Genomic DNA, 56,045 nt, shown 5'->3' on the forward strand with positions numbered 1-56,045 from the left:
GTGTGGTCGTGGCGGCACAGGGGCCCGAGGTTGGTCGCGGCGGTGGTGCCGGGCGGGGGTGGTGGTTGCCCGGGTGGTGTGGGGGGTGGGCCGTTGAACTCGATGGTGTGGTCCAGGTCGCATCTGGTTGCGGGGACGTCGCATCCGGGTCGTGCGCAGCGCCGGTCGCGTGCTCGCACGTGGGCGGCCAGGGGGTCTGGTGGCCGGTAGCGGCGTCGTCCGACGTCCAGGACGGCCCCGGTCTGGGGGTCGGTGACCAGCCGCCGCCAGGTCGCCCCGGCAGCGAACGCGGCCTGGCGGGCTTGGTCGGCGTCGACCGGTCCGATGCCGTGCAGGTCGCCGGGGCGTTCGTCCAGGCCGAGCAGGGTGGTCAACGCGACGGTGACGTGCACGGTGGTCGCACCGTGCGGGCGGGTACAGGTGCCCGCGCTGGCCGGTCGATGGGTGGGCGCGCCCGCGTCCTGGGTGCCTGCATCGGAACCCGCGCCCTTGCCCGCCCCTGCACCCGTGTCCGGGTCGGTGCCCGGGGTCCGGCGCTCGACCGTGTCCGCGCTGTCGGGTCCGGCCAGTGTCGCCCGGCCGACCGGGCCGTCGAGGTCGGTGGTCCAGGGTGGTGGTCCGAGGACCAGGTCGCGTAGCCCGTCGGCGCGTAGTTGGTCCAGGGTGCGGGGGTCGCCGGCGGTGCGGGCGGTGCGGGCCGCGGTGTCCAGCAGCCCATCGATGCGGGCGGCGTCCACGGCGGGTAGCACCCACCACATCCCGGCCATCCCGTCGGCGAGCAGCATCGGGTGGGTGACGCGGCGGGTGCGGCGGGCGCGGCGGTGCTGATCGGCCGCGTAGGCCCCACCGACCTCGACCAACACCCGGTCCACGTCCCGGCGCAGCTGGGTCACCGTGCGCCGCCCGGCCTCGGGCAACACGCGTTCTTGGACTTCGATCATGACTTCGGCGTCCATGCCGTGGAGCCGGTCGACCAGGACCCGGGCGCGGCGGGCGTCGACCTGCCCGCCCGCCAACGCCTCACCAACCGGGTGCAGGATCCCTTCGAACGCCACACCTGAGTCCACGAGTCTCGCAGTGGCCTGCCTGGATTCGGCCAACCGCATCGCCAACTCATCAGCGGCCACGCACCCGTCCTGCATCCGGGTGCTCGGTGACCCGGTCGGGCGCATCGAGTCCCGGTGCGCCAGCGTCGCGGCCCACGCGGCGGCCTTCGCCTCGGCCCAGGCGGCCATCCGGCGGGCCGCGGCGACCATCTCGACCGCCTCATCGTCAGTCAACGAGTCCGCCGGGACCGTGTCGAGCAACGTCGCCAGCGACGGGCCGGGGGCCACGGTGGCGAGTTTGCGTGCCCACGCGGTCACACCATCGCCACGCTCCGGGGCGTCCTGGGGTGGGGTGGGTGGGGCGAGTAGCAGGTCCCACACGGCCTGATCGGGCTCGGCGGCCACCATCGCGGACCCGGGCAACCCGAGCACACCGGACGTGGTGTCCGGGTCGTGTTCGCGCAGGTCAAGTCCCATGTCACGACACTAGACCCCACCACTGACACTCCTCCGCGAACCCGCGCCCCCGCGAACCCGCGAACCCGCGAACCCGCGAACCCGCGAACCCGCGAACCCGCGAACCCGCGACCCGGTGACCCCGCGACCCCGTGAGCCGGTGACCCCGTGAGCCGGTGACCCCGCGACCCGGTGACCCCCGCGAGCCGGCGATCCCCTGACCCCGCGACCCCGCGAAGGCGCAGCGCCGCGCACTGCTGACCGGTGGGTCGGTTCGGCCGTCGGGTAGCGGCGCTGACGACCGGGTCGGCTCGGCCGTCGGGTCGCGCGGCGGGCTACCGGGCGGGCTCTGCCGTCGGGTCGCGCTGGTCGCGGCGTGGTCCGGTCTCGGCGCCGTCCCGTCGGTGGCGTGCCGCCGCCGCAGCCCCGCTGGACGGACGGTTGGTCCCGGCCGCGCTGGCGGGTCGAAGGCTCGCCGCAGCCGGAGCAGCGGCATCCAACTGAAGGTCGCCCCCGGTCTCCCGCTCCGGGCCCGCCGCCGTCCCCCCTCGCCCCCGGAGCCGCGCGGCCACCGCCGCACCTCCGCTGCGTACCCGCCCCACCGCAGCCCGGCCCTCGTCGCGCGTCCGCCCGGCGATCGCGCCGGCCCGCACCGCCCACGGCCAGCCGGCGACCACCAGCCTCGGCAGTGCGCCACCGGTGGCGACCAGCACGTCGACCTGTTCGCGACGGTCGGGGAACAGTCGCGCGCCGACGGCGTACCGGGCGTCGAAGCCGGGGTCGAACAGGGGCGCGTCGGTGCGGGTGAACACGTGGGTGAGCGCGGCCAGGCGACCGAGCGCGCCGGGGCTGAACCGGCCGTGCTCCTCGGCGAAGGCGTCCAGGAAGCCGAAGTAGGAGTCGCCGGAGCGCAGCAGGTAGCCGATCCAGAGCGTGCGGTCCCCGGCGCTCAACCGGAAGCCGAGCAGGTCGCCGTCCTTCCGGAAGTCGCCGGTGACGTCGCGGAACCAGCGTTCGCGGGCCGGGTGTTGTCGCAGGGACGCGCCGGCGGCGGTCTGGCCCTTCCAACCGGCGTGCTGGAAGGCGATGAACTCGTCGTCCAGGGCGGGGTCGTCGCACACGACCTGGACCGTGGCGGGGGCGCCGAGGTCCCGGGCGATGCCGCGCAGTCGGCGCCGGGCGTTCTTCGCGTCGTCGGGGGTGAGGTGCCCGAGCAGGAGGGGCAGCGGGCCGGGTTCGGGGCCGTCGGGGGAGGCGGCGAGGACGGTGTGGCGGCGCGCGATCGGGGCGAGGTCGCGGCGGCGTTCGGTCCGGGCGATCCGGGTGCGGGTGCAGGTGGCGGTCAGGGCGTCGGCGACCGGGCCGGTGGTGGGCAGGTGCTGGAGCTGGACCAGACCGGGCAGTCCACCGGCGCGCAGGCCGCCGAGCAGGGCGTGCAGAGCGGAGGCGGGGCGGTCCGGGTCGAGCAGCGGGTGGTGCCGGTCGGCGTGGGTGGTCATGAAGGCGCCGCCGGTGGTGGTGGTCCGCCAGGGCAGGTGTGGGTGCACGGGTTTGGTGGTGACGGCCAGGACGCCGTGCCATCGGTCGTCGTCCTGGGCGATCACCAGCCGGAGGTCGGCGGTCTCGGGGAAGGCACGGCGTGCGGTGCCGAGGAACCGGGGGTCGAGGTAGGCGTTCGGCTCGACGGCGCGATCGGCCAGGTGCTGCCATGCCGACAGGTCCGCCGGTGTGAGCCGGTCGAGGTCGAGGATCCGTGTGCGCACTGTCTGCCCCCTGGGTTGCCGCCGCGCGAATGGCTGGACCGTACGGGTGGATCATGACGGAGAACCAGGGCCGGACGGGGGTACAGATCGGGTGAAAACGGACGCCTGCGCAGATCGCCCGTCTCGCTAGACGAGCGCTCTCGGGCCGCCAGCATTGCTGTGACCTGCACAAACAGCCAGTTCACAGGATCCGCGGCCCGCGCCATGTCCACCATCCGGACGGATGTCTCAACTCGCCCGAACCGGTTGCTACCGTCCCCGCCATGAGCCGCAGCGGACGCCACCCCCAGCGTCGCTGCTGCATGCCCATGGGCCTGATGGTCCGTGGTCGCTGTTGTCGGTTCTGACCCGACCCTGAGGCCGTGACCCACGGCCCGGCACCCGTGTGTGCGTGCCCCGCGTCCTGGTTCGACGCCCCCGACCCTGCCTGAGAGGGCCCCATGTCAGCTCCGCGCATCCAGATCTCCGGCCTGCGCAAGGTCTACGGCTCCGGCGACCGTGCCGTCGTCGCGCTGGACGGTGTCGACCTCGCGGTGCGCCCGGGGGAGATCCACGGCGTGGTCGGCCGGTCCGGCGCGGGCAAGTCGACCCTGATCCGCTGCCTCACCCTGCTGGAGCGTCCCACCGCAGGCAGTGTGGTCGTCGACGGCGTCGATCTGTCCACGCTGTCCGAGCAGAAGCTGCGCACGGCGCGCCGGGCGATCGGCCTGGTGTTCCAGCACGTGAATCTGCTCGACTCGCGCACCATCGCCGCGAACGTCGCCTACCCGCTGGAGATCGCCGGGGTCGGGCGTGGGGAGCGCCGCCGCCGGGCGCAGGAGCTGCTGGAGCTGGTCGGCCTCGGCGACCGGGCGGACGCCTACCCGGCGCAGTTGTCCGGTGGGCAGCGGCAGCGGGTCGGCATCGCCCGGGCACTGGCCGCCGAGCCCGCGGTGCTGCTCTGCGACGAGCCGACCTCGGCGCTGGACGGGGAGACCACCCGGCAGATCCTGGCGCTGGTCCGCGAGCTACGAGACCGGCTGGGCATCTCGGTGATCGTGATCACGCACGAGATGGCGGTGGTCCGGCAGGTCTGCGACACCGTGACGCTGTTGGACGGCGGCCGGGTGGCGCAGCACGGGGCGGTGCGGGACGTGGTCGCCGATCACGGCAGCCGGCTGGCCCGGGAGCTGATCCCGGTGCCGGAGCTGCCGGTGGGGGCGGAGCGGTCGCTGCTGGAGGTGAGCTTCGACGACGGGCACACGCCGGTGCGCGAGGTGCTCGCGGTGGTCGCCGGACTGGGTGCCGGGGTGGAGGTCGCCGCCGGCGCGATCGAGCAGGTGGCCGGCCGCAGTGTCGGCCGGTTGCAGTTGGACGTGCCCGCCGCCGGCCGGGACCAGGTGCTCACCGCCCTGCACGCCGCCGGCCTGACGACCACGGAGGCGGCCCGATGAGCTGGTGGCAGGAGCTGATCGACAACCCGGTGATCCAGCAGAAGTTCCCCGAGGCGACGCTGGAGACCGTGTACATGGTCGGGCTGTCCGGCATCCTGACCGGCCTGCTCGGGATCCCGCTCGGACTGTTGCTGCACGCCAGCTCCAGCGGAGGGCTGACCCCGAACCGCCCGGTGAACGCGGTGGTCGGCTTCCTGGCGAACATCATCCGGTCGATGCCGTTCCTGATCCTGATGATCGCGCTGATCCCGTTCACCCGGTTCGTCGTGGGCACCACCCTGCAGTGGCAGGCGGCCGTGGTGCCGCTGACCATCGGCGCGGTGCCGTTCTACGCCCGGCTGGTCGAGACCGCGGTGCGGGACGTCAACCCGGGCAAGGTCGAGGCCGCCCGGGTGATGGGCGCGACCCGGCTCAACATCGTGCGGCATGTGCTGCTCCGGGAGGCGCTGCCCGCCCTGGTGTCCAGCTACACCGTCACTGTCATCGCCCTGCTCGGCTACTCGGCCATGGCGGGCGTGATCGGCGCGGGTGGCCTCGGCGCCCTCGCCATCTCCTACGGCTACCAGCGCTTCGACAACGGCGTGATGTTCGCCTGCGTCGCCGTGCTGGTGGTCATGGTCGTGGTCGTCCAAGCCGTGGGCGATCACCTGGCCCGGCGGCTCGACCACCGCTGAGGCTGCGCTGTCCGCACACCACCAACCGTCCGGGAGGACATGATGAGGAAGACCTGGGGAGCCATCGCTCTCGCTGCCGCCACCACGCTCGCCCTGACGGCCTGCTCCAGCGACTCGGGCACCGAGGACACCGAGACCGCCGGCTCCACCGAGGGCGGCGTCACCAGTCTCACGATCGGCGCCAGCCCGACCCCGCACGCGGAGATCCTGGAGTTCGTGCAGGACAACCTCGCCGCGGACGCCGGCCTGGACCTGACGATCGAGACCTACGACGACTACGTGCTGCCGAACACCGCGCTGTCCGAGGGTGACATCGACGCCAACTACTTCCAGCACCTGCCGTACTACACCGCGCAGGTCGAGGAGCAGGGCTACGACTTCGACCACTTCGAGGGCATCCACATCGAGCCGTACGCGGTGTACTCCAACACCTACGACGACATCGACGCGGTGCCGGACGGTGCGAAGTTCGGCATCACCAACGACCCGGGCAACCAGGCGCGTGCGCTGGACCTGCTGGCCAAGAACGACCTGATCACCCTGGCCGACACCGGTGACGCCGACCCGACCCTGCTGGACATCGAGGACAACCCGAAGAACTTCGAGTTCATCGAGACCGCCCCGGAGTCCCTGGTCCGCGCGCTGGACGACGTGGACCTGGCGATCATCAACGGCAACTACGCCCTGGAGGCCGGTCTGAACCCGGTCGAGGACTCGCTGCTGATCGAGTCCGGCGAGGACAACCCCTACGCCAACTTCCTGGCGGTCCGCGCCGAGGACAAGGACAACCCGGCGCTGGTGAAGCTGGACGAGCTGCTGCACTCCGACGAGGTCAAGGCCTTCATCGAGGAGCGGTGGCCGGACGGAGAGGTGCTGCCGGCGTTCTGATCCACGCCTGGACGCGCACATGCACTGCCCCGGCCGCGAGGGGGAAGCGGCCGGGGCAGTGTCATGTCTGGACCCGGGCGCCCGGAGATGCCACGGTTCCTGGGTGCGGGTGACGAAGGTCTTCAACAACAACGCGGTGCTCGGCCTGGACCCAGCGGGCGGTGAACGGGTGCTGCTGGGCACCGGGATCGGCTTCGGGGTGCGTCCCGGCGACCCGGTCGACCCGGCGCTGATCGGCAAGACCTTCGTGCCCAGCCACGCCACCCCGCCCGAGCGGCTGGTCCGGTTGCTCGCCGACATCCCCGCCGAGGACCTCGACCTCGCCGCCGCGGTGCTGGACGACGTGCAGGAAGTGCTCGGCCCGGATGCCGCCGCGCACGTCCTGCTGCCGCTGGCCGACCACCTGAGCTTCGCGCTGCGCCGGATGCGGGAGGGCGCCCCGGCGATCGAGTATCCGCTGCAGTGGGAGGTGCCCACGCTGTACCCGGCGGAGGTGGCGCTGGCGCGGCGGGCGCTGCGGGTGATCGAGCACGCCCGGGGCGTGCGGCTGCCGGAGGCCGAGGCGGTGCCGGTGGCGCTGCACTTCGTCAACGCCCAGCTCGGCACGACCGACATGGCGCAGACCGTCCAGCTCACCCGGCTGCTGACCGAGGTGCTGGAGCTGATCGGCGAGGACCTCGGCGCCCGGATCGACCCGGACTCGCCGGCGACCGCCCGGTTCATCACCCACCTGCGTTACCTGGTGGTCGACCTCCGTGCCGCCCGGTCGCCCCGGGTCGAGGCGGACGACCAGATGGGCGCGGCCCTCCGGGAGGCCCGGCCGCGGGAGTGGGCCTGCGCGGAGCGGGTCGCGGCGCTGGTGGGGCGGCGGGCCGGCCGGGAGGTCGACCCGGCGGAGGTGCCGCTGCTGGTGCTGCACGTGGACCGGCTGGCGGCGGAGGCGCGGTGAGCTGGTAGCGCTGATACGGGTGATGGCGTATCGTTGATACGTGCCCACCCGTACCGCTGTCCTCGACCACGCCGCCCGGCTGCTCGCCGCCTCACCGACCGGGGAGATCTCCACCCGCGCGGTGTGCGAGGCCGCCGGCATCACCCAGCCGGTGCTGTACCGCCAGTTCGGCGACAAGGACGGCCTGCTCGCCGCGGTCGTCGACCACGTGTGGGAGCAGTACCTGGCGACCAAGCGCGCGGCACCCCGTTCCGCGGACCCGGTCGACGATCTGCGCGCGGGCTGGGCGAACCACGTGGCCTTCGCCCGGGCCCATCCGCACGCCTACCGGCTGCTGTTCGGCACCTCCCTCGGCACCCGGCCGGGGGCGATGGCAGAGGCGATGGGACTGCTGCGCGGCATCCTGGACCGGATCGCCGCCGAGGGCCGGTTGCGCCTCGACCCGGACCGCGCCACCACCCTGGTGATGGCCGCCAACTCCGGTCTGTGCCTGGCGATGATCCTGCGCCCCGACGCCACGCCCCCCGGCTCCGACACCGCCCTGTGCGACCTGATCGTCGGCGGGCTGGTCGACGACGCCACCCCCGCGGATCCGGTCGCCACCGCCGCCACCACCCTGCGGGCCCACCTGCCCGCCGACCCCCGGTTCAGGGTCGCCGAGGCCGCGCTGCTCGACGACTGGCTGACCCGCTTCCAGACCATGCCCCAGGAGGAACGATGACCAGCACCCCCACCCGCACCGCCCTCGTCACCGGCGGATCCGGCGGCATCGGCCGGGCCGTGGTCCAGCGCCTGGCCGCGGACGGCTACGCCCTCGCCGTGCACTACGCCGGCAACCAGGCCGCCGCCGAGACCCTGGTCGCCGAGATCCGGGACGCCGGGGGCCGGGCCCTCGCCGTCGGCGGCGACGTGGCCGACGAGTCCGCGATGACCGCCGCCTTCGACGCCACCGAGCGGGAGTTGGGCGGGATCGACGTCGTCGTGCACACCGCCGGCATCATGCGCCTGGCCCCGATCGCCGAGCTCGACCTCGACCAGTTCGACCAGGTGATCCGGACCAACCTGCGCGGCACCGTCGTCGTCGCCCAGCAGGCAGCCCGCCGGGTGCGCGCCGGGGGAGCGATCGTGGCCTTCTCCACCAGCGTCACCCGCACCAGCTTCCCGGCCTACGGCGCCTACGTCGCCAGCAAGGCGGCCGTGGAGGCGCTGACCCTGGTGCTGGCCCGCGAGCTGCGCGGCCGGGACATCACGGTCAACACGGTCGCCCCCGGACCCACCGCCACCCCGCTGTTCCTGGACGGCAAGGACGACCAGGCCGTGCAGAACCTGGCGAACGCGGTGCCGCTGGAACGCCTCGGCCGCCCCGAGGACATCGCCGAGACCGTGGCGTTCCTGGCCGGGCCGGCGCGCTGGGTCAACGGGCAGACGGTGTTCACCAACGGCGGGCTGGCCTGAGGCGGGCGTCGGCGGAAGATAAGCCATAGGTCCCTGTGCATCTGCCGCATTCGACCTCCGGCAGGTCGGTGGAGCGGAATTCCCTGGGTGACTGACCCGATTTCCTCACCCCGTCGCGCCATCGCGGCGATACACCAGTCAGCGGCGCTCGGGGGAGTGCCGGACAAGGGGAATCATGATGGTGCAGAGATCAACGGCGAGCGTCCGCCGTGCCGTCGTCATCGTGGTCAGCGCCCTGCTGGTGCTGCTGGTGGGCGTGGTGGAGTCACCGCCCGGCCATGCCGCGGTCGGGACAAACCGGATCAATGTGGGCGAGAAGATCGCGGCGAACCAACAGATCATCTCCCCAAGCGGTCTGGTGCGACTCGCTGTCGGTTCCGACGGCAACATGGTGCTGTACGGCGGACCGAAGAACCAGGTCCTGTGGCAGACCGCGACCACGCAGAACCCCGGTGGCTCTGCGCTGCTCGGCACGGACGGCAACCTCGCGGTCTACAACGCCGCGGGTGCCCCGGTGTGGCAGGCCGGGATCGCGAACCGGGGCGTGTCGTTCCTGCAGGTCCAGGACGACGGCAACCTGGTCGCCTACACGGCCGCGGGTGCGTCGGTGTGGCAGACCGGCACCCGGTACTGGCCCTCGTCCCTCGCGCCGGGACAACGGCTGGAGAAGGGCCAGAAGCTGCGCTCTCCCGATGGGAGGACCGAGCTGCGGATGCAGGAGGACGGCAACCTCGCCCTCTATGCCGCGAACGGGGTCGCGCGATGGTCCACCGTGACGGCGGGGAGCGAGGGCTCCTACGCGACGTTCCAGACCGACGGCAACTTCGTGCTCTACTCCGCCGCTGGTCAGGCGCTCTGGAGTTCGCTGACCCAGAACCAGGGCGCTACCACGCTGTCCCTGCAGGACGACGGCAACCTGGTGATCTACACCGGAAGCTCCTCGCTGTGGCAGACCCAGACGATGTTCTTCCCCGACCGGGTCTCGGCGGGTGCCGGGCTGGCGGCGGGGGCGCGCATCCAGTCGCCCAACGGCAGCTTCGAAGCCCGCATGCAGTCGGACGGCAACTTCGTCCTGTACGGACCCACCGGCTCGATGTGGCAGTCCGGCACCCGGGGCTCCGGCAACCGCCTGTCCGTGCAGAGCGACGGCAACCTGGTGATGTACTCCAGCACCGGGGGTGTGGTCTGGCAGACGCAGACGAACGGGCGTGGCCCCGCCGAGTTGCGAGTGCAGGACGACGGCAACCTGGTGCTGTACCAGGTCGGCGGCAGCTGGACCTGGCAGACCTACACCTACCCCGGCTACCAGCCTCCGGCGCCGCAGGAACCGCAGCTCAGCAATGGTCAGAAGGCGGTGAACTGGGCGTTGCAGCAGTTGGGGAAGCCGTATCAGTGGGGCGGCACCGGACCGAACGCCTTCGACTGTTCCGGCCTGACCCAGCAGTCGTGGCAGAGCGTGGGGGTCCAGATCCCGCGGGTGTCGCGTGACCAGTACCGGTCACTGCCCAAGGTGTCGCTGTCGGCGCTGCAGCCGGGGGACATCCTGGCCTGGGGCGACAACCCGAACGATGCGGAATCGGTCTACCACGTGGCGCTGTACGTCGGTAACGGGCAGTTCGTGGAGGCCCCCGCGCCCGGCATGGTGGTCCGCACCCGCGCGCTGAGCAGCAAGATGTCGGACCTGATGCCCTATGCGGTGCGGCCCGGAGCCTGACGGCCGCACACGCCACGAGGGGCGCCTCCCATCGGGAGACGCCCCTCGTGGTCGCCGTGGGTCGGGCACGGTGCGAGCTGCCCAGCTTCGCCTGGGGACGTGCCGAGCGGTCGGTGACTGGGTGCGATTCTCCTGGTACGTGGCCTACCTTTGGCGGCGCCTGCCCTGTTCGAGCAGCTTGCGGTGCATGTCGTCGACGAGCCGCTGGTCTCGCTCGCTCAGGTACGGCGCGGTCGTCCAGGGCGGCTGTGTCGCGGCTGTCCACCCGCCGCGTAGCACGCGAGGCTGGTCGAGCGCGGATGGCCAGACCGTCAGGAGGTAGGCCTCGGCGATCTGCGACGTCGACGACCGCCCGCGCGCGTGAAGACGCAGGCGCTGTGACCCGGACCCGGTGGGAAGCAGGCGAACCCGGGGCCGAGAGCGATCGAAGGACTCGAGGATGACATCGTCCGGGCCTGCTGGGGTGATCGACGTATCGACCACGTCCTCCCAGTCCTGCGGCACGGATGCAGGCGGTTCATCCAGGACCTGCACCGCGAGCTGAACCGGGCCTCTGCCGGACGTCATGATGGCGACAGCTCGGAAGCTCACGACGTCGAGCAGGCCGCGGAACACCCCGGAGCACGTCAGTCCCGAGAGCGCAATGTGACCGTCGGGGACCTCCCAGTCAGACCAGTTCATCGGGGATGCCTCGCGGTGTGTGGCCAGACGTACGCAGCACGCCTCGCGCGCCGCCACTCCAGAGCGAACCCCCAGATCGCCAGGCCCGTGGCGAGGACGATCACGACCACCACCACCGAGACGGTGGTCAGCACCCAGTCCGCGGACACGAACACCACGACGAGGATCGTCGCTGCGACTGACAGCGCCACCGCGTAGAGCGCAGAGCACTGCAGAAGAGCGCGAGTCAGGGAGGTGCTCTTCCGGGCGAATGGCGCAATGGCCGCCGCCAAGGCGCCGCAGGCGGTGCCGGCCACGGCGCCGGACGCCATGGCCACAGGGAGAGAGAAGAGCAGATAGCCGGCGCTCTCCGGCGAGAAAAGGAGGCCGATCAGGGACACGGCCATGAACGGGACCGCAAACAGGCCAAGGCCAAAGAGGGCCCCCCAGCCGATGAGTCGCATAGTCGCCCTTCTAGGAGTTCTACCGGGGCCCGCCCCGGTAGCCGGAACGGATCGTCTCACTTCCGCACGACAGGCGCCGGTGGGCTGTTCGGGTGACCTGCGCGCTCATCGCCCGCGCGGCAGGGGTTCGCGCTGTCAGTGTTCGCCCACAGATCGAGCCGAGGGGGCATTGTGCTGCTACTGGGTCACGGACGGTTGAGGCACCTGACGAACCGGCGGCACGCCTTGTGGCGATCGGCGGCCGCCGCGGTGACTATCGGCTGCGTGGTTCTGGGAGTCCTCTCGGGAGCACCGGCGTCAGCGGCGGCGAGTACCCGGGACATCGGAGAGGTCACTTCGGTGGTGGAGGACGCCGACATCTGGGGTGACGACGGCCCCACGGGAGGTTTGTCCGTCACCGGGTGGGTGTCCGAGGACTATCTCGGCGACCATGTCGTGGAGATCCGGGCGGAGGCCGCTGACACGGTCGGGTCCGTCGCTGTGTGAAGGGCGATGCCACCATGAACCTCATGACTCGCGTGAGACCTGCGCTGTCCACTCGAGCTGTCGGAGGGGCTGCCATCGCGATGCTCGGGGCCCTCACCCTGACCGGCTGCTGGGTCGGCCACCCGGAGCAGGCGTCCATGGCGATCACCAACAACACCGACGAGCCCCTGGCGATCCGCGCCGACGACACCCCGCCGAGGTACACCATCAGGCCGGGGGAGTCGCTCGGTTTTGGGCTCCCCGGCGCACCGGGCGACTGCACGCAGTGGACACTGCACGCCACCACCGTCGACGGGGTGGAGGCATCGAGCTTCGGAGAGCCCCTGTGCGACGACGACCATTGGACCATCAGCCAGTCCGCGCTGGTTGGCGCCCGGAGCGCGGCGGGGATGCCGAGCCCGAGCCCGAGCCCGAGCGCGGACCTCTAGCGACCCTGACGGGCTGTCGGCAGGCGCCTGCGGGCGCTTCGGGGTCAGACGCCCGCGCGCCGCGTTGCGTCGGCCTCGCTCCGCCACGCCGGGACCGGCGAGCTCCAGCACGGTGACGCCGTCCGCTGCCGACCGGCGCGACCGGGCACGCCGGGGGCGCTGGCCCGGATGGCGGTGGGCCGTGGCCGGTCAGACCGGGTCGGGCAGCCCCAGCTGCGCCCGCCACCAGGGCGTCTCGACCGAGCCGCGCTTGAGGTAGACGAGTTCCATTGCGGCGTTCCAGCCCGCGACGCCCTCCAGGTGCGCGAGGGTGTGCTGGATGAACGCGTGCAGCTCGAGGGACGACGGCGTGATCACCTCGCAGAACAGCGAGCTGTCGTCGAGCAGGGACGCGAGGTACCGCACCGAGGGGTGCGCGGCGAGCTGCCGCGCGACGGCGTCCAGGTGCGCGGGGGCGACCCGGACGGTGACCAGCGTCTCGGCGTACATGCCGAGGGCCGCGGACGGCACAAGCGTGACGATCTCGACGCAGTGGTTCGCGCGCATCCGGTCGAACCGGCGCCGGACGCTGCTCTCGTTCATCCCCACGCGGTCCGCGACGGACTGGAAGGTGTCGCGCCCGTCCAGCCGGAGCCGGTCGAGGATCGCCCAGTCGGCGGCGTCCAGATGCGCCGGGTCGCACGGCTCGGGCTCGGCGGTCCGGGCCTCCACCGTGGGCGGGCCGGCCGCGGTCAGTCCGCCGGACAGCTGGCGGCCCCAGTCGTGGCTCATCTTGTACACGTGCAGGATGAGGTCGCTGCGCCAGCGCTCGACGCCCGGGACGGTCTGCAGGTCGGCCAGCAGCTGGGGGTACCGGGACGCGCCGCCGTGCACCACGAGCTCGGCCATGATGTCGAACTTGCCGGAGACGATCGTGCAGAACCGGACGTCCTCCCGGGCCGACAGCTGCGCGGCGACCTCGGCCTGCGTCCCGGGGCGGCAGGAGACGCGCACCAGGAAGTTGTCGTAGACCCCGCGGGCGCCGAGCGCGGGCACGGCGGTCACCTTGACGACCCCGTCCGCGAGCAGTTGCTGGCCCCGCCGCACGACGGTCGTGACGGGCGCGTCGACGGCGTCGGCGACCGTGCGCCAGCTCGCCCGGCCGTCCTGCTGCAGCGCGACGACGACCCGCCGGTCGAGGTCGTCGAGCGGGGCGAGCCGGGGGTTCACCACGCGCCCGCCGGGCGGGTCGGCGGGTACACCTCGTGCAGGAAGTCGCGCACGGTCCGGGTCCAAGCCTCGGCCTCCTCGATCTGCGGCGAGTGCCCGGAGTGCTCGAAGACCGCGAGGCGCGCCCCGGGCACCAGGGCGGCGATCGTCTCGGAGCACTGCACGGGCGTGATCCAGTCGGTGCGTCCCACGGTCACCAGGGTGGGGGCGGTGATCCCGGGGAGCAGCGGCTTCAGATCGTAGCCGGGCAGGTTCACCGAGAAGGCGTAGTTGTGGGCCTCGTACCGGTACGGCGTGGCCGCGACCTTCCGCTCGACCGCCTCCGGGTCGTACGTGAAGTCGTAGAGCGGCAGGATCTCGCGCCAGCAGTCGCGCAGGTCGTCGTCGTCGCGAACCCGGCCGGTGTCGATCCGGTCGAACTTCTCCATGTCGACCGCGACCCGGTCGGAGGCGAGCGCATTCTGCCGCGCGAGCGGGGCGTTGCCGTTGTCGGGCGAGGTGTCCCGGAGCACCAGGGCGGCCACCCGGTCGGGGTACCGGACGGCGTACTCCATGGCCAGGAACCCGCCGTAGGAGCCGCCGGCCATCGCGACCTTCTCGGCGCCCACCCACTCGCGCAGCCCGTCCAGGTCCGCCGCCCACTGCTCGTGGCTGAACGTGCCGGACCCCTCGGACTCCCCGGAGCCGCGCGCGTCGAACACGACGACCCGGTACTCGTCGGCGAGGCGCCCGAACGAGGCGCGCGGCTCGGCGCGCGAGCCCAGCCCGGGGGCGCCGTGGTGGGTGAGCACGACCGGGGCGCCCTCGGGTCCGAGGACCTCGACGGCGAGCGCGTTGCCGTTGACGACGACACGCTGCGCGCCGGTGGTGGCGCGGGCGAACTCGGGAGAGACGTCGGGCTGGTTCATGGTGGTGCCTCCGGGACAGGGAGAGGGCGGACGGCGGCGGGTCAGAGGAGGACGGTGCAGGAGTCGAGGTCGCGCGGGGAGGACGTGAGCGGCTCGGACCCGGTGGGTGTCACGAGCACCGAGTCGCTGATGCGGTAGCCCCCGTGGCCCGGCACGTACAGGCCGGGCTCGTTCGACACGACCATGCCGGGCGCCAGCGGGGTCGGGTCGCCGTCCTCGAGCCACGGCGGCTCGTGCATGCCGACCCCGATCCCGTGCCCCTGCCGGTGCCGCAGGTAGCCGCCGAGCCCCGCCTCACGGATCACCGCGAGGCAGCGCGCGTTGCTGTCCGCGCACCGCACGCCCGGTGCGATCGCACGTGCCCCCTCGGCCTGCGCCGCACGCACGGCGTCGTGGTAGCGGCGTTGCTCGGCGGTGGGCTCGCCGAGGACGAACGTGCGCTCGCCCTCGACGAACCGGCCGCCGACCGCGCAGCCGAGCGACAGCATGAAGGTGTCCCCGGGGCGCAGGCGGTACCCCGACGGCAGTCCGTGCGGGATGGCGGAGTTCGCGCCGGCGTAGACGAGGCCGCCGGCGAGCGGCTGCACGACCACCACGTCCGCGTGCTCCGCGTACATCGCCGCGGTGCCGGTGCGGGTCACGTGCGCGGCGAGTTCCTGCTCGCTGGGCAGCGCGCCGCCGTCGCGGACGGCGTCGGTGACGAGCGCGACGCCGGCCGCGAGCATGCGGTCGGTGATCCGGGCTGCCTCGCGGTGCAGCGCGATCTCCTCTGGTGCCTTCACGTGCCGGGCGCGGGTGACGATCTCCGTCGGTTCCCAGTCGACGTCGCCGAACGCGGCGCCCGCGAGCGCCAGCCGGTGCTGCGTGATCGCCGTGGCGACGCCGACGGTCCCGCGCCGCACCTCCGGGGCAGCGGCGTCCGCGAGCGCCGCGAACGGGCTCCGCAGCCCCGGGTACTCCGGGTAGGAGACGAGCTCGGCGTGCGCACGCTGCTCCTCCGCGTGCTGGCGCTCGAGCTCCGGGACCAGGAGCAGGGTGCGGCCGGAGGTCTCGACGAGCGCGGCGACCGGGCGCTCGCACGGGTGGTGGAAGAAGCCCGTGAGGTAGGCGACGTCGTCCGGGTCGTCGGTCAGCACTGCGGCGAGGCCCGCGGCGTCGGCCGCCGCGCGCACCCGGTCCTGGGCGGCGCCGAGCACGTGGGCGGGGAGCCGGGTGACCCGGCGGCCCGCGGCGTCGACCGGGAGCGGGGGAGCGAGGGTTTCAGCGGTCATGGTTCCTCGGGTTCCGGGCGTCGTTGTATGCGATGGACAGGAGCGTCGCCGAGAGCACGAGCGCCAGGATCGCCAGGGACGGGAACAGGGTGAGCCACCAGGCGCTCACCATCGCGCCCGACTGCTGCGCCTCGTAGAGGATCCGTCCCCAGGACCACGTGGTCGGGTCGCCGAGGCCGAGGAACGCGAGCCCCGCGGCGGACAGCACGGCCCGGGAGGCCGTCACCACGACCGACACCACGATCACCGGCGTCACGGCCGGGACCACGTGCCGGCCGAGGATCCAGGCGTGGCGCCGCGTCATCAGGCGGGCGGCGTCGACGTATGGCAGGTGGACGACCGCCAGCGCCTGCGACCGCACCAGCCGGGTGACCTCCGGCCAGGAGAACGCGGCGACCACGCCGATGATCGTCGTCGTGCTCGGCCCGACCAGGGCCGCGACGAGGATCATCAGCGGCAGCACGGGCAGCGACAGCGTGAGGTCGACGACCACGCCGACGACCGTGTCCACCGCCTTTACGTACGCACCGACCACCGCGACCAGGGTGCCGAACACGATGGCGATCACGGACGCGGCGACCGCGACCAGCAGCGACTGGCGCGCACCCCAGACGACCTCGGCGAGCACGTCGCGGCCGAGCGCGTCCGTGCCGAACGGGTACGTGCCGCCGGGCGGGCGGAGCACGTCGGTGCCGTACGACTCCGGCGGGTCCGTGATCAGCGGCGCGAGGATGCTGCCGCCGACGAGCAGCACGAGGATCGCCAGGGCGGCGACGCCCAGCGGCTGCCGGCGGAACGCCCGCCAGGTCGCGCGGCCGGCGCGGGTGCCGTCGGGCGCCGCCGCGGGCTCGGCAGGCAGGCCCCCGCCGTCGAGGTCGACCAGGGCGCTCTCGGGGATCGGGGTCGTCATGAGGCCTTCACTCTCGGGTCGAGGAACCCGTAGGCGATGTCGGTCAGGGTGTTGGCGGCCACGACCGTCACGGCGAGCAGCAGGAACGCGCCCTGCAGGACCGGGAAGTCGAGCTGGGTGACCGCCTCGTAGATGCCGCGGCCGACACCGGGGTAGGCGAACACCGTCTCGGTGAGCACCGCCCCGCCGACCAGGAACCCGAGCTGCAGGCCGATCAGCGTGGTGGCCGGCAGCAGGGCGTTGCGCAGCGCGTGCTTCCACAGGATCCGCCGGGGCGGGATGCCGTTGGCGTGCGCGAGGACCACGTAGTCGTCCCCGAGCGAGTCGACCAGGGTCGCCCGCACGGTCAGCACGTAGGAGCCGAGCTGGATCAGGGTGAGCGACAGCGCCGGCAGCACGAGGTGCGCGAGGACGGACCCGTACCAGGCGGCGCCGTAGACGCCGTCGGAGTAGGCCCCCCCGATCGGCAGCCAGCCGAGCCGCAGCCCGAACAGGTACAGCAGGAGGATGCCGACGCTGGGCACGAACAGCGACTGCCCCGTGACGCCGACGACCTGCACGACCTTGTCGACCAGGCCGCCGCGCCGAGCGGCCGCGGCCACGCCGAGCGGGATGCCGAGCACGACGGTCAGGACGAGCGCGCTGACGGTGAGCAACAGCGTCCACGGCAGCCGCTGCACCAGGACGTCGACGACGGGGACCGACTGGGTGAAGGAGGTGCCGAGGTTCCCCTGGAGCAGCTGCCCCAGGTAGAGCGCGTACTGCGTGGGCAGCGGCCGGTCGAGGCCGTACTGGGTGAGCAGGGCCGCCCGCGCCTCCTCGGTCATGTTCGGGCTGGCGACGGCGAGCGCCGGGTCGCCGGGCAGGAGCCGCAGCAGCAGGAACGTCACGGTGACGGCGAACCAGACCGTGAGCAGCCCCAGGCCGAGGCGGCGCAGGACGAACAGAGCGACGGACACGCGGGCGGCCCCCGTCAGCCGTCGGTGCGGTGGGCGGACGCCACCGACACCGGGTTGACGATGGACAGCAGCTCCGACGGCTTCGAGACGAACCCGTCCCACTCCGAGCTGGAGGCCATGTACAGGTTCTGGGTGTACATGACGTTGTCGTAGACCTGCTCGTGCACCAGCTCCGCGGCCTCGCGCATCAGGTCGACCTTCTCGTCCAGCTCGCTCGTCACACCGGCCTCGTCGATGAGCGCGTTGAGCTCGGGGTCGTCGACGTAGGTGTAGTTGATGGCGCCGCCGGGCAGGTACGACAGCCGGAAGTTCGTGACCGGGTCGTCCATGATCGCGAAGTTGCCGGCGTAGATGTCGTAGTCGCCCTCGTTCGTCATGGCGAGGTAGGTGTTGCGCTCGGTGCCCTGGAGCTCGATGCGCAGGCCGGCCTGCGCCGCGGAGTCCTGCACCATCTGGGCCCACTGGCTCGTGACCGAGTCCTGCAGCGAGTAGATGAGCCGGAACGTCACCGGGAACATGCCGTCGGACCCGGCCGTGTACCCCGCGTCCTCCATGAGCGACCGGGACAGCTCCGGGTCGAACGCGTACTCGGTGACGGACTCGTCGTAGTAGTCGGCGAGCACGGGCATGAGCGGGCTGGATCCCGTCGACACGGCCTGGCCCTGGAGCACCACGGTCCGGATCGCCTCGTAGTCCGCGGCGTGCGCCAGCGCCTGGCGCACCTCGGTCTTCGCGAGGTCCGGGTTCTGCATGTTGTAGACCATGTGCGCGTACCCGAGGCCGGTGACCTCCGTGACCTCGATGCCCTCGGTGCCGCGCAGCTGCTCGACCTGGGCCGGGGGAAGCGCGTTCGCGATGGCGTCGACCTCGCCCGACTGGAGGGCGAGGATCTCGGTGTTCACGTCGGGCAGCACCCGGTAGACAACCCGCGCCGGCAGCGCGACGCCGCCCTCGACCAGCGGGTACGAGTCGGTGCGCTCGAGCGTGTAGCTCTGCCCCACCTGGACGTCGGTCAGCAGGAACGGTCCGGCGCTGACCCAGCCGCCGTCCGCGCCGTCGTTCGCGAACTCGGCCACCGAGCCCGCGGGCTCGAAGACGTGCTGGGGCACGACGTTGCCCCAGAAGCCGATCTCCTCGATGAGCGAGGTGTCCGGCTCGGTCAGCGTCACCTCGACGCGCGTGTCGGAGACCGCCTCGGCCGACGCGAACGTGCCCATCTGCCCGTAGAACGTGCCGGACGGCGCGTCCCGCTTCACGGCGTTCATCGTGTAGGCGACGTCCGCGGCGGTCAGCGGCTCTCCGTCGCTCCAGGTGAAGTCGTCGCGGATCTCGTAGTAGCCGTGCGTCTCGTCGGTGTAGCCCCACTCCGTCGCCAGGTGCGGCTCCTTCGACCCGTCCTCGGCGATCGAGAGCAGGTGCGGGTACATGAGGTTGGTGATCCAGTAGTCGCTGCGGCTGTTGCCGATCAGCGGGTTGAAGTTCACGACGTCGGTCGTGGTGGCGATCGTGAGCGTGTCGGAGCCGGCGGTCGCGCCGGCGCCGGCGGAGGACGGGGCGTCCTCTTGCGGGGCCGACGGCGCGCAGGCCGCGAGCGCGAGCGCTCCGGCGAGCGCGAGCGCCGCGACGACGGGTGGACGGTGCCGGTGGTGACGCATCAGACCCAGACCTCCTCGAGAACGCGGACGATGTTGCCGCCGACGACGGCGCGGATCTCGTCGTCGGAGTACCCGTGCTGGACGAGCCAGCCGATGATGTTCCCGAAGGCCTCGGCCGGGTTCTCCAGGCCGTCGACGTACGGGACCTTCTCGTACTCGACGCCGGCGTGGGCCTGGCCGAGCGAGAGGTTCGAGGAGAACGCGTCGTGCAGGCCGACGTGGTCGCCGAACAGGGTGTCGGGACCGAACGCGACGTGCTCGAGGCCGACCAGCTCGACGCAGTACTCGAAGTGGTCCATCACCGACTCGAGGCTGTGCCGGGGGTGCTGCGGCGACAGCGTGGTGTGCGGGGCGGCCTCGAGGCCGATGACGCCGCCGCGGCGCGCGCACTCGACGATCGTCTCGTCCGTCTTCATCCGGTTGGTCGGCCAGACCGCGCGGGCGCCGGCGTGCGTGATGAACACGGGCTTCGTCGAGGCCCGGATGACGTCGAGGCAGGTGCGGTCGCCGGAGTGCGAGATGTCGATGGCGATGCCGAGCTGGTTCATGCGGCGCACGGCGCGCTCGCCGAAGAAGGTGAGGCCGCCGTCGCCGCGCTCCTTCAGGCCGCTGCCCAGGGTGTTGGCCTCCGAGTACGCGATGCCCATCTGCCGCACGCCGAACCCGTAGAGCACGTCCAGCCGGTCGACCTCGTTCTCGATCATGGTCGCGGCCTCGAGCGCGAACACGTGCGCGATCCGGCCGGTCTCCTGCGCGTGCCGGATGTCGGCGAGCGTCTCGCCCTTGATCACGAAGTCCTGGTGCGCCAGGTCGGCCATCCGCACGCCGAGGTCGAACAGCACGTCCTGGTACTTCCAGCCCGCGTCGGACGAGATGCAGCACGTGCCGTCCATGCCGTTGTCGAACACCGCCGTCAGGCCGGACCGGGCGAGCCCGGCGTAGGCCGTGGGCTCGCGACCCTGACGGATGTGGTCGCGCAGGTGGTCCATGTCCTCGGGGAAGACCTGCACGTGCTCGTGCAGGGAGATGACCGTCTCCTCACGGAGCAGCCGCTGGGCGCGCTCGGCCTGCTCGGTGCTGAGGTCGAGGCCGGCGTAGGCGGGCACGCGGCCGATCTGCTGGGCGTAGTGGAACTCCCGGTAGTCGACGCCGGGCTCCAGGTAGTCGTATGCGGTGTATCCGGTGTACCGCTCGGCGGGGTCGAGCACGGGCTTCCTCCTCGGTGGGGCGGACCGGAGGTGGCGGCGGCTCCTGGCGGCGGTGCCGCGCTCGGTCCGCCGGATCCGGCTTCACGACGCACACTCTTGGCGGATTCCGGCACTGCGGTCAACGGGGACGGCGCAGATCGGTGCAAAGTTTTCCTCGGTGAAACATTTCGGCGCGTCCGACCGGGCACGATGGTCCGCATGCCGACGACCACCACCTCCTCCGCCACCCTGGCCCGCCCGGTGCTGCGGGTCCGCGGGCTCGACATCGCGTTCGCGGCCGCCGGTCGCCCACCGGTCCCCGTCGCGACGGGCGTCGACCTCGACGTCCGGCCCGGGGAGCTCGTCGCCCTGCTCGGGGAGTCCGGGTCGGGGAAGACCGTCACGGCGCGGGCGATCATGGGCGTCCAGGACCCAGCGGCGTCCGTGACCGCGACGGAGCTGTCGCTCGGCGGCACCGACCTGCTGACCCTCACCCCCGAGGAGCGCCGGCGGCTGCGCGGCGAGCGGATGAGCATGGTGCTGCAGGATGCGCTCTCCTCGCTCAACCCCGTGCTCAGCGTCGGCGACCAGCTCGGCGAGATCCTCCGGGTGCACCGCGGGGCGAGCCGCCGCGCCGCCCGGGACCGTGCCGTCGAGCTGCTCGACCAGGTCGGCATCGTCGACCCCGCCGCCCGGGTGGACGATTACCCGCACCAGTTCTCCGGCGGCATGCGGCAGCGCATCCTCATCGCGATGGCGATCGCCCTCGAGCCCGAGCTGTTGATCGCCGACGAGCCGACCACCGCACTCGACGTGACCGTCCAGGCGCAGATCCTGCGGCTGCTGGACGACCTGCGCCGCCGGCTGGACATGGCGGTGCTGCTCATCACGCACGACATCGGCGTCGTCACGGAGGTCGCGGATCGGCTCGCCGTCATGCACCAGGGCCGGGTCGTCGAGCAGGGCGACGCGGACGCGGTGTTCGCGGCGCCCCGGGCCGACTACACCCGCACCCTGCTCGCCTCGGCGCCGCACCCGGCACCGCCGCGCCTGTGGACGCCGCCTGCGGCGGACGCGCCCGGGGCGACGGGCGCCCGGTCCGTCACGCTGCCGGTCGCCGGAACCCGCCCGGAGATCGTGCTCGAGGCGACCGACGTCGTGCGCGTGTTCCGCTCGGGGTCGGCGCTGGGGCGCCGCAGCGTGCGCGCGGTCGACGGCGTCGGCCTGCAGTTGCGCCGCGGGGAGACCCTCGCCGTGGTCGGGGAGTCCGGCAGCGGGAAGTCGACGCTCGCGCGGGTCCTCGTGGGGCTCGAGAGCGCCGACTCCGGCACGGTCGTCTTCCGGGGGCAGGACGTCACCCGGCGCACCGGATCGCGCCGGCGCCGGCCGCACTCCGGCATCCAGATGGTGTTCCAGGACCCGTACACCTCGCTCGACCCCCGCATGCGGGTCCGGGACGTCGTCGCCGAGCCGCTCACCGTCACCCGCACGGGGACCCGGGACGACCGGTACGCCCGCGCCGGCGACCTGCTCGAGCTCGTCGGGCTCGGCCGCGAGGCGCTCGACCGGTTCCCGCACCAGTTCTCCGGCGGGCAGCGGCAGCGCATCGGCATCGCCCGGGCGCTGATGCGCGACCCGGACGTGCTGGTCTGCGACGAGCCGGTCTCCGCGCTCGACGTGACCATCCAGGCGCAGGTGGTCGACCTGCTCGTCGACCTCCAGGACCGGCTCGGGGTGGCGATCGTGTTCATCTCGCACGACCTGTCGGTGGTGCAGAACCTCGCGCACCGCGTGCTGGTGATGCGCCGGGGCGAGGTCGTCGAGACCGGGGACGTCGGGCCGATCTTCTCGGCCCCGCAGCACCCCTACACCCGCGAGCTGCTCGCCTCCATCCCGCCGCTCACCCGGGCCGAGCGCGGGCGGATCACCGGGGTGCGGTCCGCCGTGGCGTGACGCGGAGCCGGTGCCGGGGCCTGGGACGCCACGAGGGGCGCCTCCCTGACGGGAGGCGCCCCTCGCCTGCGCACTGACCGGGAGCAGCCGATCAGACGTCGTAGTACAGCTCGAACTCGTGCGGGTGCGGGCGCAGCCGGATCGGGTCGATCTCGGCGGAGCGCTTGTAGTCGATCCAGGTGCGGATCAGGTCCGGGGTGAACACGTTGCCTGCGGTGAGGTAGTCGTGGTCCGCCTCCAGGGCGTCCAGCACCTCGGCCAGCGAGCCGGGCACCTGCTGGATCTGCGCGTGCTCCTCGGGGGGCAGCTCGTACAGGTCCTTGTCGACCGGCTCCGGCGGCTCGATCCGGTTCTGGATGCCGTCCAGGCCGGCCATCAGCATGGCGGCGAAGCCCAGGTACGGGTTGCCCGACGGGTCCGGCACGCGGAACTCGATCCGCTTGGCCTTCGGCGAGGAGCCGGTGACCGGGATGCGGATGCAGGCGGAGCGGTTGCGGGCCGAGTAGACCAGGTTGACCGGGGCCTCGAAGCCGGGGACCAGGCGGTGGTAGGAGTTCACCGTCGGGTTGGTGAAGGCCAGCAGCGACGGGGCGTGCTTGAGCAGGCCGCCGATGTACCAGCGGGCGATGTCGGACAGGCCGCCGTAGCCCTTCTCGTCGAAGAACAGCGGCTCGCCGTCCTTCCACAGCGACTGGTGCACGTGCATGCCGGAGCCGTTGTCACCGAAGATCGGCTTGGGCATGAAGGTGGCGGTGTGACCGGCCTCGTGGGCGACGTTCTTGACCACGTACTTGAACAGCTGCACCTTGTCGGCCGACTTGGCCAGGGTGTCGAAGCGGTAGTTGATCTCCGCCTGGCCCGCGGTGCCGACCTCGTGGTGGGCGCGCTCGACCTCGAAGCCGAGGGCGTCCAGCTGCAGGGAGATCTGGTCGCGCAGGTCGGCGAAGTGGTCCACCGGGGCGACCGGGAAGTACCCGCCCTTGTAGGGGGTCTTGTGCCCGAGGTTGCCGCCGGCCTCCTCGCGACCGGTGTTCCACGCGGCCTCGATCGAGTCGATGTAGTAGAACGACGCGTCCTGGCGGGTCTGGAACCGGATGTCGTCGAAGACGTAGAACTCCGCCTCGGGGGCGAAGAAGGCGGTGTCCGCGATGCCGGTGCTGCGCAGGTAGGCCTCGGCCTTGGCGGCGACCTGGCGGGGGTCACGGGAGTAGGGCTCGTCGGTGTAGGGGTCGACGACGTGGAAGTTCAGCGCGAGGGTCTTCTCGATCCGGAACGGGTCGATGAAGGCAGTGCTGACGTCCGGCACCAGCTTCATGTCGGACTCGTTGATCGCCTGGAAGCCGCGGATCGAGGACCCGTCGAACATCTGGCCGGTGGAGAAGAAGTCTGCGTCCACCGTGGCGGCCGGGATGTTGAAGTGCTGCATCACGCCGGGCAGGTCGCAGAACCTGATGTCGACGAACTTCACGTCCTCGGACTTGATAAAGGCCAGGAGTTCCTCTGGCTTGCTGAACATCCGCTGCTCCTCGGGTCGGGGTGCTCGCGTGGGCGGGCGATCTGAGGCTAGGGGGAGGCAGTTTCCCGGCGGTGTACCGATTGTTTCCGGCGTGTTACCGATCGGCGCCGGGTGTGTCGGGTCGGTGTCGGGGCCTGCGCGGGCACCGCTTACGCTGGTCGGCATGGTCGAACGCGAGGACGTCGGGTCGTGGCTGTCCGGACCGCCGGTGGGCGGCGGGACGGGCGCGCCGCGGGGCAGCCGGCTCGGTCTGCCGCCCCAGGGCCGGGGCTCGCTGGCCGGGATGGGCCGGCGGATCGGCGCGCTGATCGTGGACTGGTTGGCCTGCCAGGCGATCGCGTACGCGTTCTTCGACAACCACCCGCTGGTGCCGCTGGCGATCTTCGCGGTGGAGAACCTGCTGCTGGTCGGCACGATGGGCGCCACCGTGGGTCATGTGCTGTTCGGGATCCGGGTGCGCCGGCTGGTCGCGCCGCGGTCGCTGCTGGCCGGTGCCGAGGCCGCCCATGACCCGGGCCCGGATCTGCCGCCCGGTCCGCTGCGCGCGCTGATCCGCACCGTGCTGCTCTGCCTGGTGATCCCGGCGGTGGTGTGGGACGGGGACGGTCGCGGGTTGCACGACCGGCTGGCCGGGACGGCGATCGTCCGGCGCTGAGGCTCGGGCCCGGCGGCGTTCAGTCGGCGTCGCCGCGCCAGGCCTCGGCGCCCTCCTTCACCGCGAAGGCGGCGATCACCAGGGCGGCGACCGGGTCGGCCCACGACCAGCCGAGTGCGGAGTTCAGCACCAGCCCGGCGAGCAGGACCGCGGACAGCCAGGCACACAGCAGGGTCTGCCGGGAGTCGGCGACCGCGGAGGCCGAACCGAGTTCCCGTCCCGCCCGGCGTTCGGCCCAGGACAGTGCGGGCATCACCACCAGGCTGACCGCGGCCAGGACGATGCCGACGGTGGAGGGTTGCGCGACACCGTCGCCGAGCAGTGACCGCACCGCGTCCACGCCGACCACCACCGCCAGCCCGAAGAACGACACCGCGATCACCCGCAGTGCCACCCGCTCCCGGCGTTCGGGGTCGGGTGCGGCGAACTGCCAGGCCACGGCGGCGGCGGACAGCACCTCGACGGTCGAGTCGAGGCCGAAGCCGATCAGCGCGGAGGAGGAGGCGAGCTGTCCCGCGGTGAGGGCCACCACGGCCTCGACGACGTTGTAGCCGATGGTCGCGGCGACGATCCACCGGATGCGTCGTTCCAGCGTCGTCCGGCGGTCCATGGGCTCAGCGGCCGCGCATGCCCTTGCGGTCGGGCCGGGCGCGCATCGGGTCGACACCCTTGGGCACCGGCACCTTCATCGCACCGAGGGCGGTCAGGCGCTTGACCACCTCACCGGTCTCCATCTTGGTCAGCGCGGGCTTGAGCTTCTGCACCTTGCGGGCGAGCTGGGGGAGCGGCACCTGGCCCTCCTCGCGGCCGACCTCGATCAGGGTGATCGGGACGTTCGGCAGCACGCGGGCGGTGCGCTTGCGCTCGGACTCCAGCAGCTTGTCGATCCGGTGCGCCGGGCCCTCGCCGATCAGCACCACGCCGGGCCGGCCGACGCCACGGAACACCAGGTCCTGGGTGCGCGGGGACATCGCGACCGGCTCCTGGGTGAAGGTCCAGCCGCGGCGGATCGTGCCCAGGGCGGAGATCGCGGCGCCCGGCTGGCCCTCGATCCGGGCGTAGGCGGCGCGCTCGGCCCGCCGGGTGAGCGCGAACATCGCACCCAGCAGGGCGAAGGGCAGCGAGAGCAGCAGGACGTACAGCCAGTGCCCGATCAGCAGGCCGATCACCAGGCCGAGGGCGATCACGCCGAAGAAGATGCCCAGGATGATCCAGGTGACGGCCGGGTCCTGCTCCCGGGTCATCTGGTATGCCTGCCAGACCTGGTGGTACCACCGGGTCTTCTTCACCTTGGGGGCCTTCGGTTCGCGCGCCATGGCCCCGGAGTCTACCGACGATGCGGGGTGATTCCGCCCGGGTGGGTGCTGCTACGCCGAGGGCGGACGGGACCTGGGTCCCTGGTCGTCGCGCGCCACGCCGGGTGAGCCTGGGTGCGGGCTCGACGGGGGAGGTTGAGATGCGCATTCTGGTGACGACGGCGTCCCGGCACGGCAGCACCCAGGAGATCGGCGAGGCGGTGGCCGACGTGCTGGCCGCCGAGGGACACGAGGTGGACCGGACCGACCCGGAGGACGTGACGGCGGTCGACCACTACGACGCGGTGGTGCTCGGCTCGGCGGTGTACGCGGGCCGGCTGGCGATCACGCTGCGGGACCTGATCGAGCGGCAGGGCGGGCAGCTCGCCGCCCGGCCGGTCTGGCTGTTCTGGTCCGGGCCGGTGGGGCACCGCGGCCGGGTCACCGGTGAGGCGGCCGTCCCACCGGACGAGGTCGAGGTGGTGGCCCGGCGGATCGACGCCCGGGAGGTGGCGTGCTTCGGCGGGCAGTTGCGCCGGTCGGAGCTGGGGCTGGCCGAGCGGGCGCTGGTGGCGATGATCGATGCCGAGGACGGCGACCACCGGGACTTCGAGGCGGTGGCGGACTGGGCCCGGTCGATCGCGGTCAGTCTGCGGGGTGGGCGACCGCGGCCAGCAGTGCCCTGAGCGTGTCCACCTGCTCTGGGGTCAGGCCGCGGGCGGCGATCCGGTCGGCGGCCTGCTGATCGGCGGCGGTCAGGGCCGCCTGCCGTCCGGCGTCGGTGATCTCGACCTGGTGCTTGCGCCGGTCCAGCCGGTGCTGGCTGCGGCGGACGTGGCCGGTGCGCTCCAGCCGGGACAGGATCCGGCTCATGGTCTGCTCGGTCACCTCGCAGGCGGTGGCGAGTTCGGCCTGGGTGTGCGGTCCGCCGAGCAGCATGATCAGCACCGGGAAGCTGGCGTGGTTGAGGTCCCAGGCGCCCAGGTGACCGTTCCACTCCCGCTCCACCCGGCGGGCGGCGGCGGACAGCAGCCGGCCCAGCGGCCAGTCGGCGGGATCGTCGGAGGCCATCTCGGACCAGCTCCGCGGGGCCGGTGAGTGCTCCCCGCCGGTGTGCTGCGTCACGTCTGTTCCTCCTGTGCCGCGAGGTTGCGCGGCGGTGTGCGTCGGATGCTCTGCGTAGATGTTGCCGGATGGATCGTGCTCCCGCATAGTGCTCAGCATGCTGAGGAACGGTGTGCTGCGGGGTCTGGCGATCCTGGTGCTGGTGGCGGGGTGGCTCGCGGTGGGGGCCTTCGGTGGCATGTCCCAGGGACAGCTGTCCCAGGTGCAGACCAACGACTCGGCGGCGTTCCTGCCGTCGTCGGCCGAGTCGACCCGGGCGGCCCAGGAGGCGGAGGGCTTCACCGAGGGCGAGGCGCTGCCGGTGCTGGTGGTGGTGACCGCCGACGACGCGGACGCCGCGCTGCCCGCCGACGCGATCGGCACCGTGACCGCCGCGGCCGAGCAGTGGCCCGCGCTCGCGCTGCCCGGTGCCGACCCGGCCGAGGGTGATCCGGCCACCCTCGGCGACGTGCTGACCGCCGACCCGGTGGTGGTGCCCTCCGAGGACGGTGAGGCGCTGCTGATCCCGCTGTCCCTGGACGCGGAGCAGGCCGACCTGATCCTGGCGAATGACGAGGACGTGACCGGCACCGTGGTCGAGGTACTGCGCGACGCGCTGGCCGAGGACCTGGACGGCACCGGGCTGCAGTCCTGGGTGACCGGGCCGGGCGGGTACGTCGCGGACCTGGTCAACGCCTTCGGCGGGATCGACGGGGTGCTGCTGCTGGTGGCGCTCGGTGCGGTGCTGGTGATCCTGGTGCTGGTGTACCGCTCGCCGTTCCTGCCGTTCCTGGTGATCATCAACGCGGTCTTCGCGCTGTGTGCGGCGGCGCTGGTGGTGTACCACCTGGCCGATGCTGGGGTGCTGACCCTGAACGGCCAGGCACAGGGCATCCTGTCGATCCTGGTGGTGGGCGCGTCGGTGGACTACGCGCTGCTGATCGTGGCCCGGTACCGCGAGGAGCTGCGGCTGATCGAGTCGCCGGCCGCCGCGATGCGGACCGCGCTGCGGGCCTCGCTGGAGCCGATCAGCGCGTCGGCCGGCACCGTGATCGCCGGGCTGCTCTGCCTGCTGCTCAGCGACCTGGCCTCCAACCGCAGCCTGGGACCGGTCGGCGCGATCGGGATCGTCGCGGCCTACCTGGCGTCCTTCACCCTGCTGCCGCTGATGCTGCTCCTGCTCGGCAAGCGCTCGCGCGGTCTGTTCTGGCCGCGCCGCCCGGTGGTGGACAGCGACCCGGAGCACACCCGCGCCGGGGTGTGGCAGAAGCTGGCCGGCTGGGTCGGCCGCCGGGACCGCCGGGTGTGGATCGGCACCACGGTGGTGCTGCTGATCGCCGCGGCCTTCCTGCCGACCTTCCAGGCCCAGGGCACCAGCCAGGCCGACGTGTTCCGCACCCAGGTCGACTCGGTGGACGGCGAGCAGGTGCTGGCCGAGCACTTCCCGGCCGGTGTGGTGCAGCCGGCGACCGTGTTCGTCGACCAGGCGGATGCGCAGACCGCGATCGACACCGCCCAGGACGTCGACGGCGTGCTGTCGGCCACCGTCTACACCGGCGGATCGAGTGTCGGTGCGGCAACCGGTCAGGAGGCCCAGGAGCCGGTGGTGGTCGACGGCCGGGTCCGGATCGACGTCGTCACCGAGGCCGGGGCGGACACCACCGAGGGCGTGGACACCGTGCAGCGGGTCCGGACCGCGCTGCACGACGAGCTCCCGGACGTGCTGGTCGGCGGCGCGGCCGCCGAGACTCTGGACGCCCAGGACGCCGGTACCCGGGACCTGCAGGTGATCGTGCCGGTGGTGCTGGTGGTGATCCTGCTGATCCTGATGCTGCTGCTCCGGTCGGTGCTGGCCGCCGTGCTGCTGATGCTGGCGAACGTGCTGTCCTTCGGGGCGGCGCTGGGTGTGGCGGCGGTGGTGTTCAACCACGTGCTGGACTACCCGGGCGCCGACCCGGCGGTGCCGCTGTACGCCTTCGTGTTCCTGATCGCGCTGGGCGTCGACTACTCGATCTTCCTGATGACCCGGGTCCGGGAGGAGAGTCTGCGGGTCGGTACCCGGGAGGGGGTGCGGCGCGGGCTGGCGGTCACCGGTGGGGTGATCACCTCGGCCGGCGTGGTGCTGGCGGTGACCTTCGCGGCACTCGGGGTGATCCCGCTGCTGTTCCTGGCGCAGCTGGCGTTCATCGTGGCCTTCGGGGTGCTGGTCGACACGCTGGTGGTGCGCAGCCTGCTGGTCCCGGCCCTGGTGCACGACATCGGCGACCGGGTCTGGTGGCCGTCGAAGATCGGCCGCTGACCTCTACAGTGGCAGGCATGGCTGAACTGCGTGCGGGCATCATCGGGTACGGGTCGGCGGGACGGGGGATCCACGGCCGGCTGCTGCGGGAGATCGGCGCCCAGGTGGTCCGGGTGGTCACCCGCAACCCCGCCCGGGCGACCGCGGCGGAGAAGGACTGGCCCGGGGTCGCGGTGGACGCCACCGCCGAGGACCTGCTGCGGCACGCGGACGAGCTGGACGTGGTGGTGATCGCCAGCCCCACCGGTGACCACGTCGCCCACGTCACCGCCGCGCTGGCCGCCGGGGCGCACGTGGTGGTGGACAAGCCGCTGGCGACCACCGCCGCGGACGCCGCACAGCTCGCCGCGCTGGGCGACGGCCGGCTCACCGTGTTCCAGAACCGGCGCTGGGACCCCGAGCAGCTGACCCTGCTCGGGCTGCTGGCCGAGGACAAGCTCGGCGCCGTGCACCGGTTCGAGCGCCGCTGGGAGCGCTGGCGTCCGGTGCCGCAGGACCGGTGGAAGGAGAACGACCCGGAGGCGGGCGGCCTGCTGCTGGACCTGGGCGCGCACCTGGTCGACTCCGCGGTGCAGCTGTTCGGCCCGGTCGCCTCGGTGACCGCCGAACTGCGCAACCTCACCACCCCGGCGGTGGACGACGTCTTCTTGGCGCTGCGGCACACCGGTGGCACGATCAGCCACCTGCAGGCCGGGTCACTGGTCGGCGCCCCGGGCCCGCGCACCCGGGTGCTGGGCGCCAAGGGGGCCTACCTGGTGACCAGCTTCGAGGGGGAGGTGTCGCCGTTCAGCGTGCTGGACGAGGACGGGTCGCCGTACGAGGGCCGGCTGGTCCGCGGCGAGGAAGTCACCCGGGTGCGGCGGGCGCCCGGCGGGCACCCGGACTTCTACCGTGCGGTGACCGAGTGGGCGCTGCGCGGCGGGCCGGTGCCGGTGGACCCGGCGGATGCCGTGATGACCGCCCGGGTGCTGGATGCCGCGCGGGTGTCGGCCGCCGAGGAGCGCGCGGTCCGGCTGGACTGAGGGTTCCGGCCCCTCAGCCGAGGATGGCCCGGGCCGCCGAGCCCAGGTCCCGGTGCCGGTGCACGAAGCCGCACGAGTCCAGCACGGCGGGCACGATCCGCTGTGACGCCAGGATCTCGTCGGCGAACTCCCCGAGCACCAGGCGCAACGCGAAACCCGGCACCGGCAGCACCGCCGGGCGATGCAACTCGGCCGCCAGTGCCCGGATCACCTCGACGCTGCGCGCCGGGTCGGCGACCAGGTTGACCGGCCCGGCGACCGGGACGTCCATCAGGTGCCGGATCGCCCGGACCTCGTCGGTGAGCGTGATCCAGGCCCAGTAGTTGCGCCCGGAGCCCAGCGGTCCGCCCAGCCCCAACCGGAGCAGCGGCAGCAACGGCCCGAGCGCACCGCCACCCGGGGTCAGCACGATGCCGGTGCGCAGGAACGCCACCCGGATCCGCGGATCGGCCACCGCCGGGGACGCCGCGTCCTCCCAGGCCCGGACCACCCCGGCCAGGAAGGTGTCGCCGCGGGCACTGTCCTCGGTCAGCACCTCCTCGCCGCGGTCGCCGTAGGCGCCACTCGCCGACCCCTGGAGCAGCACCGGCGGCGGAGCGTCCATCCCGGCCATGGTCCGGGCCAGCAGGGCGGTGCCGGTGGTCCGGGAGGACAGCACCACCTGCTTGCGCGCGGTGGTCAGCCGCTTGTCGCCCACGCCGGCGCCGGCCACGTTGACCACCACATCCGCCCCGGCCAGTGCGCCGGGGTCCAGCTCGCCGCGGTCCGGGTCCCAGCGCCGCTCGTCCGGGGCGCCGGGGGAGCGGCGCACCAGGCGCACCACCTCGGCGCCCTCGGAGCGCAGCAGTTCGGTCAACGCCGACCCGATCAGTCCGCTCGATCCCGCGATCACGACCCGCATGCCTCCGACCCTAGGCGGCCGTGCCCGGTCCCGCCCGGGCCGGGCCATGGATGCACCGCGGCCCCCGGCAGCACGGGGGCTGCCGGGGGCCGCGGGTGGGCGTCAGACGCTGATCAGAGGCCGACCTCGGCCTCGAACGCGCCCTCCTCGATCCGCTGCTTCACGGTCATCAGGTACCGGGAGGCGTCCGCACCGTCCACCAGGCGGTGGTCGTAGGACAGGGCCAGGTAGCACATCGACCGGATGGCGATCACCTCGGCGCCGTCGGCGTCCTTGACCACGACCGGGCGCTTGACGATGGTGCCGGTGCCCAGGATGGCGGAGGTGCCACCCGGGACGATCGGGGTGTCGAAGAGCGCCCCGCCGGAGCCGGTGTTCGTCACGGTGAAGGTCGCGCCGGACAGCTCGTCCGGGGTGACCTTGTTGGCCCGGGTGCGACCGGCCAGGTCGTTGATCTTGCGGGCGATCCCGGCCAGGTTGAGGTCACCGGCGTCCCGGATCACCGGCACGACCAGGCCGCGCTCGGTGTCCACCGCGATGCCGACGTTCTCGGTCCCGTGGTAGGTGATCTCCTTGCCCTCCAGCACACCGTTGATCTTGGGGTGCACCTTGAGCGCCTCGATCGCCGCCTCGACGAAGAACGGCAGGAAGGTGAGGTTGACCCCCTCGCGGGCCTTGAACGACTCCTTGGCCGCCGCACGCAGCCGGGCGACCTTGGTGACGTCCACCTCCACCACGGTGGTGAGCTGCGCCTGCGAGTGCAGGGCGTCCACCATCCGCTCGGCGATCACCTGGCGCAGACGGCTGGCCTTCTCGGTGGTGCCGCGCAGCGGGGAGGGCTCGACCGACTTGGCCGGAGCCGCCGCCGCGGGTGCCGCCGGAGCAGCCGCCGGAGCCGGGGCCTGGGCCTGCTGGGCCTTCGCCGCCTCCGCCTTGGCGGCCGCCTCCAGGACGTCCTCCTTGCGGATCCGGCCGCCGACGCCGGTGCCGGTCAGGCTGGACACGTCCACGCCCTTCTCGGCGGCCAGCTTGCGGACCAGCGGGGTGAGGTAGGAGCCACCGGCCTGCGGCTTCGGGGCCTCGGCCTGCTGAGCCGGAGCCGGAGCCTGGGCCTGGGCCTGCGGAGCCGGCACCGGGGCCGGGGTGGGCTGGGACTGCGGAGCCTGCTCCGGGGCGGCGACCTGCGGGGCGGCCTCGGTGGCGGCGGGCTGGGCGTTGTCGTTCGACGCCGGGGCGGCCGAACCGGAACCGATCACGGCCAGCGGGGCGCCGACCTCGGCGGTCTCGTCCTCACCCACCAGGATCTGCAGCAGGGTGCCGGCGAACGGCGAGGGCACCTCGGTGTCCACCTTGTCGGTGGAGATCTCCAGCAGCGGCTCGTCGACCTCGACGCTGTCGCCGACGTTCTTCAGCCAGCGGGTGACGGTGCCCTCGGTGACGGACTCGCCGAGCGCGGGCAGGGTGACCTGCTCGCCCGCGGAGTCGCCGGCGGGGGCGGACTGCTGGGGCGCCTCGGCGGCGGGCTGCTCGGCGGGGGCCTCCTGCGCGGGAGCCTCCTGGGCCGGGGCCTCCTGCTGCGCGGGAGCCTCCTGGGCCGGGGCCTCGGAGGAACCGGCACCGCTGCCATCGCCGATCACGGCCAGGACGGCGCCGACCTCGACGGTCTCGTCCTCCTGCACCAGGATCTGCTCCAGCACGCCCGCGAAGGGCGAGGGGACCTCGGTGTCCACCTTGTCGGTGGAGATCTCCAGCAGCGGCTCGTCGACGGCGACGGTGTCACCGACGTTCTTCAGCCAGCGGGTGACGGTGCCCTCGGTGACGGACTCGCCGAGCGCGGGAAGCTGCACGTTGTCGGACATGACCTCGTGTCTCCTTCGTATCTGGTCAGTTGTGGGCGTGCAGCGGCTTGCCGGCCAGCGCCAGGTGCGCCTCGCCGAGAGCCTCGTTCTGCGTGGGGTGGGCGTGGATCAGGGCGGCGACGTCCTCGGGGTAGGCCTCCCAGTTCACGATCAGCTGGCCTTCGCCGATCAACTCGCCGACCCGGGCGCCGATCATGTGCACGCCGATCACCGGGCCGTCCTTCTCCCGCACCAGCTTGATGAAGCCGGTGGTGGCGAGGATCTGGCTCTTGCCGTTGCCGCCGAGGTTGTACTCGAGGGTCTCGACGTTCTCCGCGCCGTACTGCTCCTTGGCCTTGGCCTCGGTGAGGCCGACCGAGGCGACCTCGGGGTCGGAGTAGGTGACGCGCGGGATGCCGGACTCGACGATCGGGGCCGGGTTCAGGCCGGCGATCTCCTCGGCGACGAAGATGCCCTGGGCGAAGCCGCGGTGCGCGAGCTGCAGGCCGGGGACGATGTCGCCCACGGCGTAGATGTTGCCGACACCGGTGTGCAGCCGCTCGTCGGTGATGACGAAGCCGCGGTCCAGGGTCAGGCCCTGCTCCTCGTAACCCAGGCCGGAGGTCGACGGGCCACGGCCGACCGCCACCAGCAGCAGGTCGGCGTCGAAGGTCTTGCCGTCCTCCAGGGTGACGTGCACGCCGTCGTCGTTCTGGGTCACGCCGGAGAACCGGACGCCCAGGTTGAAGTTGATCCCGCGCTTGCGGAAGGCGCGCTCGAAGGCCTTGGACAGCGCCTCGTCCTCGTTCGGGACCAGGTGCGGCAGCGCCTCGATGATCGTGACGTCGGCGCCGAAGGACTTCCAGACCGAGGCGAACTCGGAGCCGATCACGCCGCCGCCGAGGATAATCGCCGACTTCGGCACCCAGTCCAGCGTCAGCGCCTGGTCGGAGGTGATCACCCGGCCGCCGATCTCCAGACCGGGCAGCGTGCGGGCGTAGGAGCCGGTGCCGAGCACGATGTGCTTGCCGGTGACGCGCTCGCCGTTCACCTCGACGGTGTCCGGGCCGACCAGCTTGCCGTAGCCCTCGATCACGGTGATCTTGCGGGACTTGATCAGCCCCTGCAGACCCTTGTAGAGGCGGCCGATCACCGAGTCCTTGTACTCGTTGACGCCGTTCATGTCGATGCCGGTGAGCTCGGTGTGCACGCCGAAGTGCGCACCCTCACGGGCGTTGTCGGCCAGCTCGGCCGCGTGCAGCAGGGCCTTGGTCGGGATGCAGCCCTTGTGGAGGCAGGTCCCGCCGACCTTGTCGGCCTCGATGAGGGCGACGCTCAGGCCGAGCTGGGCACCGCGGAGCGCGGCCGCGTAGCCGCCACTCCCTCCGCCCAGGACGACGATGTCGAAAGCGGACCCGGTCGTGTCGGACACGTGGTGGCTCCTTGAAGTGACGTCGGTGTGGTGAGTCGCCGCCCATCTTGGCATCTTCATCTAGGCCGGACGACCCAGATCACGGGATTGGTGGTGTGATTCTCGGTACAGACATCCCATGTTTTCGCCACTCGCGCACCAGGGTGACGTTCAGCCCACTCCCAGGTGAGCCCGGTTACCCTGACCGGCATGGGTCTGTTCTCCCGCCGTCGCGCCCGCCGTGACGACGCCACCGCCACCGGTGCCGCCGAGCCCACCGGCCGCGCCGCGCAGCAGGCGACCGTCGAGCACCTCGCCGAGTTCGTGCGCACCCGGGTGGGCGTCGAGGCGTACCTGGAACCGCAGACCAACGTCACCCAGACCACGCTGATGCTGATCGCCACCGACGGGGAGTGGACCCGGCGCCGGGTGCCGGACGCGAAGGCCGGCGCCGAGGTCGCCCGCAAGCTCGGCATCCCGCTGTACGACGTGCAGCGCACCGGCTACCCGCAGCGGATGCGGGACTGGAACACCCGGCAGCGGATCCAGCGCGAGCGTGCCGCCCGGGAACGCGCCGCGCGCCGCGACGGCTGAGCCCGGACACGACGAAGGCCACCGACCCGCGGGGTCGGTGGCCTTCGTCATCGGCTCACTTGCCGGCCGCGCGGCCCTCGATCAGGGTCAGCAGCGTCCGCACGCCCACGCCGGTGCCGCCGACCGGGGTGTACCCGAACGGCGCCTTCTCGTTGTAGGCCGGACCGGCGATGTCCAGGTGCGCCCACGGCGTCGACCCGACGAACTCCTGCAGGAAGATCCCCGCGGTCAGCATCCCGCCGAACCGGTCGGCGACATTCGCGAGGTCCGCGACCTTGGACTTCAGTCCCGCGCGCAGGTCCTGCGGCAGCGGCATCGGCCAGAACTGCTCGCCGGAGGCGCCGGCCGAGGCGACCACCTCCTCGCGCACCGGGTCGGTGCCCATCACCGCGGACACCCGCGGGCCGAGGGCGACCAGCTGCGCACCGGTCAGGGTGGCGATGTCCAGGACGACGTCCGGCTTCTCCTCCACCGCGGCGACCAGGCCGTCCGCCATCACCAGGCGGCCCTCGGCGTCGGTGTTCAGCACCTCGACGGTCTTGCCACCGCGGATGGTCAGCACGTCGGAGGGACGCTGGGCGCTGCCGGATGGCATGTTCTCGGCCAGGCAGAGCCAGCCGGTCACGGCGACCGGGAGCTCGAGCCGGGCGGCGGCCAGCACGGTGTGCAGCACGGCGGCGGCGCCGGCCATGTCGGACTTCATCGCCTCCATCCCGGCGGCCGGCTTGATCGAGATGCCGCCGGAGTCGAAGGTGATGCCCTTGCCCACCAGGGCGACCTTGGCCTTCGGGCGGGACGGGCTGTAGGCGACCTTGACCAGACGGGGCGGACGGACCGACCCCTGCCCGACGCCCACCAGGCCGCCGTAGCCGCCCGCCGCGAGCTGCTTCTCGTCCAGGACGGTGAGCTTCACGCCCTTGGCGCCGGAATCCTTCACCGCGGCCTTGGCGGCGTCGGCGAAGGCGGCCGGGAACAGGTCGTTCGGGGCGGCGTTCACCAGGTCGCGCACGCCGTGCACCGCGCCGGCCAGCACCTCGGCCCGGGCCAGGGCGGCGACGGCGGCCTTGTCCTTGGCCCGCGGGGTGACGATCTCGATCGACGACACCGGGGCGGTCGCCTCGCCGGTGCGGTACCGGGTGTAGTCGTACGCGCCGAACAGCGCACCCTCGGCGACCGCGGCGACCTGACCGGCGTCGGCGGCCGGCAGCACCACGGCCACCGACTGCACGCCGGACAGCTCGCGCAGGGCGGCACCGGCGGCGCGGCGGAGCGTCTCGGGCTCCGGGGTCGCACCGTCCTCCAGCCGGCCCACGCCGGTGAGCACGACCAGCTTGGCCTTCAGGCCGGTGGCCGGGACGCTGCGCACCTGGTCGGCCGCGCCGGTCACGCCCAGCGGGGTGGCCAGGTCGGTCAGGGCCGCGGCCAGGTCGGCGGGCAGCCAGTCGGCGGCCAGCAGCCGGGGTGGGCGGCCCTCGCCGGTCTGGGCGACCGCGACGACCAGGGCGTCGGCGGACAGGCGGGTGGGGTTCGCGGAGGTCAACGTCACTCGGGGCACGGGCCCAACCCTAGTCGCCATGCGGGTACCGTCGACCCCCGTGACGCCGCCACTCACCGTTCTGGTCGCCCTGGCCGCCGCCGCCCTCGGGCTCTGGGCCGCCTGGTTCGCCCTCCGGGACCGCGCCGTGATCCTGCGCCAGCTCTGGGGCGGGGCGGTGGTCGAGGGCCTGATGGTGATCCAGGCCGTGGTCGCCGGAGTGCAGCACGCCACCGGCACGGTGCCCGCCGAGCCGGCAGTGTTCTGGAGCTACGTCGTCACCCAGCTCGTCCTGCTGCCCGCCGCCGCGCTCTGGGCCTTCGCCGAGCGCAGCCGCTGGTCCTCGGTGGTGCTGCTGATCGCGGCGGCCGCAGTGGCCTTCCTGCAGCTCCGCCTCGCCCAGACCTGGGGGAACTGACCCATGAGCACACCGATCGCCACCGGCCCGGGCCGGGTGCTGGTCGCCGTCTACGGCCTGTTCGCGCTGGCCGCCACCGCCCGCGGGGTGAGCCAGTTGATCCGCGAGTTCGACGCCGCGCCGCTGGCCTACAGCCTGTCCGCCTTCGCCGGGGTGGTGTACATCGTGGCCACCCTCGCGCTGGCGAAGGACTGGCGGCCGGTGGCCTGGGCGGCGGTGGGCGTCGAGCTGGCCGGCGTCCTGACCGTCGGCCTGCTCACCGTGATCGATGCCGCCGACTTCCCGGACGCCACCGTGTGGTCGCTGTTCGGCCGGGACTACGGCTTCGTGCCGTTGATCCTGCCGTTCCTGGGCCTGGCCTGGCTGTGGCGCACCGGGCGGTCCCGCGAGCAGGTCCCGGCGACCGACTAGGTTGGGGGCCGTGTACGGCCTCCTGTTCCGCCTGGTCTTCGTCCGCCTCGATCCCGAACAGGCCCATCACCGGGCCTTCGCGCTGATCCGGCTCGCCGCCCGCATCCCGGTGCTCCGCGGCGTGATCCGGTCGGTGCTGTCGATCCCGGACTCCGGACGGGTGCGCGTGCTCGGCCGGACCTTCCCCTCCGCCTTCGGCGTCGCCGCGGGCTTCGACAAGGACGCGGTCGGGGTGCCCGGGCTGACCATGCTCGGCTTCGGCTTCGTCGAGATCGGCACCGTGACCGCCGAGCCGCAGCCCGGCAACGAGCCGCCCCGGCTGTGGCGGATGGTCGACCAGCAGGCGCTGCGCAACCGGATGGGCTTCAACAACCAGGGGTCGGTGGCGGTCGCCCGCACGCTGGCCAAGCTGCGCAGCACGCCGTCCGGACGGGCCGCGGTGGTCGGCGTCAACATCGGCAAGACCAAGGTCACCCCGGTCGAGGACGCCGCCGCCGACTACGCCACCTCCGCCGAGCGCCTGGCGCCCTACGCCGACTACCTGGTGGTCAACGTCTCCTCCCCGAACACCCCCGGCCTGCGTGACCTGCAGTCGGTGGCCTCGCTGCGCCCGGTGCTGGAGGCCACCCGCGCCGCCGCCGACCGGGCCACCGCCGCGGCCGGCCGTTCCCGGGTGCCGCTGCTGGTCAAGATCGCCCCGGACCTGGCCGACGAGGACGTCGACGCGGTCGCCGATCTGGCGCTGGAACTGGGCCTGGACGGCGTGGTGGCGGTGAACACCACCATCGCGCACGACCTCGGCCCGGGCGGGTTCTCCGGTCCGCCGCTGCTGGACCGCGGGCTGGCCGTGGTGCGGCGGCTGCGGGACCGGCTCGGCCCGGACCCGGTGATCATCGGGGTCGGCGGGATCAGCACCGGTGCCGACGCCCGGGCCTACCGGGAGGCCGGCGCCACCCTGGTGCAGGGCTACACCGGCTTCATCTACCGCGGTCCGTTCTGGGCCGCCCGGATCGCCCGGGAGCTGGCGGCATGACCGATCTGCGACCGTCCTGGACCTGGCAGTTCACCGACGCGGCCGGCCACGAGCTGGACCGGCCGGCCTCGCCGTCGTTCACCGAGCGCTTCGACGCCGAGGAGTGGCTGGGCGTGCACTGGCGGGCGCTGCGCGACCAGGGCGCCGGCCGCGCGGTGCTCCGGCACGCGGGATCGGCGGTGGCGCCGGTGCACGACCTGGGGGCAGTGCCGGAGCGGATGACCTTCCGGGCCGCGGACTGAACCTCCGGGCCGACGACTGACCTCCCGGGCCGACGACTGACTGCGAGGGCAGCCGTGCCGCCCGTCCCCGTCTCGCCGAGAGTGCACGAATGCACGCCTCCCGGCCCAGGAGGCGTGCATTCGTGCACTCTCGATGAGGAAGACGGGCCCCAGGGAGGGGCGTGGACGCGCGGAGCACGGAGCTGGGCGGACCGTGGGCGTGGAGCGCGGCCGAGGGCGCAGTTCACGGTGGTCGAACGAGCCGAGGGCCGACGCGAACTACGCCCTCGGCGGGCGCTGGGGCTCAGGTCGAGAGCAGGCAGCGGGGCTCGGCGGGTAAGCGTCGGTTCCGCCGGCTCGAACCCAGCGCACCCACCGCTAGACGAACCAGAGGGCGACCTTCCGGGCCGAGGACTGACCGGCCACCGCCTCAGACGGTGACCCCCCGGTCCGGCACCGCCGCGGGCACCACCCCGCCGGTCAGCGCCGACCAGGCCAGCGCCAGCCCGTCCACCGCGCGCTCCAGCACCTCCGGCGGGGCGGTGAACGGCAGCCGCAGCCGGTCCTCCAGCCCGCCGTCCACCCCGAACGCCGGGCCGGGCGCCACCCGCACCCCGTGCGCCAGCGCCAGGGCACTCAGCGCCGAGGACACCGGCGCGCCCAGGTCCACCCACAAGCACTGCCCGCCGCGGGGCACGGTGAACCGCCACTGCGGCAACCGTTCGCCGAGCAGCCGCACCAGCAGGTCCCGGCCGGCGCGGAGCTGATCCACCCGGCCCGGCACCGCACCCGGCCCGGCGGCCAGCAGCTCCGCGGCGATCAGCTGGTCCAGCACCGGCGTGCCCAGATCGGCGCTGCGCCGGGCCAGCGCCAGCCGGGTGGTCAACTCCGCCGGACCGCGCAGCCAGCCGACCCGCAGCCCACCCCAGTGCGACTTGGACATCGAACCGATCGCCAGCACCCGCGGGTTGCGCCCGTCGCCGGCCCAGGACTCCGGCGGCGGGCCGTCCAGGGTCAGATCGGTCAGCACCTCGTCCCCGGCGATCACCGTGCCGGTCCGCCGGGCCAGCTCCCGCACCGCGGCCCGCTCCGGCCCGGACAGGCAACCACCGGTGGGGTTCTGGTGGTCCGGGATCAGGTACACCAGCCGGGGCGCGACCTGCCGCAGGGTGGACTCCAGCAGATCCAGGTCGGTGCCCTCCGGTCCGGTCGGCACCGGCACCGCCCGGGCACCCGCCGCCCGCACCGCGTCCAGGGCGTGCACATAGGTCGGTTGCTCCACCACCACCCGGTCGCCCGGACCGGCCTGGGTGCGGGTGAGCAGGGCGATCGCGTGCTGGGCGCCGGTGGTGACCAGGATCTGCTCCGGCGTGGTGGGGGTGCCGCGGTCGGTGTAGCGGCGGGCGATCACCTCGCGCAGCTCCGGCAGACCGTGCGGGTGGTACCCGAGTCCGGCGTGGGCGGGCAACCGGTCCAGGGCGGCGAGGGCGGCGGCGTGCAGCTCGGGCGGGGCGGCGGAGGCGGCGATGGACAGATCCGCGATCCCCGCATCCCCGACGCCGTCCGGTACCGGGGCGGAGCGGGCGCGGCGCGGGAGGGCGGTCACCGTGCCGGCGCCCTGGCGGCTGAGCAGGAAGCCCTCCGCGCGCAGGGTGTCGTAGGCGGCGGTCACCGTGGTGCGGGAGACCGCGAGGGCGGTGGCCAGTTCGCGCTCCGCGGGCAGCCGGGTCGCCAGCGGCAGGGACCCGGCCAGCACCGCCCGGCGCAGGGCATCCGAGAGTGCGGCGTGCGCAGGTCCGGGCCGTCGCCAACTGCCGAGTACGGTGGCGGTCCGGGCGCCGGAGATCCTGCGGTCGGCGGTGAGTCGAGCCATGCAGGCCACTGTTGCGCAATTGGCTATCGAAGTGAAGGCCATTCGACCCGGAAGATCGCGTGCATGACTGAATCCCGGCGCCTCGGACGCCGACTCCCGCAGCTGTTCCTCGGGCTGGTGCTCTACGCGCTGTCCATCGCGATGGTGGTGCACCCGGCACTCGGCTCCATGCCCTGGGACGTGCTCAGCCAGGGGCTCGCCCGCCAGCTGCACTGGTCGCTGGGCACCGCGGTCCTGGTCAGCAGCGTCGTCGTGCTGCTGTGCTGGATCCCGCTACGGCAGCGCCCCGGGTTCGGCACGGTGGCCAACGTCCTGGTGATCGGACTGATGACCGACCCGTTCGTCGCGCTGCTCGACCGGCTGCCCACCGACCTACCCCTGGTGGCCCGGGCCGGGATCATGGTCGCCGGCATCGGCCTCAACGGACTCGCGGGTGCGCTGTACATCGGGTCCCGGTTGGGCCCGGGCCCCCGCGACGGCCTGATGACCGGGCTGGTGGCGCGCACCGGTGGCCGGGTGGCGCTGATCCGTGGCGGCATCGAGCTGACCGTGGTGCTGATCGGCTGGGCGCTCGGCGGCACGGTCGGCGTCGGCACCGTGCTGTACGCGGTCGCGATCGGGCCGATCCTGGGCTGGCTGATGCCGCGGTTCGCGGTGCCGCTGCCGGGGGATACCGAACCCGCCGGGCAGGAGGCCGCGCAGGGGCGCCAGGGCGAGGCACCGGCGGAGGTCGCACCGGCCTGACCCCAGGCATGACGGAGGCCCCGACCGCACGCGGCCGGGGCCTCCGGAGCACTCAGCGCGAGGCGGGCGAGCTCTTCGCCGTCTCGGCCGGGTCGGTGATCACCGCGTCGCCCAGGATGTCGTCGATCCGGGTCATCAGCTCGGCCGGGATCGTGACCCCGGCGGCCTTGACGTTCTCGGTGACCTGCTCCGGGCGGGAGGCGCCGATGATCGCCGCCGCCACGTTCCGGTTCTGCAGCACCCAGGCGACCGCCAGCTGCGCCAGCGACAGGTCGAGCTCCTGGGCCACCGGCTTGAGCTGCTGCACCCGCTCCAGCACGTTCGGCCGGTCCAGGAAGGTCTTGATCGTGCGCGCGCCGCCCTTCTCGTCCGTGGCGCGCGAGCCCTCGGGCAGCGGCTGGCCCGGCAGGTACTTGCCGGTCAGCACGCCCTGGGCGACCGGGGACCAGACGATCTGGGACAGGCCGAGCTCCTCGGAGGCCGGGACGACCTCGGCCTCGATCACCCGCCACAGCGCGGAGTACTGCGGCTGGTTGGACACCAACTGGAAGCCCAGCTCCTTGGCCAGCGCCGCGCCGGCCCGGATCTGGTCGGCGGTCCACTCGCTGACGCCGATGTACAGCGCCTTGCCCTGGCGGACCACGTCCGCGAAGGCCTGCATGGTCTCCTCCAGCGGCGTCGCGTGGTCGTAGCGGTGCGCCTGGTAGAGGTCGACGTAGTCGGTCTGCAGCCGGGTCAACGAGCCGTCGATCGACTCCATGATGTGCTTGCGGGACAGACCGGTGTCGTTCGGGCCCTTGGGGCCGGTCGGCCAGTAGACCTTGGTGAAGATCTCCAGGCTCTGGCGGCGCTCACCCTTGAGCGCCTCGCCCAGCACGGACTCCGCGACGGTGTTCGCGTAGACGTCCGCGGTGTCGAAGGAGGTGATGCCGGCGTCCAGGGCGGCGCGCACACACGCGGTGGCGGCGTCGTTCTCGACCTGGGAGCCGTGGGTCAGCCAGTTGCCGTAGGTGATCTCGGAGATCTTGAGGCCGGAGCGGCCGAGGTGACGGAATTCCATGCTGACCAGCCTAGGACCTCCCGCCGACACTCACACGAGGTCAGCTCGGCCACTCGCCGTGCTTGTTCTGCGGCTTGGGCAGCCGGGCACGCCGGATCTGGAACACCCGGGTGATCGCGTACATCATCGTGCCGCGCACGATCGCGTCCGGGCCGTACTTCTCGATCAGCTTCTTCTTCAGCCGGCGCCACATGATCACCGAGTCGGCCACCATCGCCAGGATGAAGACGTACAGCGCGATCAGCGCCAGGAACGCCGCCTGGGTGCTGATCGCGGACAGGCCGATGTTGGCCAGCAACACCACGATCGCGATCGGCAGGAACAGCTCGCCCAGGTTCCAGCGCGCGTCCACGTACAGCCGGACGTAACGCCGCACCGGGCCCTTGTCCTTGGCGGGCAGGTAGCGCTCGTCGCCGGACTGCATCGCCTGGTACTGCTTCTCCCGCTCGATCCGCTGGGCGGCGCGCGCGTCCTTGGCGGCGGCCTTGCGGTCGGCGGGCACCAGGGGACGACGATTGGCCGCCTCGGCCTGCTTGCGGGTCGGGGTCGGCCGGCCCTTGCCGGCCTGCGTCTCGATCACCGCCGGGGTCTCCTCGACCGCGGGCTGGCTGGCGTCGTTGTCCTTGCTGCGTCCGAACACCCCTCCAGGGTAGTCGAGTAGCGTGGCGACCCGTGACAGCCTCCGACCCCACTCATGTCCCCGATGTCGCCGCACTCCGGGAGCGCGTGCAGCAGATCTGGCCCGGCGTCCGCTCAGACCTGGAGGATCTGGTCCGGATCCCCAGCGTCTCGAACAGTGACTTCGACCAGGCGCACGTCGCCGCCAGCGCCCGGGCCGTCGCCGACCTGCTGACCGGCGCCGGGATGCCCGAGGTGCAGATCCTGTCGGTGGACCGCCCGGACGGGTCCCCCGGTGCCCCCGCGGTGGTGGCCCGCCGCCCCGCCCCGGCGGGTGCGCCGACGGTGCTGCTCTACGCCCACCACGACGTGCAGCCGCCCGGCGCCGACACGGACTGGGACACCCCGCCCTTCGAGCCCACCGAGTCCGGCGGTCGCCTGTTCGGCCGCGGCGCGGCGGACGACAAGGCCGGTGTGGTCGCCCACCTCGGTGCGCTCCGGACGCTGGCCGACGACCTGCGGGTGGGGGTGACCGTGTTCGTCGAGGGCGAGGAGGAGGTCGGTTCGCCGTCCTTCACCACCTTCCTGCACACCCACCGGGACCTGCTGGCCGCCGACGTGATCGTGGTCGCCGACTCCTCGAACTGGCGGGTGGGCGTGCCCGGCCTGACCACCTCGCTGCGCGGACTGGTCGACCTGGACGTCGAGGTCGCCGTGCTGGACCACGCCATCCACTCCGGCATGTTCGGCGGTCCGGTGATCGACGCGGTCACCCTGTTGTCCCGGCTGATCGCCACCCTGCACGACGACCGCGGTGACGTCGCCGTGGCCGGGCTGCACCACGCCGCCGACCCGGCCGTCGACTACGACGAGGACGCCTTCCGCGCGGACGCCGGGGTGCTCGACGGCGTGCAGCTGGCCGGCACCGGCCCGATCAGCTCCCGGCTGTGGACCAAGCCGACCATCGCCGTGATCGGCCTGGACGCCCCCCGGGTCGCCACCGCCTCCAACACGATCACCCCGAAGGCGACCGCGAAGCTGTCGATGCGCATCGCCCCCGGTCAGGACCCGCAGGCCGCACTGGAGGCACTGCGCAGCCACCTGATCGACCACGCCCCGTTCGGCGCCCGGGTCACCGTGCGCGACGGCGAACTCGGCAAGGCGTTCCAGGCCCCCGCCGACTCCGAGGCGATGCGCGCCGCCCGCCAGGCGTTCTCGGACGCCTGGGGCACCGACCCGGTCGACATCGGCATCGGCGGGTCGATCCCGTTCATCGCCGACCTGCTGGAGGTCTTCCCGGACGCCGCGATCCTGGTCACCGGCGTCGAGGACCCCGACTCCCGGGCCCACGGGGCGAACGAGTCGGTGCACCTGGGCGAGCTGCAGAAGGTCGTGCTGGCGGAGGCGCTGCTGCTGGCCCGGCTCGCGCACTGACACCACGCTGCTGCGAACGGCCCGCCCCGACTGCCGGGGCGGGCCGTTCGGGTGCTCGGGCGCTGTCGCAATAGGGCGATATCGGCGACAGATTCCGGTTGCTCACGAAATGGTGAATGGTCGGAATGTCCCTATGAATGTGGCGCGCAGCCCCGGAAGCCCTCGCATCCGCGCTCCCCACCGTGGCACGATCTGGGACGTAGCCAGACCGTAGAAAGGACCGGGCATGGAGCTCGCGGAGCGACTGGCGTCCCTCGCCAGCAAGGTGGAACAGCAGAAGTCGTCGATCGGCACGGAGGAGGCGACCAAGAACGCCTTCGTCATGCCGTTCATCTCGCTGGTGCTGGGATACGACGTGTTCAATCCGCAGGAGGTCGTGCCGGAGTTCACCGCCGATGTCGGCGTGAAGAAGGGCGAGAAGATCGACTACGCCATCGTCAAGGATGGCGAGGTGCAGATTCTGGTGGAGTGCAAGACGGTCGGTTCCCCGCTCAGTCTCGAGCACGCCTCACAGCTGTTCCGCTACTTCGCCACCACCAACGCCCGGATCGCGATCCTGACCAACGGCGAGCGTTACCACTTCTTCACTGATCTGGATCGCCCGAACCGGATGGATGACAAGCCGTTCCTCCAGCTCGATCTCACCGATCTCGACCCGTCGGTGATCCCCGAGGTCGAGAAGATGGGCAAGGAGCTGTTCGATCTCGACTCGATCCTCAACGCCGCCGAGGAACTGAAGTACGTCGGCGCCATCAAGCGGGTGCTCGCGACCCAGTTCCGTGAACCGGACGACGACTGGGTGCGGGTGCTCATCTCCCGGGTCTACGAGGGGCCGATCACGCAGCGGGTGCGTGAGCAGTTCGGGCCGCTCGCGCGCAAGGCGGCCAAGCAGTTCCTCTCGGATCAGGTCAATGAGCGGCTGAAGACCGCGCTGGGCTCGCAGAACGGCTTCGATGCGTCGGCCGACGCGATGACCGGCGAGGCGGCCGCGGAGGAGAGCCTGGCGGAGGCGGAGGAGAGCGCCCACGACAAGGGTGTCGTGACGACGCTCGAGGAGATCGAGGCGTTCCAGATCATCCGAGCGATCGCCTGCAGTGAGGTCGCACCCGGGCGGATCGTGGCCCGCGACACCAAGTCGTACTGCGGGGTGCTGGTGGACGACAACAACCGCAAGCCGGTGGCGCGGCTGCATTTCAACAGCTCGCAGAGGTACCTCGGGCTCCTGGACGCCGACAAGAACGAGACCAGGCACGCGATCGGTTCGCTCGAGGAGATCTACCAGTACGCCGATCAGATCCGTGAGGCCGTCAACCGCTACGCCTAGCCCGCAGGACCCGGCCTCGGCTACACCGGCGGGGCCGGGTCGTACTGGATCGCGCGGCGGACGTCGCGGGCGGCGGCGGGGGACTCCAGGCGGGCGACCAGGTGCAGGGCCATGTCGATCCCGGCCGAGACGCCGGCGGAGGTGACCACGTCGCCGTCGTCGACGAACCGGGCCTCGGTGTCGATCAGCACGCTGGCGTCCAGGGCGGCGAGTTCGTCGAAGGCGCGCCAGTGGGTGGTCGCGGGGCGGCCGGCCAGCAGCCCGGCGGCGGCGAACGGGAGCGCGCCGGTGCAGACCGAGGCCATCAGCGGGGTGGTCGGGCGCAGTCCGCGCAGCCAGGCCAGGTGGGTGGGGTCCTCGGCCAGTCGCCGGGTGCCCTGGCCGCCGGGATGGATCAGCACGTGCAGGTCGCCGGCCTCGTCGGCCGAGGTGTCCGGGAGCAGTCGCAGGCCCTTGGCCGCGCGGACACCGGCGCCGTCGGGGGAGAAGATCAGCACCTCGGGCCGCAGCGGTGACATCGCGGCCCAGGCGGCGAGCACCTCGTAGGGGCCGACCAGGTCGAGCTCCTCCACGTCGTCGAAGGCGAACAGGCCGATCCGCAGCGGGTGTCCGGTGCCCATGTGTGCTCCCAGCTGGTCAGAGTCCCGGCAGTGCCAGCATCTGGTCCAGGGCGACCCGGGCCCAGTGCGCGTCGTCGGCGTCCACCACGATCCGGTTGACCATCCGGCCCTCGGCCAGCGACTCCATCGCCCAGACCAGGTGTGGCAGGTCGATCCGGTTCATGGTGGAGCAGAAGCAGACGGTGTCGTCCAGGTAGCTGATCCGCTTGTCCGGGTGGGCAGCGGCCAGCCGGCGGACCAGGTTGAGCTCGGTGCCGATCGCCCAGGCGGAGCCCGGCTCGGCGGCGTCCAGCGCCTTGATGATGTACTCGGTCGAGCCGACCAGATCGGCGCCGGTGACCACCTCGTGCTTGCACTCGGGGTGCACGAGCACGGTGACGTCCGGCACGGCGGCGCGTACGTCGACCAGGTTCTGCGCGGAGAACCGGCCGTGTACCGAGCAGTGCCCGCGCCAGAGGATCATCCGGGCGTCGCGCAGTTGCTGGGTGGTCAGGCCACCGTTCGGCTTGCGCGGGTCGAAGACGACGCACGCCTCCAGCGGGATGCCGAGCTGCAGCACCGCGGTGTTCCGGCCCAGGTGCTGGTCCGGCATGAACAGGACCTTGCCGGTGCCGTCGACGCCACCGACCCGGTCGAACGCCCAGCGCAGGGCGACCTGGGCGTTGGAGGAGGTGCAGACGGTGCCGCCGTGCCGGCCGGTGAACGCCTTGATCGCGGCGGTGGAGTTCATGTAGGTCACCGGGACGGTGTCCTCGGCGATGCCGGCCTCGACCAGCACGTCCCAGGCGTCCTCGACCTGGTCGATCGCGGCCATGTCGGCCATCGAGCAGCCCGCCGCCAGGTCCGGCAGCACGACCTGCTGGGCGTCGGAGGTCAGGATGTCGGCCGACTCGGCCATGAAGTGCACGCCGCAGAACAGGATGAACTCGGCCTCGGGCCGGGCAGCCGCCTCGCGGGCGAGTTTGAACGAGTCGCCGGTGACGTCGGCGAAGTCGATCACCTCGTCGCGCTGGTAGTGGTGCCCGAGCACGAAGGCCCGGTCGCCGAGGGCGGCACGGGCGGCGCGGGCGCGATCGACCAGGTCCGGGTCGCTGGCGGCGGGCAGAGCGCCGGAGCATTCGACGCCCCGCTCGGAGGCGAGGTCGGTTCCCTGGCCGAGCAGGAGCAGCGCCGAGGAACGCGGCTCGGCGAACGTCGCGGGCTGAGTGAGCAGGGTCACCGGCCGATCATCCCATAGCGCCCGGCTCGGGTGGCACGTGCCACGATCAGCGGGTGCATGTCCTGGTGAGCCCCGGTCGCTTCGACCGCCCGACGACCTCCGCCCCCGGTGCGCCCGGCCCGGCCGGCTGGCCCGCGATGAGTGCGCCGGAGGTGGCCCGGGCGATCGCGGACGGCTGGCACGACACCCGGCCGGACGACCGGGTGGACCTGCTGCCGTTGGGGGATGGCGGGCCCGGCCTGATCGATGTGCTCCGGCCGGTGCGCGGCGGGGAGCTGGTCGCGGCGACCGTGCCGGATGCCGGGGGCGTGCCGGTGCCGGGGGCGGTGCTGGTGCTGACCGAGGACTCCGGTGCCCGGACGGCGTGGGTCGACGGGTCGCTGGCGCTGGCCGGGTCGGCGCCGGTGGCCGGGTCGTCGACCGCGGGGCTGGGCGAACTGGTGCGCGCGGCGCTGGCGACCGAGGCGGAGCGGATCGTGGTCGGCACCGGCCCTCGCCGGGTGACCGCGCACGACGGCGGCTGGGGGCTGCTGCGGGCACTGCTGGGCGGCGACGGGCTGCCGGAGTCCCCGCCCGTGCAGGCCCCGCCGGGATTCGCCGAGCGGCTGGCCGGGCTGATCGCGGAGCTGCGCGGCCGGGACCTGGTGCTGCTCGGCCACCACGACCTGCCGCTGCTCGGGCTGAACGGGGCGAGCGCGGCGCTGGTGGACGCCGGGCGGGCCGGGGCGGAGGAGTCCCAGGCCGTCGAGCGCCGGATGGCCGACCTGGTGGCGATGCTGACCGCCGCCGCGGGGCCCGGCCGCCGGGACTTGCTCGCCACCGGGCACGGCCATGACCACGGGATCCTCCCGGCGGCGACCGCGACCCGGCCGGGCGTGACCCCCGGTTCCGGTGCCGGCGGCGGGGCGGCCTTCGCCCTCGGGCTGCTCGGCGCCCGGCGGGTGGACGGTGCGGCGTGGGTGGCGGACGCCGTGCGGCTGGCCGACCGGGTGGCCGAGGTGGACCTGGTGGTGACCGGCGCCGGGGTGCTGGACGCCACCGCGCTGGAGGAGGGCGTGCTCCCCGCGGTCAGCGCCGCCGCCCTGCCGCTGGGCATTCCGTTGATCGCCCTGGCCGCCGAGTTGCGCACCGGCCGGCGGGACTGGGGGGCGGCCGGGGTGGCCGGCGCCTTCGGGGTGATCGAGTCGCCGGAGCAGCTGGCCGGCTGGCAGGCGGGCCCGGCGACGGCGCTGCGGGCCCGGATCCCCCGAGTGGCGCGCACCTGGTCCCGCTGACGCGCGGAGCCGGGTCGTAGAGTGGGAACACATCACGCGGGCCCGCTGTTGACCCGGTGTGACCGTGACGGTCCAGGGCCGAGCCGCGCCCCGGGACCGCCGACCGGACCAGACACGGGAGAGACGATGAGCGAGACCACCGAGACCGCGACGCACGGTGTCGTACTGACCGACGTCGCCGCCGGGAAGGTGCGCAGCCTGCTGGAGCAGGAGGGCCGTGACGACCTGCGGCTGCGCATCGCCGTGCAGCCGGGTGGCTGTTCCGGCCTGATCTACCAGCTGTACTTCGACGAGCGGGTGCTCGACGGTGACGCGCTGCGCGACTTCGACGGGGTCGAGGTGGTCGTGGACCGGATGAGCGTGCCGTACCTGGAGGGCGCGACGATCGACTTCGCGGACACGATCGAGAAGCAGGGCTTCACGATCGACAACCCGAACGCCGGTTCGTCCTGCGCCTGCGGCGGCTCGTTCAGCTGATCCCGGCCAGAAGCCCCGGACCGTCCCCTGTGCGGCCCGGGGCTTCGTCGTGTCCGGCGGTCAGATCCCGGCGTCCTGCCGGATCCGGGCGATCGCCCCGGGCAGGACGTCGCAGAACCGTTCGATGTCGTCCGGGGCGGTGTCCGGCGGCAGGGTGAGCCGGACGTTCCCCTGGGTCAGCGCCCCCATCGCGGCCAGCACGTGACTGGGCTGGCCGGTGGCCGAGGTGCAGGCCGACCCGGAGGCCACCGCGAAGCCCTCCCGGTCCAGGGCGGTCACCACGGCCTCGCCGTCCACGTACAGGCAGGAGAAGGTCAGCACGTGCGGCAACCGGTCCGCGGGCTCGGCCGGGCCGGCGACCATCGTCATCGGCACCTCGGCGGCCACCCGCTGGCGGACGGTGGACACCAGAGATGGGTCGGGTGTGCGGCGGGCGGCCAGTTGCAGCGCCACCGCGGCGGCCAGGGCGGTCGGCACCGACACCCCGCCCGGGAACCAGCGCTCGCCGTCCTCCACCGGTCCGACCGGCGAGCGGCGCACCGCGGTGCGGGTGACCAGCACCGCCACGCCGGGCAGCGCGCCGACGTCCGCCGGGTCCAGGGTGAGCAGGTCCCAGTCCGGCCCGATCGGTGCATGGCCGAAGGAACTGCCCGCGTCCACCAGTAGCGGCACCCCGGCCTCCCGGGCGGCGGCGTGGGCCTCGGCCACCGGCTGGAGGGTTCCGACCTCGCCGTTGGCGTGCTGGACGGCGGCCAGGGCGACGCCGGGCGCGGCCACCGCGGCGCGGAAAGCCTCGACGTCGAGCCGACCGTCCCGGTCCACGGGAACCGTGTGCCGTTCCCCGGCGAAGTCGGCCGCATCCAGCAGGGCCATCCGCTCCACCGCGGAGGTCACGATCCCGGCCCCGACCCGGCGCCGGCCCTGGGCCACGGTCCGGACCGCCGAGTGCAGTGCGGCGGTGTGCGAGGGGGCCAGGGCGACCTCCTCGGTGCGGGCGCCGACCAGTCCGGCGATGGCCTCCCGGGCGCCGTCCAGCAGGGCCCGGGCGCGGCGGCCCTCGGTGTGCAGCCGGCGCGGGTCCGCCCACCCCTCGTCCAAGGCCGCCAGGAACGCGCTGCGGACCTCGGGCGGCACCGGAGCATGCCCGGCGGAGTCGAGCATCACGCGGGGCGGGATGGTGGGAACGGCCGGCGGGGTGGTGGGAACGGCCGGCGGGGTGGTGGGCACAGGCGGAACGGTAGTCCGCGCGGCGCGCCGAGTGATTCAGATGACACTTCGTCATCTCGTTGCGTCGAAACGGCCGGATCGGGTCACGACGAGCCGTTTCGCGCGCTACGCTGCACAGGATCGAGAGGACAAAGGTCCTAGGAAGATCTCCGACGGTGCCGGCGCGGCGATGCGCCCGCCTGGCGGGGATCCGAGAGTGGAAGGCCCCCGGTGCGCTCGCAGACCCCCCGCAGCACCTCGTCTCGCAGGTGGACCCGACTGGCCGTCGCGGGAGTCGCGTCAGCCGTCATGCTCGCCCTCGCCGGTTGCTCGCCGGAGGTGAGCCGCGGCTGGCTCCCCGGCGACTCCGAGAACGAGATCACGAACCAGACCGGCCGGATCACCAACCTCTGGGTCGGCTCCTGGGTCGCCGCGCTGATCGTCGGCGTCATCGTCTGGGGCCTGATCATCTGGTGCGTCGCGGTCTACCGGAAGCGCAAGGACGACGACCAGCTCCCGGTGCAGCTCCGGTACCACGTGCCGCTGGAGATCATGTACGTGATCCTGCCGATCATCATGGTCGGGGTGCTGTTCTACTACACGGCCCGCGACATGACCGAGATCCAGGACACCACCGCCGAGCCCGACCTCACCGTGCAGGTGATCGGCAAGCAGTGGAGCTGGGACTTCAACTACGTGGACGAGGACGTCTACGACACCGGCGAGCACGCCCAGGACGTGGGGGAGACCGGCACGCTGGCCGAGCAGCCCACGCTGTACCTGCCGGTGGGCCAGCGGGTCGAGTTCGTCCTGGACTCCCGTGACGTCATCCACTCGTTCTGGGTGCCCGCATTCCTGTACAAGCAGGACATGATCCCGGGCCGCACCAACACCTTCCAGGTGGTGCCCCAGGTCGAGGGCGAGTACGTGGGCAAGTGCGCCGAGCTGTGCGGCGAGGAGCACTCGTCCATGCTGTTCAACGTGAAGGTCGTCTCCGTCGAGGAGTACGAGCAGCACATCGAGGACCTGCGCGACGCCGGTCAGGACGGGCAGATCGGGCTGGAGTACAACCGGCTCCAGGACGCCCGCGTCACCGGCGAGGGAGAGAACTGATGGCGACCGCCGAGCACGTCGAGATCGTTCCCGGTCTCGAACCCCGCAAGCAGCACTGGGGCCGGACCGTGGTCAAGTGGATCACCTCCACCGACCACAAGACGATCGGGTACATGTACCTGATCACGGCGTTCATCTGGTTCTGCCTGGGCGGGATCATGGCGCTGCTGATCCGGGCCGAGCTGTTCGAGCCCGGCATCCAGATCGTGCAGAGCAAGGAGCAGTACAACCAGCTCTTCACGATGCACGGCACGATCATGCTGCTGCTGTTCGCGACCCCGCTGTTCGCGGCCTTCGCGAACATCATCATGCCGCTGCAGATCGGCGCCCCGGATGTCGCCTTCCCGCGGCTGAACGCCTTTTCCTACTGGCTGTACCTGTTCGGCGGCCTGATCGCCGCGGCCGGGTTCCTCACCCCGCAGGGTGCGGCGTCCTTCGGCTGGTTCGCCTACGCGCCGCTGTCGAACTCGGTGTACTCCCCGGGCGCCGGCGGTGACCTGTGGGTGTTCGGCCTCGCGCTGACCGGTTTCGGCACCATCCTCGGTGCGGTCAACTTCATCACCACGATCGTCACCATGCGCGCGCCGGGCATGACCATGTTCCGGATGCCGATCTTCACCTGGAACACCCTGATCACCAGCCTGCTGGTGCTGATGGCCTTCCCGCCGCTGGCCGCGGCGCTGTTCGCGCTCGGCGCCGACCGGCGACTGGGCGCGCAGGTGTTCAACCCGGAGAACGGCGGCGCCATCCTCTGGCAGCACCTGTTCTGGTTCTTCGGCCACCCCGAGGTGTACATCATCGCGCTGCCGTTCTTCGGCATCGCGACCGAGATCCTGCCGGTGTTCAGCCGTAAGCCGGTGTTCGGCTACAAGGGCCTGGTGTACGCGACCATCGCGATCGCCGCGCTGTCCGTGACGGTGTGGGCGCACCACATGTACGTCACCGGTGCCGTGCTGCTGCCGTTCTTCGCGCTGATGACCATGCTGATCGCGGTGCCGACCGGGGTGAAGTTCTTCAACTGGATCGGCACGATGTGGCGAGGGAAACTCACCTTCGAGACACCGATGCTGTGGACGATCGGCTTCCTGACCACCTTCCTGTTCGGCGGCCTGACCGGTGTGATCCTGTCCAGCCCGGCACTGGACTTCCAGGTCTCGGACACGTACTTCGTGGTGGCGCACTTCCACTACGTGGTGTTCGGCACCGTGGTGTTCATGATGTTCGGTGGCCTGTACTTCTGGTGGCCGAAGTTCACCGGCAAGATGCTGGACGAGCGCCTGGGCAAGCTGCACTTCTGGCTGCTGTTCATCGGCTTCCACATGACGTTCCTGATCCAGCACTGGCTGGGTGTGATCGGCATGCCCCGCCGGTACGCGGACTATTCGCCGGAGGACGGCTTCACCTGGATGAACCAGGTCTCCACCGTCGGCTCGATGATCCTGGCCGTCTCCACGCTGCCGTTCTTCTGGAACGTGTACAAGACCTGGCGCAGTGCCCCGAAGGTCACCGTCGACGACCCGTGGGGTTACGGCGCCTCGCTGGAGTGGGCGACCTCCTGCCCGCCGCCGCGGCACAACTTCACCACGCTGCCGCGGATCCGGTCCGAGCGCCCGGCCTTCGACCTGCACCACCCCGAGGTCGCCGCGATGGACCATGTCGAGCCCGAGCCCGGGTTCTTCGACTGGGAGTCCGAGCGGACCGGGGAGCAGGGCGTGGCCCGCGAGCGGGTCGAGCACGGTGGCGGTGAGCCGGAGCAGTCCAGCGCCACGATCGTCGACGACCGTCCCCGTACCGACGACGACGAGGAGCCGACGCGATGAGCACGTTCCGCGAGCCCGGTGGCCGTCCGTCCGAGCAGGGCGCGTCCACCCGCAAGCCGAATGCGATGAAGGTGGAGCCCTGGCTTTTCCTGGGCGGGATCCTGTTCTTCATCCCGATCGGGCTGGTCTACGCCTGGTGGTCCGGCGGCGAGCCGGTCGGCACCGTGGGCATCCCGCTGGTCGGCGGCCTGGTCGGCATGATCGGCGGCTACCTGTTCCTGGTGGCCCGCCGGATCGACCCGCGCCCGGAGGACGACCCGGAGGCGCTGATCGCCGAGGGCGCCGGCGACCAGGGTGTGTACAGCCCGTGGTCCTGGTGGCCGATCACCATCGCCGCCGCCGGCGCGCTGGTGTTCACCGGTGCGGCGATCGGGTGGTGGATCGCGTACATCGGGGTCGCACTCGGCGTCATCGGCCTGGTCGGCTGGGTGTTCGAGTTCTCCCGCGGGCAGCACGCGCACTGATCTCACTCGACTCGGGGGCGGTTCCACTCAGGTGGGGCCGCCCCTGAGTCGTGCCGCGCTACGGTCGCGGCCATGCGTGGACGTCGGTGGGGATGGATCGCCGGGCTGCTGGTGGCGGTCGTGGCGCTGGTCGCGGTGGGTATCCTGGTCGGCACCCGCGAGGAGGAGCCCACGGCGCTGAAGCCGGTGGTGTACCTCTACCCGGAGCGGACGACGACGGTGACCGTGGGCCTGACCGCGCACGGGGGAGTGTCCTTCGCGTACCCGGCGCTGCGGGACGGCCGGTGGCAGGTCGACGCGGAGCCGGATGGCACCCTGACCGACGCGCGCGGACGGCAGTACCCGTCCCTGTTCTGGGAGGGCCCCTCCGCGCTGGTGCCGGACATGTCGACCGGCTCGGTTGTGCGGGCGGAGGCGGTGGTGCCCTTCCTGGAGCGGACCCTGGCCGAGCTCGGGCTCACCGACCGCGAGGCGGCGGAGTTCATCACGTTCTGGGCGCCCCGACTGAGCGCGGAGCCGGTCGTGCTGATCCACTTCGACACCGAGGCCGCGGTGGAGGCGCTGGCGGAGCTGGACGTGGATCCGGTTCCGGACAGCGTGATCCGGGTGTTCATGAGCTATCGGCCCGTCGAGGACCCCGACGCCGTGCAGGTGCGGCCGCAGACGTTCACCACTCCCGACCGTCACGGCTTCGTCCTCGTCGAGTGGGGCGGCCAGCAGCTCCCCTGACGGTCCGCCGAGATGACCGATGTCGGCGCTCGGCGGCCCGGGGAGCGTCGATGTCGGTCAGCTCGACGCGGGCCGAGCAGGGGCCTGGTCGGCTGGGTGTTGGAGTTCTCCCGCGGGCAGCACGCGCACTGGCCCGCCCACACGGCAGAGGCCGGGTACCCCAGGTGGATGCCCGGCCTTTTCCGTGCGCGGCACGACTGCGGTGGGTGTACCGTCGTGCCGCCGTACCGACCGGAGGAGGTGAGCCCGTTGTCCGCACGATCCGTCACGGGTGCCACCCGCCGGGGGCTGCGACCGCGCCACTGAGCCGGTCCGGCACGCCGGGAGCGCCCGCCCTCGAGAGGCGACTTCCATGCGCATCATTTCTCCTACCCGTGCCCTGATCCTGGGCGGCGGTGGTTCCACCGGTCAGGCCTGGTTGGCCGGGATCCTCGGCGGGCTGGCCGAGGCCGGTCTCGACGTCACGCACGCTGACCTGACCGTGGGCACCTCGGCCGGGTCCACCGCCGCGGCCCAGCTCACCGCGGTGGGCCCGGCGGAGCTGCTGGCCGGGGCGCTGACGCCGGTGCCGGACCGGCCCCGGGGGCGACCGCGACCCGGCACCGCGGAGCATCTGGACCGGACCCGCCGGATCATCGAGGACTCGGCCGACGCGGCGGACATGCGGCGGCGACTGGGGGCGGCTGCGCTGGCCCTGGCGGGCGTGGCGCCGCTGGCGGCCCTGGCCGGGGGCACGCCGTCGTCGGGCGCTGACCGGTGGCGCGCCACGGTGGCGGCCCGGCTGCCCGGTGCTGCCTGGCCGGAGGATCGGCGGTTGCTGATCACCGCCGTGGACGCGGGTACCGGTGAGCCGGTGGTGCTGGACCGGGGCAGCGGGGTCGACCTGGTGGACGCGGTGGCGGCCAGTTGCTCCAGCGGTGCGGCCTATCCGGTGGGGGACCGGTGGTGCATCGACGGGGGCTATCGCCGGAACGAGAATGCCGACCTGGCCGCGGGGTACGGGCGGGTGCTGGTGCTGTCGCCGTTCGGCGGCCGGTCCCGGACACCGGCGGCGTGGGGGTTGCAGCTCGCCGCGCAGGTGGAGGGGCTGCGGGCCGGGGGTAGCCGGGTCGAGGTGGTCGGGCCCACCGAGCAGGACACGCACCTGTTCGGGGTCCGGTCGATGGACCTGTCGCTGCGGCCGGCGGCGGCTCGGGCGGGGGCGGCGCAGGGGCGGGCGCTGGCGGACCGGGTGGGGGAGTTTTGGGCCTGAGAGCCGGTTCAGGAGGCGAGCAGGGGGAACCAGTGCTGGTCCCGCAGCGGTGAGTCGACGGCCAGCGGCAGCCACTCGCCGGGAACTGCCGGACCGCC

At 72.5% G+C, this 56,045-nt stretch carries 55 protein-coding genes (1 of these 55 running past the window's edge); 29 read left to right on the top strand and 26 right to left on the bottom strand.

Annotated elements, in window-relative coordinates:
• On the bottom strand, positions 1-1,523 hold a 1,523-nt coding region (locus HGA03_RS11125; protein WP_168630351.1), incomplete at its 3' end, for an HNH endonuclease signature motif containing protein.
• Between the two features lie 314 nt (positions 1,524-1,837).
• On the bottom strand, positions 1,838-3,265 hold the full coding sequence (locus HGA03_RS11130; RefSeq protein WP_168630352.1) for a GNAT family N-acetyltransferase: 1,428 nt from the start codon (positions 3,263-3,265) through the stop codon (positions 1,838-1,840).
• A gap of 440 nt (positions 3,266-3,705) precedes the next feature.
• Between HGA03_RS11130 and HGA03_RS11135 the strand changes: the two genes are divergently transcribed.
• The 7 genes from HGA03_RS11135 to HGA03_RS11165 all read left to right on the top strand — a co-directional run bounded on the left by HGA03_RS11135 (position 3,706) and on the right by HGA03_RS11165 (position 10,378).
• On the top strand, positions 3,706-4,698 hold the full coding sequence (locus HGA03_RS11135; RefSeq protein ID WP_168630353.1) for a methionine ABC transporter ATP-binding protein: 993 nt from the start codon (positions 3,706-3,708) through the stop codon (positions 4,696-4,698).
• The gene (locus HGA03_RS11140) at positions 4,695-5,372 is read left to right on the top strand and encodes a methionine ABC transporter permease (RefSeq protein WP_168630354.1); all 678 of its coding nucleotides are present in this window, start codon (positions 4,695-4,697) and stop codon (positions 5,370-5,372) included. The genes HGA03_RS11135 and HGA03_RS11140 overlap by 4 nt, the downstream gene beginning before the upstream one ends.
• Before the next feature lie 42 nt (positions 5,373-5,414).
• Complete coding sequence (locus tag HGA03_RS11145; protein WP_168630355.1) at positions 5,415-6,260, top strand: MetQ/NlpA family ABC transporter substrate-binding protein; 846 nt, start codon at positions 5,415-5,417, stop codon at positions 6,258-6,260.
• A 103-nt stretch (positions 6,261-6,363) separates the two neighbouring features.
• Entirely contained in the window at positions 6,364-7,209 is an 846-nt protein-coding gene (locus HGA03_RS11150) for a PRD domain-containing protein (protein ID WP_168630356.1), read from the top strand.
• A 40-nt stretch (positions 7,210-7,249) separates the two neighbouring features.
• On the top strand, positions 7,250-7,930 hold the full coding sequence (locus HGA03_RS11155) for a TetR/AcrR family transcriptional regulator (RefSeq protein WP_168630357.1): 681 nt from the start codon (positions 7,250-7,252) through the stop codon (positions 7,928-7,930).
• Positions 7,927-8,664 carry an SDR family oxidoreductase gene (locus HGA03_RS11160; RefSeq protein ID WP_168630358.1) on the top strand — a complete coding sequence of 246 codons (738 nt, stop codon included), beginning with the start codon at positions 7,927-7,929 and terminating at the stop codon, positions 8,662-8,664. The genes HGA03_RS11155 and HGA03_RS11160 overlap by 4 nt, the downstream gene beginning before the upstream one ends.
• A 178-nt stretch (positions 8,665-8,842) precedes the next feature.
• Positions 8,843-10,378: an NlpC/P60 family protein gene (locus tag HGA03_RS11165; protein WP_168630359.1), complete on the top strand. Its 1,536-nt coding sequence runs from the start codon at positions 8,843-8,845 to the stop codon at positions 10,376-10,378.
• 144 nt (positions 10,379-10,522) lie between these two features.
• Here HGA03_RS11165 and HGA03_RS11170 read toward each other — a convergent pair whose 3' ends face one another.
• Both HGA03_RS11170 and HGA03_RS11175 read right to left on the bottom strand, forming a co-directional pair.
• The gene (locus tag HGA03_RS11170; protein WP_168630360.1) at positions 10,523-11,059 is read right to left on the bottom strand and encodes a hypothetical protein; all 537 of its coding nucleotides are present in this window, start codon (positions 11,057-11,059) and stop codon (positions 10,523-10,525) included.
• Positions 11,056-11,445 (bottom strand): hypothetical protein, encoded by a 390-nt coding sequence (locus tag HGA03_RS11175; RefSeq protein ID WP_168630361.1) that lies wholly within the window; start codon positions 11,443-11,445, stop codon positions 11,056-11,058. Before HGA03_RS11175 ends, HGA03_RS11170 begins: the two co-directional genes overlap by 4 nt.
• A gap of 321 nt (positions 11,446-11,766) precedes the next feature.
• Here HGA03_RS11175 and HGA03_RS11180 point away from each other — a divergent pair, with 321 nt between their 5' ends.
• Positions 11,767-11,988, top strand: coding sequence for a hypothetical protein (locus tag HGA03_RS11180; RefSeq protein WP_168630362.1), 222 nt, complete (start codon positions 11,767-11,769; stop codon positions 11,986-11,988).
• 137 nt (positions 11,989-12,125) lie between these two features.
• The gene (locus HGA03_RS11185; protein ID WP_168630363.1) at positions 12,126-12,416 is read left to right on the top strand and encodes a hypothetical protein; all 291 of its coding nucleotides are present in this window, start codon (positions 12,126-12,128) and stop codon (positions 12,414-12,416) included.
• A gap of 189 nt (positions 12,417-12,605) precedes the next feature.
• On the opposite strand, the gene HGA03_RS11190 is transcribed toward HGA03_RS11185, so the two are convergent.
• Genes HGA03_RS11190 through HGA03_RS11220 form a run of 7 tightly spaced genes read right to left on the bottom strand, consistent with a single transcriptional unit; the run spans position 12,606 to position 20,536 of the window.
• Positions 12,606-13,625 carry an Lrp/AsnC family transcriptional regulator gene (locus tag HGA03_RS11190; protein ID WP_168630364.1) on the bottom strand — a complete coding sequence of 340 codons (1,020 nt, stop codon included), beginning with the start codon at positions 13,623-13,625 and terminating at the stop codon, positions 12,606-12,608.
• Entirely contained in the window at positions 13,622-14,533 is a 912-nt protein-coding gene (locus HGA03_RS11195) for an alpha/beta fold hydrolase (RefSeq protein WP_168630365.1), read from the bottom strand. The genes HGA03_RS11190 and HGA03_RS11195 overlap by 4 nt, the downstream gene beginning before the upstream one ends.
• 41 nt (positions 14,534-14,574) lie before the next feature.
• Positions 14,575-15,804 (bottom strand): M24 family metallopeptidase, encoded by a 1,230-nt coding sequence (locus HGA03_RS11200; RefSeq protein WP_168630366.1) that lies wholly within the window; start codon positions 15,802-15,804, stop codon positions 14,575-14,577.
• Positions 15,794-16,714 carry an ABC transporter permease gene (locus HGA03_RS11205; RefSeq protein WP_168630367.1) on the bottom strand — a complete coding sequence of 307 codons (921 nt, stop codon included), beginning with the start codon at positions 16,712-16,714 and terminating at the stop codon, positions 15,794-15,796. Before HGA03_RS11205 ends, HGA03_RS11200 begins: the two co-directional genes overlap by 11 nt.
• Positions 16,711-17,673 (bottom strand): ABC transporter permease, encoded by a 963-nt coding sequence (locus tag HGA03_RS11210; RefSeq protein ID WP_168630368.1) that lies wholly within the window; start codon positions 17,671-17,673, stop codon positions 16,711-16,713. The genes HGA03_RS11205 and HGA03_RS11210 overlap by 4 nt, the downstream gene beginning before the upstream one ends.
• Before the next feature lie 14 nt (positions 17,674-17,687).
• Positions 17,688-19,328, bottom strand: coding sequence for an ABC transporter substrate-binding protein (locus HGA03_RS11215; RefSeq protein ID WP_168630369.1), 1,641 nt, complete (start codon positions 19,326-19,328; stop codon positions 17,688-17,690).
• Positions 19,328-20,536 (bottom strand): dipeptidase, encoded by a 1,209-nt coding sequence (locus tag HGA03_RS11220; protein ID WP_168630370.1) that lies wholly within the window; start codon positions 20,534-20,536, stop codon positions 19,328-19,330. Before HGA03_RS11220 ends, HGA03_RS11215 begins: the two co-directional genes overlap by 1 nt.
• Before the next feature lie 198 nt (positions 20,537-20,734).
• On the opposite strand from HGA03_RS11220, the gene HGA03_RS11225 reads away from it, so the two are divergent.
• Positions 20,735-22,468: a dipeptide ABC transporter ATP-binding protein gene (locus HGA03_RS11225; RefSeq protein ID WP_168630371.1), complete on the top strand. Its 1,734-nt coding sequence runs from the start codon at positions 20,735-20,737 to the stop codon at positions 22,466-22,468.
• 91 nt (positions 22,469-22,559) lie between these two features.
• Here the strand turns inward: HGA03_RS11225 and glnA are convergent, their stop codons facing one another.
• Positions 22,560-23,984: a type I glutamate--ammonia ligase gene (gene glnA / locus HGA03_RS11230; RefSeq protein WP_168630372.1), complete on the bottom strand. Its 1,425-nt coding sequence runs from the start codon at positions 23,982-23,984 to the stop codon at positions 22,560-22,562.
• A 163-nt stretch (positions 23,985-24,147) separates the two neighbouring features.
• Here glnA and HGA03_RS11235 point away from each other — a divergent pair, with 163 nt between their 5' ends.
• Positions 24,148-24,639, top strand: a complete 492-nt coding sequence (locus tag HGA03_RS11235; protein WP_168630373.1) for an RDD family protein — start codon at positions 24,148-24,150, stop codon at positions 24,637-24,639.
• A 19-nt stretch (positions 24,640-24,658) separates the two neighbouring features.
• On the opposite strand, the gene HGA03_RS11240 is transcribed toward HGA03_RS11235, so the two are convergent.
• A complete protein-coding gene (locus tag HGA03_RS11240) occupies positions 24,659-25,249 on the bottom strand; it encodes a cation diffusion facilitator family transporter (protein ID WP_168630374.1) in 591 nt (196 codons plus the stop codon).
• Between the two features lie 4 nt (positions 25,250-25,253).
• Positions 25,254-25,955, bottom strand: coding sequence for a DUF4191 domain-containing protein (locus tag HGA03_RS11245; protein ID WP_168630375.1), 702 nt, complete (start codon positions 25,953-25,955; stop codon positions 25,254-25,256).
• 140 nt (positions 25,956-26,095) lie between these two features.
• Here HGA03_RS11245 and HGA03_RS11250 point away from each other — a divergent pair, with 140 nt between their 5' ends.
• Positions 26,096-26,620, top strand: coding sequence for a flavodoxin domain-containing protein (locus tag HGA03_RS11250; RefSeq protein WP_168630376.1), 525 nt, complete (start codon positions 26,096-26,098; stop codon positions 26,618-26,620).
• On the opposite strand, the gene HGA03_RS11255 is transcribed toward HGA03_RS11250, so the two are convergent.
• Entirely contained in the window at positions 26,580-27,059 is a 480-nt protein-coding gene (locus HGA03_RS11255; RefSeq protein ID WP_239073667.1) for a MarR family winged helix-turn-helix transcriptional regulator, read from the bottom strand. The two genes, HGA03_RS11250 and HGA03_RS11255, sit on opposite strands and share 41 nt — an antisense overlap.
• Before the next feature lie 97 nt (positions 27,060-27,156).
• Here HGA03_RS11255 and HGA03_RS11260 point away from each other — a divergent pair, with 97 nt between their 5' ends.
• Positions 27,157-29,337 (top strand): MMPL family transporter, encoded by a 2,181-nt coding sequence (locus HGA03_RS11260; protein WP_203767574.1) that lies wholly within the window; start codon positions 27,157-27,159, stop codon positions 29,335-29,337.
• 17 nt (positions 29,338-29,354) lie between these two features.
• Positions 29,355-30,359: a Gfo/Idh/MocA family oxidoreductase gene (locus tag HGA03_RS11265; protein WP_168630378.1), complete on the top strand. Its 1,005-nt coding sequence runs from the start codon at positions 29,355-29,357 to the stop codon at positions 30,357-30,359.
• 13 nt (positions 30,360-30,372) lie between these two features.
• Here the strand turns inward: HGA03_RS11265 and HGA03_RS11270 are convergent, their stop codons facing one another.
• From HGA03_RS11270 to lpdA, 3 genes are all read right to left on the bottom strand, one after another.
• Positions 30,373-31,260, bottom strand: coding sequence for a TIGR01777 family oxidoreductase (locus HGA03_RS11270; RefSeq protein ID WP_168630379.1), 888 nt, complete (start codon positions 31,258-31,260; stop codon positions 30,373-30,375).
• Between the two features lie 113 nt (positions 31,261-31,373).
• Entirely contained in the window at positions 31,374-33,119 is a 1,746-nt protein-coding gene (gene sucB, locus HGA03_RS11275; RefSeq protein WP_168630380.1) for a 2-oxoglutarate dehydrogenase, E2 component, dihydrolipoamide succinyltransferase, read from the bottom strand.
• Positions 33,120-33,144: 25 nt separating this feature from the next.
• Positions 33,145-34,530 carry a dihydrolipoyl dehydrogenase gene (gene lpdA, locus HGA03_RS11280; protein WP_239073668.1) on the bottom strand — a complete coding sequence of 462 codons (1,386 nt, stop codon included), beginning with the start codon at positions 34,528-34,530 and terminating at the stop codon, positions 33,145-33,147.
• A gap of 189 nt (positions 34,531-34,719) precedes the next feature.
• Here lpdA and HGA03_RS11285 point away from each other — a divergent pair, with 189 nt between their 5' ends.
• Complete coding sequence (locus HGA03_RS11285; RefSeq protein ID WP_168630381.1) at positions 34,720-35,103, top strand: oxidoreductase; 384 nt, start codon at positions 34,720-34,722, stop codon at positions 35,101-35,103.
• 55 nt (positions 35,104-35,158) lie between these two features.
• Here HGA03_RS11285 and HGA03_RS11290 read toward each other — a convergent pair whose 3' ends face one another.
• The gene (locus tag HGA03_RS11290; RefSeq protein ID WP_373307707.1) at positions 35,159-36,658 is read right to left on the bottom strand and encodes a leucyl aminopeptidase; all 1,500 of its coding nucleotides are present in this window, start codon (positions 36,656-36,658) and stop codon (positions 35,159-35,161) included.
• A 40-nt stretch (positions 36,659-36,698) separates the two neighbouring features.
• On the opposite strand from HGA03_RS11290, the gene HGA03_RS11295 reads away from it, so the two are divergent.
• From HGA03_RS11295 to HGA03_RS11310, 4 genes are read left to right on the top strand one after another with little or no spacing between them, the layout of a single operon-like run.
• Positions 36,699-37,055 carry a hypothetical protein gene (locus HGA03_RS11295; protein ID WP_168630383.1) on the top strand — a complete coding sequence of 119 codons (357 nt, stop codon included), beginning with the start codon at positions 36,699-36,701 and terminating at the stop codon, positions 37,053-37,055.
• Positions 37,056-37,058: 3 nt separating this feature from the next.
• Complete coding sequence (locus HGA03_RS11300; protein ID WP_168630384.1) at positions 37,059-37,466, top strand: hypothetical protein; 408 nt, start codon at positions 37,059-37,061, stop codon at positions 37,464-37,466.
• Positions 37,467-37,476: 10 nt separating this feature from the next.
• Complete coding sequence (locus tag HGA03_RS11305; RefSeq protein ID WP_168630385.1) at positions 37,477-38,499, top strand: quinone-dependent dihydroorotate dehydrogenase; 1,023 nt, start codon at positions 37,477-37,479, stop codon at positions 38,497-38,499.
• Positions 38,496-38,741, top strand: a complete 246-nt coding sequence (locus HGA03_RS11310; RefSeq protein ID WP_168630386.1) for a hypothetical protein — start codon at positions 38,496-38,498, stop codon at positions 38,739-38,741. The genes HGA03_RS11305 and HGA03_RS11310 overlap by 4 nt, the downstream gene beginning before the upstream one ends.
• 409 nt (positions 38,742-39,150) lie before the next feature.
• Here HGA03_RS11310 and yczR read toward each other — a convergent pair whose 3' ends face one another.
• On the bottom strand, positions 39,151-40,593 hold the full coding sequence (gene yczR, locus HGA03_RS11315; protein ID WP_168630387.1) for a MocR-like transcription factor YczR: 1,443 nt from the start codon (positions 40,591-40,593) through the stop codon (positions 39,151-39,153).
• A gap of 63 nt (positions 40,594-40,656) precedes the next feature.
• Here yczR and yczE point away from each other — a divergent pair, with 63 nt between their 5' ends.
• Positions 40,657-41,337 (top strand): membrane protein YczE, encoded by a 681-nt coding sequence (yczE, locus tag HGA03_RS11320; protein ID WP_168630388.1) that lies wholly within the window; start codon positions 40,657-40,659, stop codon positions 41,335-41,337.
• A 52-nt stretch (positions 41,338-41,389) separates the two neighbouring features.
• Here the strand turns inward: yczE and HGA03_RS11325 are convergent, their stop codons facing one another.
• Both HGA03_RS11325 and HGA03_RS11330 read right to left on the bottom strand, forming a co-directional pair.
• Positions 41,390-42,397, bottom strand: a complete 1,008-nt coding sequence (locus HGA03_RS11325; protein ID WP_168630389.1) for an aldo/keto reductase family protein — start codon at positions 42,395-42,397, stop codon at positions 41,390-41,392.
• Between the two features lie 40 nt (positions 42,398-42,437).
• Positions 42,438-43,037, bottom strand: coding sequence for a DUF3043 domain-containing protein (locus HGA03_RS11330; protein ID WP_168630390.1), 600 nt, complete (start codon positions 43,035-43,037; stop codon positions 42,438-42,440).
• Between the two features lie 32 nt (positions 43,038-43,069).
• On the opposite strand from HGA03_RS11330, the gene HGA03_RS11335 reads away from it, so the two are divergent.
• A complete protein-coding gene (locus HGA03_RS11335) occupies positions 43,070-44,449 on the top strand; it encodes a dipeptidase (protein WP_168630391.1) in 1,380 nt (459 codons plus the stop codon).
• Between the two features lie 226 nt (positions 44,450-44,675).
• Positions 44,676-45,773, top strand: coding sequence for a type I restriction endonuclease (locus tag HGA03_RS11340; protein ID WP_168630392.1), 1,098 nt, complete (start codon positions 44,676-44,678; stop codon positions 45,771-45,773).
• A gap of 20 nt (positions 45,774-45,793) precedes the next feature.
• Here the strand turns inward: HGA03_RS11340 and HGA03_RS11345 are convergent, their stop codons facing one another.
• Together HGA03_RS11345 and nadA are read right to left on the bottom strand one after the other, a co-directional pair.
• Positions 45,794-46,393, bottom strand: coding sequence for a DJ-1/PfpI family protein (locus tag HGA03_RS11345; protein WP_168630393.1), 600 nt, complete (start codon positions 46,391-46,393; stop codon positions 45,794-45,796).
• A 16-nt stretch (positions 46,394-46,409) separates the two neighbouring features.
• Positions 46,410-47,612, bottom strand: coding sequence for a quinolinate synthase NadA (gene nadA, locus HGA03_RS11350; RefSeq protein WP_168630394.1), 1,203 nt, complete (start codon positions 47,610-47,612; stop codon positions 46,410-46,412).
• 53 nt (positions 47,613-47,665) lie between these two features.
• Here nadA and HGA03_RS11355 point away from each other — a divergent pair, with 53 nt between their 5' ends.
• On the top strand, positions 47,666-48,886 hold the full coding sequence (locus HGA03_RS11355; protein ID WP_168630395.1) for a glycerate kinase: 1,221 nt from the start codon (positions 47,666-47,668) through the stop codon (positions 48,884-48,886).
• Between the two features lie 126 nt (positions 48,887-49,012).
• Positions 49,013-49,363 carry an iron-sulfur cluster insertion protein ErpA gene (gene erpA, locus HGA03_RS11360; protein ID WP_168630396.1) on the top strand — a complete coding sequence of 117 codons (351 nt, stop codon included), beginning with the start codon at positions 49,013-49,015 and terminating at the stop codon, positions 49,361-49,363.
• A gap of 60 nt (positions 49,364-49,423) precedes the next feature.
• On the opposite strand, the gene HGA03_RS11365 is transcribed toward erpA, so the two are convergent.
• Entirely contained in the window at positions 49,424-50,590 is a 1,167-nt protein-coding gene (locus HGA03_RS11365; RefSeq protein ID WP_308439771.1) for a cysteine desulfurase family protein, read from the bottom strand.
• A 258-nt stretch (positions 50,591-50,848) separates the two neighbouring features.
• On the opposite strand from HGA03_RS11365, the gene ctaC reads away from it, so the two are divergent.
• The 5 genes from ctaC (at position 50,849) to HGA03_RS11390 (ending at position 55,947) form a co-directional block, all read left to right on the top strand.
• Positions 50,849-51,682: an aa3-type cytochrome oxidase subunit II gene (gene ctaC / locus HGA03_RS11370; RefSeq protein ID WP_444542210.1), complete on the top strand. Its 834-nt coding sequence runs from the start codon at positions 50,849-50,851 to the stop codon at positions 51,680-51,682.
• Complete coding sequence (gene ctaD / locus HGA03_RS11375; protein ID WP_168630398.1) at positions 51,682-53,502, top strand: aa3-type cytochrome oxidase subunit I; 1,821 nt, start codon at positions 51,682-51,684, stop codon at positions 53,500-53,502. Before ctaC ends, ctaD begins: the two co-directional genes overlap by 1 nt.
• Before the next feature lie 65 nt (positions 53,503-53,567).
• Positions 53,568-53,966, top strand: a complete 399-nt coding sequence (locus HGA03_RS11380) for a cytochrome c oxidase subunit 4 (RefSeq protein WP_168630513.1) — start codon at positions 53,568-53,570, stop codon at positions 53,964-53,966.
• Positions 53,967-54,038: 72 nt separating this feature from the next.
• Positions 54,039-54,695 (top strand): hypothetical protein, encoded by a 657-nt coding sequence (locus tag HGA03_RS11385; protein ID WP_203767577.1) that lies wholly within the window; start codon positions 54,039-54,041, stop codon positions 54,693-54,695.
• Between the two features lie 352 nt (positions 54,696-55,047).
• Positions 55,048-55,947: a patatin-like phospholipase family protein gene (locus tag HGA03_RS11390; RefSeq protein WP_168630399.1), complete on the top strand. Its 900-nt coding sequence runs from the start codon at positions 55,048-55,050 to the stop codon at positions 55,945-55,947.
• 8 nt (positions 55,948-55,955) lie between these two features.
• Here the strand turns inward: HGA03_RS11390 and HGA03_RS11395 are convergent, their stop codons facing one another.
• On the bottom strand, positions 55,956-56,045 hold the end of the coding sequence (locus HGA03_RS11395; protein ID WP_239073669.1) for an NUDIX hydrolase. It continues 525 nt past the right edge of the window; only the last 90 of its 615 coding nucleotides appear in the window; its start codon lies beyond the right edge, outside the window; the stop codon is at positions 55,956-55,958.

Source organism: Cellulomonas denverensis (genome assembly GCF_012396125.1).
Classification (GTDB): Bacteria; Actinomycetota; Actinomycetes; order Actinomycetales; family Cellulomonadaceae; genus Cellulomonas; species Cellulomonas denverensis.

Bases quoted from the DNA above. Each gene is read 5' to 3' on its own strand.
- HGA03_RS11135 (WP_168630353.1), top strand. From the start codon at position 3,706: ATGTCAGCTCCGCGCATCCAGATCTCCGGCCTGCGCAAGGTCTACGGC.
- HGA03_RS11140 (WP_168630354.1), top strand. From the start codon at position 4,695: ATGAGCTGGTGGCAGGAGCTGATCGACAACCCGGTGATCCAGCAGAAG.
- HGA03_RS11145 (WP_168630355.1), top strand. From the start codon at position 5,415: ATGAGGAAGACCTGGGGAGCCATCGCTCTCGCTGCCGCCACCACGCTC.
- HGA03_RS11160 (WP_168630358.1), top strand. From the start codon at position 7,927: ATGACCAGCACCCCCACCCGCACCGCCCTCGTCACCGGCGGATCCGGC.
- HGA03_RS11165 (WP_168630359.1), top strand. From the start codon at position 8,843: ATGGTGCAGAGATCAACGGCGAGCGTCCGCCGTGCCGTCGTCATCGTG.
- HGA03_RS11170 (WP_168630360.1), bottom strand. From the start codon at position 11,059: ATGAACTGGTCTGACTGGGAGGTCCCCGACGGTCACATTGCGCTCTCG.
- HGA03_RS11175 (WP_168630361.1), bottom strand. From the start codon at position 11,445: ATGGCCGTGTCCCTGATCGGCCTCCTTTTCTCGCCGGAGAGCGCCGGC.
- HGA03_RS11185 (WP_168630363.1), top strand. From the start codon at position 12,126: ATGGCGATCACCAACAACACCGACGAGCCCCTGGCGATCCGCGCCGAC.
- HGA03_RS11195 (WP_168630365.1), bottom strand. From the start codon at position 14,533: ATGAACCAGCCCGACGTCTCTCCCGAGTTCGCCCGCGCCACCACCGGC.
- HGA03_RS11200 (WP_168630366.1), bottom strand. From the start codon at position 15,804: ATGACCGCTGAAACCCTCGCTCCCCCGCTCCCGGTCGACGCCGCGGGC.
- HGA03_RS11205 (WP_168630367.1), bottom strand. From the start codon at position 16,714: ATGACGACCCCGATCCCCGAGAGCGCCCTGGTCGACCTCGACGGCGGG.
- HGA03_RS11215 (WP_168630369.1), bottom strand. From the start codon at position 19,328: ATGCGTCACCACCGGCACCGTCCACCCGTCGTCGCGGCGCTCGCGCTC.
- HGA03_RS11225 (WP_168630371.1), top strand. From the start codon at position 20,735: ATGCCGACGACCACCACCTCCTCCGCCACCCTGGCCCGCCCGGTGCTG.
- glnA (WP_168630372.1), bottom strand. From the start codon at position 23,984: ATGTTCAGCAAGCCAGAGGAACTCCTGGCCTTTATCAAGTCCGAGGAC.
- HGA03_RS11235 (WP_168630373.1), top strand. From the start codon at position 24,148: ATGGTCGAACGCGAGGACGTCGGGTCGTGGCTGTCCGGACCGCCGGTG.
- HGA03_RS11240 (WP_168630374.1), bottom strand. From the start codon at position 25,249: ATGGACCGCCGGACGACGCTGGAACGACGCATCCGGTGGATCGTCGCC.
- HGA03_RS11245 (WP_168630375.1), bottom strand. From the start codon at position 25,955: ATGGCGCGCGAACCGAAGGCCCCCAAGGTGAAGAAGACCCGGTGGTAC.
- HGA03_RS11250 (WP_168630376.1), top strand. From the start codon at position 26,096: ATGCGCATTCTGGTGACGACGGCGTCCCGGCACGGCAGCACCCAGGAG.
- HGA03_RS11260 (WP_203767574.1), top strand. From the start codon at position 27,157: ATGCTGAGGAACGGTGTGCTGCGGGGTCTGGCGATCCTGGTGCTGGTG.
- HGA03_RS11265 (WP_168630378.1), top strand. From the start codon at position 29,355: ATGGCTGAACTGCGTGCGGGCATCATCGGGTACGGGTCGGCGGGACGG.
- HGA03_RS11270 (WP_168630379.1), bottom strand. From the start codon at position 31,260: ATGCGGGTCGTGATCGCGGGATCGAGCGGACTGATCGGGTCGGCGTTG.
- sucB (WP_168630380.1), bottom strand. From the start codon at position 33,119: ATGTCCGACAACGTGCAGCTTCCCGCGCTCGGCGAGTCCGTCACCGAG.
- HGA03_RS11285 (WP_168630381.1), top strand. From the start codon at position 34,720: ATGGGTCTGTTCTCCCGCCGTCGCGCCCGCCGTGACGACGCCACCGCC.
- HGA03_RS11300 (WP_168630384.1), top strand. From the start codon at position 37,059: ATGAGCACACCGATCGCCACCGGCCCGGGCCGGGTGCTGGTCGCCGTC.
- HGA03_RS11310 (WP_168630386.1), top strand. From the start codon at position 38,496: ATGACCGATCTGCGACCGTCCTGGACCTGGCAGTTCACCGACGCGGCC.
- yczR (WP_168630387.1), bottom strand. From the start codon at position 40,593: ATGGCTCGACTCACCGCCGACCGCAGGATCTCCGGCGCCCGGACCGCC.
- yczE (WP_168630388.1), top strand. From the start codon at position 40,657: ATGACTGAATCCCGGCGCCTCGGACGCCGACTCCCGCAGCTGTTCCTC.
- HGA03_RS11325 (WP_168630389.1), bottom strand. From the start codon at position 42,397: ATGGAATTCCGTCACCTCGGCCGCTCCGGCCTCAAGATCTCCGAGATC.
- HGA03_RS11340 (WP_168630392.1), top strand. From the start codon at position 44,676: ATGGAGCTCGCGGAGCGACTGGCGTCCCTCGCCAGCAAGGTGGAACAG.
- HGA03_RS11345 (WP_168630393.1), bottom strand. From the start codon at position 46,393: ATGGGCACCGGACACCCGCTGCGGATCGGCCTGTTCGCCTTCGACGAC.
- erpA (WP_168630396.1), top strand. From the start codon at position 49,013: ATGAGCGAGACCACCGAGACCGCGACGCACGGTGTCGTACTGACCGAC.
- ctaD (WP_168630398.1), top strand. From the start codon at position 51,682: ATGGCGACCGCCGAGCACGTCGAGATCGTTCCCGGTCTCGAACCCCGC.
- HGA03_RS11380 (WP_168630513.1), top strand. From the start codon at position 53,568: ATGAAGGTGGAGCCCTGGCTTTTCCTGGGCGGGATCCTGTTCTTCATC.
- HGA03_RS11385 (WP_203767577.1), top strand. From the start codon at position 54,039: ATGCGTGGACGTCGGTGGGGATGGATCGCCGGGCTGCTGGTGGCGGTC.
- HGA03_RS11390 (WP_168630399.1), top strand. From the start codon at position 55,048: ATGCGCATCATTTCTCCTACCCGTGCCCTGATCCTGGGCGGCGGTGGT.